Source organism: Microbacterium sp. SCPM-O-B-15248 (M128) (assembly GCF_058214835.1).
This window is the reverse complement of the sequence record NZ_JBYQLI010000003.1, coordinates 500,957-543,118: the sequence shown is the minus strand read 5'-3', so window position 1 is coordinate 543,118 and position 42,162 is coordinate 500,957. Positions and strand designations below refer to the sequence as shown.

Below are 42,162 nucleotides of genomic sequence, written 5' to 3'. Positions count from 1 at the left end.
GATAACCCGATCCTGACTGGGCCAGGGAATACAAAACCGCCTCTCACCAGTGAAGACCTGATGAGAGGCGGTTTATCGGTGCACCCCCTGGGACTTGAACCCAGAACCCACTGATTAAGAGTTCGATTTGCGTGGGCACGCTCTAAACAGCACTAGGCAGCAAGCCGCGCAATTCCGCGAGTATTGTGCGAAGAGCAACTGATTGAGTAGGCTCGAAACGGCCCTGAATCGCGCTCGCTTGGGCACGTAGAGGGCACGACACGAGAGGACTCTAGTGGTCGCACAGAAGGAGAAGCGCGCCCGCACGGATGCTTGGGGATCCATACGAGCACTCCCCAGCGGCCGCCTGCAGGCGCGGTACATCGGTCCTGACGGAGAGCGCTACACCGCCAAGACGGAGGCGGGCGTCTCCATCACGTTCGGCACGAAGACGGATGCCCGCGCGTGGCTCAACAAGGTACACAAGTCGATCCTCGACGGCACCTGGGAGTCGCCGAGCGAACGCGTCGCGCGCCTCGAGCGTGAGGCCGCGGCATCCAAGGCGCAGCGCTTCGCGACCTACGCCGAGACCTGGGTCAGCCAGCGACGCAATCGGCTCGGGAAGCCCCTCAGCCCGAAGACGCAGTACGACTACCGGCTGCAGGTCAGGGGCGGCCTCGCCCCGTTCGCAGACCTCTCCCTCGCAGAGATCACCCCGGCCCGTGTCCGCGAGTGGCACACCGAGCGCGCGGCGGTGGCCGCCACTGCAGCCGGCAACGAGTCCCGGCTGCTGCGGGCGATTCTCAACACCGCGATCATCGACGAGATCATCACGAAGAACCCCGTCGAGTCAGCGATGGCCATGTCCAAGACCGGCATCAAGCATCGCCCGCCGACGATGGGCGAGCTCCAGAAGATGCTCGAGGCGATCGAGCCGCGCTTCCGGTTCGCGATCATCCTCGCCGCATACGGAGGCAACCGGCTCAGCGAGTGGCGCGCGCTGCGTCGAAGCGACCTGCAGAAGGTCGGCTCGCGGTATCAGGTGCACACCTCCCGCCAGGCTTATCACGTCCCGAAGCAGGGCTGGGTGGTGGAGCCCCTCAAGGACAAGGACCAGGACGCCTCGCGTCTGGTTACCCTGCCCGCCGCGGCGACCGAAGAGGTCGAGGCCCACCTCCAGCGCTTCGTAGAGCGCTCCCCGGCCTCCCTCCTGTTTCCGCCCGGACCCAACTCGGAGTTCCTCCACAACGCTCAGTGGAACGACGCGTGGAACAAGGCCCGGGATGCCGCCGGGCTGCGCGTCGCGAAGGCGGAGGGCGGCTGGGACTACATCTCGCGCGAGCACGACCTCCGCGCGTTCGCCGGCACGATGTACGCACAGGGCGGCGCGACGATCGCGGAAACCATGGAGTTCCTCGGGCACAGCACGACCGCGGCCGCCATGGCCTACCAGAAGACGACCGGCCGCGAGGCGGAGCTGGCCGATCGCATGCCGTTCCCCGCAGCCAAGCGCGCATAGGTGGTGCGCCGAGCGGTCTCATGCGATACCTTGATTGCATGCAAACCGAGAGGACACGTATATGAGCACGACCGCAGAAGCCGAAGCCGCGCCGGCGACCCCGCGCTGGGGCGACATCCAGGACGTCATGGCTCACCTCAAGGTGTCGAAGGACACCGTGAGAAGGATGATCGCCCGCGGCGACATCAAGGCCCGTCGCTTCGGCCCCCGTCTGATCCGCATCGACCTCAACCAGCTCGACGCCTCCAGCGAGCCCGTCGTGCTGACGGAGGAGGCCGCATGAGACTCTCTCCCGGCGACAAGCTGTACGGCTTCTGCAGCGGCTACTTCGGCCGCGACAGCTACGACGACAAGGTCGTCCTCGCGGCCGGCGAGAACCGCGGCGCGCTCTGGATCGTGGCAGTCAACGCCGAGGGGCACATTCTTCTCGCCCAGGGCATGAGCGCCGACGACATCGAGCGCTGGAAGGTCGACGAGATCCCGGAGTGGGAGCTGTGAGACTCGTCTGGGCCATGGACGTCGACACCGCCATCGCCCTGTACGAACTCGTCGGCTCCCCCACGACCGTCGACGGCGATCGGCGGCCCACGGACCACCTGAATGGGGACCAGAATGCCTAAGCCGATCCGATTCGCCGACCGCAGCTTGCCGAACGTCGAGCGCGCTAAGTTCACCACGAGCGACCACCGAGCGCAGATGGGCAAGTCCTCGCTGGTCATCCACTGCCCGTTCTGCCAGGCAAGCATTCTCACCTACCTGTGGAGCCTCGCCGGGGGTGGCAAGCGCTGCGAGTGTGGCGCGCTCTTCGGCAGCGGTGGAGAGGCCTTCCGCTGGGCGCAGGACCACACGATCCGTACCGAGGAGGACCAATGAGCGAGCGCATGTGCCCCTGCGGCAACTGCCACGCGACGTGGGACCGGGCAGTGCTCGACCTGATGCACGGCCCGTCGAAGCTGAGCCGTGACCAGGCGGAAGCGTGGTTCGAAGCGATGATCAACAACCACGGGGACGGGAGCACGACATGAAGATTCAGACGCTAGACGAGGGTCAGATCGTGGTGCGGCTCGACTACCGCAACCTGCCGGATCTGGACATGCTCATGCTCGACGTCTGGCAGCACCTCGACGACGAGACGGGCTACCGATACGGCGATCCGTCCGAGGTCGATGACGCGCCGACGCACTTCGCGGCGCTAGGTGAACCGGAGTGGCAGTGGGCGAAGATCAGCCCGTGCTATTGCGGTGAACACGGCTGGCACTGGGACTCACGGTCCGCCGTGGAGTGGCCGAAGCGCCAGATCGAGGCGGGTCTCGTCGAGGGAGAGCCCGACATGATCGCCGACCGCCCGCGTGGTCGCTTCATCGCATTGGAGTGGTCGCGGTGACCGGACCGAGTGTGCAGGAGCAGGAGCCGGGTTGGGGTGAGGGTGAGAAGCACGCCGACTGCTACTACGGCGAACATGCCTGCGCCCCGACCGTGCAGGAGCACGACCACGCAGAAGGGAAGATCGAGACATGATCGCTCGCCTCGTCTGCTTGCTTCGCGGCCACCGCTGGCGTCCCGCCCGAGATGGCGTATCAGCGCGCGATCTGCCCGGCGGCGGCTGGGCGTTCTCGACGCACGCCATCGAGTGCGCCCGCTGCGGCTCGACGGTCACTATCAGGGAGCGGCGATGACCGCATCCGGGCTCACCCCTGACGTGCGCGCCCGTGCGCAGCAGCTTCTCGCCGACGGGCAGCCCGCCACCTGGGTGCGCGAGGAGCTGGGTCTCAACTCGGATCAGATCTACAACATCTCGAAGGACATCCCGAACCGCGCGGAGCACGTCCTCGCCTGGCAACAGGTCTGGGCGCAGATCCGCCGCAATCCCACGCTCGTCGCTCTGCACCGGGAGTTCAATCCGACAACGAAGAAGGGGAAGGCGATTAGCACGCAATCGCGGTCCTAGACTGCGCCGCATGGCGCCCGCACTCCTTCCCCTGAGCGACCCGACCGAGTGGCCGGAGTCCGCCGTCGCCGTTATCCGCAAGGAGCTGCGCGGCTCGATCGACATCGTCACCCCCGGGGAGCCCGGTTCCTGGAACCCGGATACCGACCGCATCGAAGGTGGCACCCCGGACGAGGTCCTGGTCTACGACCGTCGCGCCCGCATCCGGGAACTCTCCGCGCGCGAGATCGCCACCTCGAGCGACAGCCGCGGCGTCGGCACGCACCGCGTCACGATCGAGATGGAGGTGGGCGACCACCTCATCCCCGACGAAGGCGCGGTCGTCGTCGTCCGTAACGGCGGCCGATCGCAGAAGCTCACCGGTGCGCGCCTCCCGATCACGCACATCAGCGCCTCCACCGACAACGCGCCCTTCCTGTTCCTCACCGTCAAGGAGGGTTGATGCCCTCGTCCTTCTCCTTCGCTGGTTTCGACCCGTCGGCCCTGTTCGCCGGCGTCGAGCTGTACGGTGACGTTCTCCTGGATGAGGCCGCGGGCGAAATGGCCGTCCTCGGCGAGAGCCTGTCTGAGCGCATGCAGGAAGAGCTGCTCCGCGCCGTCACTCGCACTGGTCTCGCGCGCGTCGCCGCGGGCAAGGGCGTCCACGCTGGTCGCTACGAGACTGGCCGCATGCACGACGCGATCGACTTCGACATCGACGTCGACCAGGAAGAGCGCACGGTCACCCTCCGCTGGGGTTGGATCCAGGAGTGGGCGGACTACTTCGCCCTGCAGGAGTGGGGAACCGAGCACATCGAGGCCATCGGCAGCCTCGGCACCACCTACTCCTGGGGCATCTCGCAGCTCCGCGGCATCCTGAGCGGAATGAGCACCCGATGAGCACCGACGGCACCGAAGAGGCCGACTTCATCCTGGGCGGCCAGTGCCTCGGCTCACTCATGGGCGGCCGCGTCTGGGAGGACGCCGTGCCGCAGGGAACCGTCCTCCGAGTGGAGGGCGACGAGGTGCTCCCCTACGCGGTCGTCCACTTCGGCACGCCGATCACGGAGCGCCCGGGCCGCGGCTCCAGTCGAACCCTCACCGCCAGCGAGAACGAACAGCCCCACGTCATGCCGATCACCGTCATGATCTACGCCACCCGCAGCGCCTCCCTCCGTCGCGCGTTCAAGGGCGTCTGGGATCGCCTCATCGGCAAGAAGCCCAGCGCCGGGTCGGGCGAGGTCCGCTCCCTCGGTGGTACTCGCATCACCGAGAGAGACTCCTCCGGCGCAATCGTGCGTCTCGTGCGCGTGATCTACGCAGAAGTTCCCATCGGCCTGAACGGATGATCACCGAGGGCCGGTCTTAGACTCCGCGCCCATGACGAACGACGTGCGGGCCTACCGCAACACCCAGACCGATCTGGTTGGGGACTACGCGGAGGACTTCGCGCGGTTCTTCCCCGACCTCGTGCTCGTCGAAAGCGAGCCCGCCGAGGACACCTCGGACCCCACCTCGTCCGGCGAGGAGCCGGCGCCCACCCCGACCCGGAAGGCCGAGAAGTGAAGCTCCTCCCCGGAAATGAGACCGTCCTCGCCATCCCCGCGTTCCTGAACGCGGCGGGTGTCCCCCAGCTCGTCCACGCCACCAACGGCTCCGTCGCCCCGATCGACGCGCCGACGAAGGCCATCCTGGACAGCTACATCACCAAGACCGCGCCTTCCGCGGCCAACCCGACCCTCGGCGGCAACCTGTCCGGCGCGATCCGCGACGACCTCGCCCTCGGCCTGACCGGTTCGGAGCGCTCCACGTCGCGCACGATCACCTCGGTCGGCCGCAACGAAGCGCTCACGTTCTTCAACTTCCAGGCCAACCTCACGGTCTTCCTCGACGCCGACCGGGCGCTGTCGTCCGCATCGGTGTTCAACCTCGCGCGCATCTCGACGCGCGTGCAGGGCCTCCCCTACGTGCTCGCGCACCGCCTCGGCCGCCGCAACACTGACGCCGCAGTCGTTGGCGAGGACTGGTCCTACTTCTACGCCGAAACCGGCCAGCCGGTTCCCGGCTACGGGGACGGCGATGAGCAGACCATCGCCCTCAACTTCGTGCCCAAGAACATCGTCAACATCGCCGCCGCGCTGGGCGCGTAAGGAGCCGGACCCATGCCCAACGAGAAGATCCTCTCCAACAAGAACGTCGGCTGGTTCATCGGCCCCGAGACCTCCATCCCGTCCTGGGTCGCGCCCACGCTCGCCCAGCTCTCGGCCCTGCTCAACGTCTCGGCCGGCGTCCGCATCGCAGGCACCGACTTCGGCATCCAGGCATCCGAGCAGACCGACGACCGCTCCTTCGCCGACGAGGCGGGCGCGCAGTCGCTCGGGTACCCGAACTTCGGCGGCAACATCTCGACGTTCGTGCCCACCAACGATGACACCACCTCGGCGGAGCGCATCGCCCACAACGCGGTGAAGAAGCCTCGCACCCGCCTCGCGGTGGCGCAGCGCTTCGGCATCGCGCAGGGCCTCGCCCTCGCGGCTGGCCAGGAGATCAACCTCTTCCGTGTCATCACGGACGCCGAGAACCCCGAGCGCCGCCAGACCGGCTACTCGATCACGACCGAGCTCGTGGCGCAGGACGACGTGCTGGTGAACTACATCATCCCGCCCGCCGTCGCCGTTGCCGTCTCGCTCACGGGCACCTCCGGCGGTGTCGTCGGCGGGGCTGGCCTGCTCGGCGCGCTGTACCAGGGCCAGGCGGTCACCGCGGGCGTGAAGTACACGTCCTCGAACCCCGCCGTCGCGGAGGTTCTGCCCAACGGTGTCGTGCTCTTCAAGAGCGCCGGCACCGCGAACATCACGGCGTCCTACCCGGGCGCCACCGACTCGACCCCGAAGGCCATCACCGTCACCGCCTCCTGAGTTAGCACGCAAAGCGCGCTGGCAGGAACACCCTGAGAGAGGAACTCAGAATGACCGAACGTACCCCCGAAGAGATCGCGGCGGAGGCCCAGGAAGGCTTCGATCTCGTTGTCGAAGCCGAAGAGCGCCCCAAGCTCCAGGCCTCCGTCACGATCTTCCTCGACGAGCCCACCGGCAAGCAGCTCGGCGGCACCGAGCCGAGGTTCCGTGTCATCAGCGGCGTCCGGATGCCCGACGGAGAGCGCCGCTGGGGTGTGATCGGCGAGATCGCCGACCTGGCGGAGAAGCGTCAGCGACTCATCAAGGCCGGTGCCTCCGAGGAGGACGCCGAGGTGCTCGACATCGACGAGCGCGTGAACGAGCTTCTGGAGCGAGCTTCGGATCTCCAGCGCAAGCTCGCCAAGTCCGCGCGCACGATCCACCTCCAGGGCCTCCCCCGCGTCATCCTCGATGATGCCCGGGGAAAGGCTCGCGAGCACCTGGCCATCGCCGTCGGCGCAGAGGTCCCCGACGACAAGGCGGAGGCGCTCGAGAAGCGCTACGCCGCTGAAATCCTGTCGCGCGCCGTGACGGGGATCGAGGCTCCCAACGGCGCCAAGGGCCGCCTCCTCGACGTCGACCGCGCCGAGAAGCTGCAGGGTCAGCTCCCCGACTCCGAGTATGCGCGCATCGCGTCGAAGATCAGCGAGCTCCAGTACCAGACCTCGATCGCCGAAGGGGCTGTCGACAACGCGGATTTCTGAGTGAGTACCTGGCTTCCGGGCCGGGGGCCAGGTATCTCCACCTCATCCGCGCGGCCATCACGGCCGGCATCCGGCCCTCCTCGCTGATCTTCCGCACCCAGCCGACCGAGCCGTGGACGGATCGCGACTTCCTCCTCCTCGAGGCCTACCAGATCCTCGAGGATGAGCGCTGCTCCTGCGGCTACCCCGTCTACATCTGCCGCAGCGACGACCCCGACCTGCAGTTCCGCATCAACAAGGTCACCTGTCAGGCCCAGAGCGCCATCGAGCGTGAGCGCGAGCGAATGGGCGACAAGAAGACCCCTGGCCTGGAGATCCGCGCCGAGGCATTCAGCGTGTCCGGCGCGCCGCTGAGCTCCTTCCGACGCCCGTACTACGAAGCCGAAGCCAAACGCCGCCAAGCGATGAACGATGATCGACACCCCTAGACTCCGCGGCCATGAGCGCGCCGATCACTCCTGAGTCCCTGCGGGGAATCTCGTGATCGAGGGCCTCAACCAGGAAGCACAGCTCAAGCTCAAGGTCGTCCTCGACGGCATCCGTGAAGCGCGCCGAGACCTCGACGACCTCGGCGAACAGGTCGACAAGGACCTCCGGAAAGACTTCGAGCGCGCCACCAAGAAGATCGTCGAGATGGAGGAGGCCCTCGACGGCCTCGGCTCCAGCGGCAAGAAGGCCGGCGCGGACGCCGCGGCCGGTGCGAAGACCGCCGACGACGCCTGGAAGAAGGCGCTCAAGACCGCCCGCGACGCTCAGGACGCGTTCGCGAAGAACGCGCAGGGTAAGGTCACCGGCTCTTTCGAGAAGGGCTCCCGGCCGCTCAGCGACTTCGGCGACGCCGAGAAGCAGCGACTCCTCGACATCGACGACGCCTCGCGCGCGAACATCATCGGGGCGATCCGTAAGGAGCGCGCTGAGCGCGACAAGCTCGCGACCGAGACGGTCACCGCCGAGGCGCGCATGGAAGCGGCCATCAACCGCACCGCCGAAGCGGAACGCGCCCGCGCGCGCGCCCGTCGCCGCGCCGACGAGAAGACCGCGTCGCAGTCCTGGGACCAGAATTTCAAGACCCTCAGCGACGACACCGCCAAGACCGAGGCCGAGAACGCGCGCGCGATCAAGGACGCTGCGGCTGCAGAAGCGAAGGCCGAGGCGGCCACCGCCAAGCGGGCCGCCGCCGAGCGTCTGCTGAATCGTCAGCGCATCGCCGCCGAGAATAGGGCGGCCGCCAAAGCGTTCGACGACGAGTTCAAGGCGCTGTCGAACGCGACGGCCGCCGGCTCGAAGCACACCGAGAACCTCATCAGCCAGCGCTACGCGCTCTACGACGTCTCCACCACGGCCACCGTCGCCGGCGTCGGACTGCTCGGACTGGTCACCGCCTACGAGGCTGTCGCGATCGCGCGCCAGCGCGCCTTCGCGGACGTGCGCCGCACGACCGGCTTCGACGTGGACACCGGGCAGATCGGCCAGCTCACGGAGCTCCGCGATCAGCTCGTTGGACTGACCTCCAGCATCCCCGAGAACTTCGGCAAGATCGCCGAGACCGCTGCGGTCGGTGGACAGCTCGGCGTCGCCGCGGATGACGTCGCGAAGTACACCGAGTCCGTCACGAAGTTCTCCACCATCTCGGGTATCGCCGCCGAACAGTCGGGCCTCCGCCTGGGCCGCCTGGTCAACATCCTCGGCCTGAACGCCGACGGCTACGAGCTGCTCGCCCGCTCCATCTCGTTCGCGGGCACGGAGTCCGCGGCCACTGAGGACCAGATCCTCTCGGTCGCCGCTGAAATTGCACCCTACGCGCGCCAGGTCGGCTTCGCGGCGACGGAGACCGTTGGCCTCGCGACCGCGCTCGCCTCCCTCCAGGTCCCGCCGGAGCGCGCCCGCTCGGCGATCCAGGACATGTTCCGCTCCATCGACGGCGCGGTGACCTCGGGTGGCGAGAAGCTGCGCAACTACGCCGCGATCTCGGGCATGACCGTCGACCAGTTCGTCGCGGAATGGAAGTCCCGCCCCTCGGAGGCCCTCCGCGCTTTCACCGAGGGCTTTGCGGGCGTCGACAACGCGACCCTGTCGCTGCGCCAGCTCGGCCTCGACGGTCAGCGTGTCGCGCCCGTGCTTCTGTCGCTGGCCAACAACTCCGACCTCGTGTCGAAGTCGTTCCAGGATGCCGCGGACGGCGTCAACAACGGCTTCCTCGACGAGGCGTTCGCAGTCACCGTCGGCACGGTCGCTGCTCAGATCCAGATCCTCGTCAACGAGCTGGCCAACTTCGCTGATGCCGCGGGCGGACCCACCCTGCAGGCCCTCCTGGGACTCATCGTGGGCGGCCAAAAGGTCCTCCAGGTGCTCACCGCCCTGTCACAGACGCCGCTTGGGCAGTTTCTCGGGATCGTCGTCACCGGCCTCGCCACGCTCCTCGGCGCCCTACTCCTCATCGTCGGCGGGGCGGCCGCCACCGGAGCCTCGCTCCTGGCCCTGCGCACCGCGGTCGCCGGCCTCGACGGCCAGCTTCCCCCGGCGATCGCCAAGGTCGTCAACCTCGGTCTCTCCCTGTTCGGACTGCAGGTTCAGGCCCGACAGGCCGCGCCCGCCCTCGTCGCCACCGGCGTCGGCGGAACGGCCGCGGGCGCGGGACTCGAGCGCGCGGCCATCGGTGCGCGCGCGGCGCGCGTGGCCATCATTGGACTCCTCGGCGCCACCGGCATCGGCCTGCTGCTCACCCTGCTCGGTAGCGCCGCAGCGGAGAGCCTGAACGCGTCCACCTCGCAAGAGCAGCTCTCCGACGCGATGGCCACCACCAACGACGCCACCGGCGAACAGGCCGGGCTCATGCTCGCGGATGCCGACGCGATCCGCGCCGCCGTCGACGCCGCCAACGAGTTCGCACTCTCGCAGGCCGACCTGGAGGGTTCGCTCTTCGCGCTCGGCCAGTCGATGCAGAAGAACGGCCGCAACTTCACCGCCTACAGCACCGGCGGCCGCACGAACATGAAGGCGCTGCAGGACGCCATCCGGTCCGCGACGGCAACCGCGGGTGGCGACGCGCAGCTCCTTGCCAACCTCCTTCTCGGGATCCAGCAGCAGCTCGTGGCCACCGGGGCGAGCTCCGGCGCCATAGAGATGGTTCAGCGTGCAATCGAGGCGACCGGCAAGGCCGCCACCGACGCCACCATCACCTCCAACTCCCTCGCGGTGGGACTGGAGAGCGTCGACGCCTCCTCCCGCAAGGCGAGCAAGGGTGTCAACGAGCTCGGCGAGAAGGTCCGCACCGTCTCGGACTACGCCCGTGACCTCGGCTCCGTCCTCTCCGACTCCGTCACCTTCCGATTCGGCAGCAGCATCGCCTACGACAAGGTGCTCTCGCAGTACAGTCGCATGCGAAAAGAGGCGGCGGACGCCACCAAGTCCGTCGACGACCTGCGCCGCAAGATCCGAGACACCGAAGCGGAGCTGACCGGCCTCGGCGCCGACCGCACCGGCCTGGAATACTCCCTCTCGATCGCGTCCCAGTACGGCGACACGATCCGGGCATCTCAGCTCGCCAGCCAGATCGCGAAAATCGACTCCGACGCCGCGGCAAAGCGGTCCGAGCTGGGCACCCTGAACGGGCAGCTCATCACGGCGCAGGACGCTCTCAACTACTCCCTCGCAGGGAACTCGGAAGCCGCCGTCAACGCGCGGTCGAACGTCATGGCGTTGGTGACCGCCTATCAGGAGTACCTGACCGCGCTCGCAAACAGCGGCATGGGCCAAGAGGAACTGCAGGCCAAGGCGGCGCAGCTCCGCGCAGAGTTCGAGTCGCAGCTCGCACAGATGGGCTACTCCTCGGCCGAAGTGAGCAACGTCTTCTCCCCCGCGTTCCAGGGGTTCAGCGACATCATTGAGCGCTTCCCCCGCAACGTCACCCTCGACGCGAACGTCGACCCCGCCCAGCGCGCCCTCGATGAGTGGCTGGCGAAGAACGCTGAGCACAAAATCGACGTCGACATCGAAGCGGATGCCAACGAGGCGCAGGCGCAGGGAACCCAGGCGGGCGAGGCGCTCGGGCGCGGCGTCCAGGAGGGCATCAAGAAGAGTGGCCGCGATCGAGCCGGCGGCGGAACCTTCACTACCCCGAAGGATGACCCGTGGGGCTACATGGCACGCACGTTCTGGAGCAACCTCTGGAACTGGGACCAGGACCTCAAGAACCCCTTTGCCGGCTTCGCCGACGGCGGCTACACCGGCGACGGTGCGAAATACGACGTCGCCGGACCTGTCCACAAGGGCGAGTTCGTCTTCTCCCAGGAGGCGACCCGCTACTACGGCGTCGACAACCTCGCACGGTGGCACGCCGCCGGACGCTCCGGCGGCGGCTACGCGAACGGCGGCAGCACGGGCAGCAGCGCGGGCAACTTCTTCGGCGCCGGCCCCGGGGGCCTCGGAACCATGCCGGTCTCCCTCACCCAAGACACTGTCGAGCGCATCGCAGACGCCGTCGCGCAGCGCCCGGCGGTCCTCTGGGGTGACGGCCGCGAGCTGGCGAAGACGGCATCCGCTGGCAACGCCAGCATCTCGAGAGGAATCTGATGGGCAGCACCATCTACTTCGGCAACCGCCAAAAGCAGGTCTTCATCCCCGCGCCCGACGTAGGCATGTCCTGGTCCAACGTCAAGCGGTCCAACCTCATCGCCCTCGAGGGCGGCGGGGTCTACGTCGACGACTCCAAGGCGTCCCACCGCGAAGGCGTTGCCGAGTGGTCCACCCAGAACCCCGCGAGCTTCCGGGTCGTCAAGGAGTTCCTCGACGGAGTCTGGGGACCCGGGCCGTTCTACTGGGTCGACCCCTTCGCGGCGGACACCAACCTCCTCTCCCCCGCGTGGGCGACGCCCGGGATCATCGCCGACGGCGACTGGCCCGACATCTACACCACCCCCCGAATCAGCACGCCCACCGCCACCCCTGGCCTACTCGGACTCCCCACGCGTACGGTGACCTACGCCCCGACGAACCTGAGCACGGAGGCAACGCCGACGCGCCGATTCACCATCCTCATCCCGCCCGGCTACCAGCTCGCCTTCGGATGCCATGGCTGGCAGACGGGCTCGGGCGTCGTCGCCCTTCGGGCCACCATGGCCGACGGCACCCAAGCGACGACCACGTTCGCCCCCGTCGAGACTTTCGGCACGCTCTCCCTCCAGGCCACGAACCTCTTCGCCTACTCCGCCGGACACCGCCTGGTCGACATCTTCCTCGCCCGCACAGACGCCACCAACTCCACGATCTCCCTCGCCGCCATGCGAGCAATCATCGTCCCCGAGGGTGCGACGATCGTCGCGGAAAATCAGCCCTTCGTGTCGGGGGAAGGAGCGGGGGGTCTGCGCTTCGCAGGCGGAATCAACGAAACGCTCAACTACGCACCCCGTGATCCGTCCCTGCGATCCAAGGGCTTCTCGGTGAAGCTCGTTGAGATCGGGGACTGGGGATGAAGGCCACCAACGCGGGTAGCGGCAGCTTCGGCGTCATCGAGGACTGGTCGGTTACGGAGACGGTCACTCCGATCGTTGTCAGCGACACCACCACCTCCATCGGTGACGCAACCCTGAGCGTCACCCGTAACGCGGACACCGACCTCATGGACGGCAACCGCCTCGGCCTGGAGCATCCCGTCCCGGGGTTCGACATCGCGCTTCCGGTCACCGTGAACCGCGTCGGGATGACTAGCCCCGCCCAGGCCAGTCTCAACGCGGACTCCGCCTTCGGGGCCTTCATCTCGAGCCGGATGCAGATTCCCGGCATCGAAACCGGCCTGCCCCTCAGCGCTCTCGACGTCGCATGTCAGGCCGCGGGCATCACTCGGCAGACCGGCCCCAACGTGACCGACGATTACTGGTCCCTGCAGGGTCACACGGTCGGCGTCTCCAGCTCGGGTGACATCCTCCAGCCCGAAACTGTGGACCGCACCCTGATCTCCGCGAACGGGTCGCCCGACTACGCCAGCGAGGGCGGCGAGACGGTCCTTTACCAGGAGATCAGCCGCCACGTCGCGGCCGACAACTGGACGCCCGCAGGACTTCCGCGCCGCGTGATCGGCGGAACGATCCAACATCGGCGCGAGCGGACCTACATCAAGTTCACGATCGCCCCGTTCTCGGCGATCGCCTCGGCGAGCTTCTCAGTGGCCTTCGGGCCCAGCTTCCGCAAGATCGGGGACACCTACAACGTCGCCAACCCCACCACCGTCACGGTCACCGCCTCCCTCACCACCAACACCGGCGCCCTGACGGCCTCGATCATCCACCAGGATTCCGCGGCAGCCACCCAGACCGCCACGGCCACCACCGGCCAGATCGCACCCCTGGCGCGCACTCGACCGGTCACGGTCTGCATCGAGATCACCGCCGTCGACGGCGCGCTCCGCGTCCGGGTGGCGGGCATCTCGAGCGCCGGCTCCTCTGCCACCATCACCGCAACCTCGGCACCCCTGGCTGGCGAGCTCGCCACGCTCTACTCGAAGCAGTGGGTCATTCAGCAGGCCAACGCGGGGCAAGGTATCCGCGATCTCGTGGTTGCACGATCGACGTCCGACCGGTGGGCATCCTGGATCAGCGCCGACTACGCCCTCGGGCCCGCAGTGACCGTCGATGCTGGAGCCACCTTCCCCGCCGGGTCGCCGATCGCCCCATTCGACGGCGAACTGTGGGACTACGTCAAGCAGGTCTGCTCCGCACGCGGGGTCGAGCTCGCATCCACTCCTGCCGGGATCATCGCGCGCCGCCCCGGTACACGCACGATCGACCTCGCGCACCGCGCAAGCGCCAGCCGCGCCATCTCCGGCGCTTCGGCCGCGCGTGCAGTGGTCGTTACCAATCACCGCACGAAGGCCCTCGACATCGTCGGCGCCGAGGCCTGGCGGGCGACGTCGATCTACTCTGTCGATGTCGGCCAGACGACCATCGTCAACCTGCCGGTGCCGAAGGGCGTCCGCTTCCTCGCATCCCCGCGACCCTGGTACAACACCAAGGTCGCCCGCGGTGTCATCATCCAGCAGCCGCAATACCTCGACGGGTACGCCGAACTCGAGGCTGGCACCGCGGGGCGGTACTACATCACGGCGCAGGACGGCTACCCGGTCAGCCCCGTCCAGTGGACCAACTACGGCGGCCGCCTCACCGTCTCCGTCGTCGATGGCGTCGCCACGATGAAGCTCACGGGACCCAGCCGAGCAATTCCGGGCGTGGCGGGCCCATTCCGCATTGGCGAGTCGAGCAACAGCAGCGATTACGCGGTGCTCCGCCTGTTCGGAACGGGCGTGTCGACCAAGCCGACCGACGTCACGCTCCCCTCCGGCGCGAGTCCGCGCGAAACCCGGGTCGAGACCGGCAGCACCGTCACCAATATCGCGATCGGCAACATCGGCGAGGTCTACAACGCCGCCGCCTGGGTCGCCCAGCGCACCTCCGGCCCCTCCGTCACACTCACCGCTCGGATGCCCATGGGCGCCCTCGGCGGGTGGGCCGTGGCGCCCGGCTCCCTCATCACCTGGGAGGGCAACGTCTTCCGCGTCGACAGCGTCTCGTACGCGAGCGGTCTGGGCACGCTGACCTGCTCTAAACTCACCCGCCTCAGCGACATGCCTGGGACGAACCGCACGCTCGCGCAGTACGCCTCGGACTACTCGGGGCTGACCTGCCACGACTACGCGATCCGCCCGCTCGCCCTTACTGCCCCCGCTGTCTGACCCAGGAGGAACCGTGGCACTCAAAGGAGCCAACGCCAATCTCGGACCCGAATCGAAGGAGTGGGAGCGCAAGCTCGAGGAAGTCATCGTGGACTACGAGCGCCGCATCATCGCGCTCGAGCTCCAGCTCCAGGCGGTGACTCGATGATCACACTCCCCAACGGCGTCAAGGTCCCGGACGCGCAGGATCTCGTCGACCCGGCCAAGCTCATGCAGGACGTGGCCAAGTCCTTCTCTGACGCGATCGGCGGTCTCGGAGTCGGCAAGCGGCAGCCGAAGAGCTACACCGTCGCCAATCAGACGGAGAAGACGGATCTCGCCACCACCACCCCGCCCATCAACGGCGACGAGGTCTTCGTGGAGGACACCGCGTGGTGGGAGATGTATGACGGCGCGGCCTGGAAGGTCGTCCGCACGACGAGGCCGATCGCCTGGCCCCTCGCCCACACTGGAATCAACAACGGCAACGGCGCCTCGAACTTCTTCTACAGCGTATCGGGCGACATGATCACCCTCACCGGCAGCTTCACCCTCGGTAGCTCGACGACGATGCCCGCCGGCGGCTCGAGCGCCCGTCTAGTGCTCCCGTTCCCTACGTGGATCAACGGCTCGGTGTCCATCATCGGAACCTGCTCCGCCTACGACGCCTCGACCGGTAACCACTATTCCGGGGCGGTGGTCGGCACGGGAACCAGCCCATTCACGCAAGCGGCGACCATGTTCGACACCGCCACCACGGCCGCGCTGGCCTACCTCCAGTCCGACCAGCCGTTCGTCTGGGCCGCGCCCGACGTGCTCAGCCTCAATCTGCGGTGGCGGCGGGGCTAATGGGCAGCATCCTCCCCAACGCGGTCTGGCTTCCGGGGCCGGAAGACCCGATCGACTGGCACATCACCGCATCCATCATGGGTGCGGCCGCAGATGCCGCACTGTCCGGCCGAAGCGACGGCGCACGCACGCGCCGCAGGTTCGTGGCCACGGCCAGCGACGTCGACGCCGTGAAGGCCATCGAGGGCCTTGCCCCGGGCGATCAGATCTACCGAAGCGACACTCGCGTCATCGAGACTCTTGAATCGACGGGGTGGCGTGTCACGAGAACATTCGTCGCTCTGAGCTTCACTCCTGACTGGGCCACCGACAGCGGCCAGACCTTCCGACCGGGAAACGGGCAGCAGGCGTGGTGCTACTGGGTGGACGGCAAGGTCATCACCGTGTCGGGCGTTCTCGTGTTCGGCTCGACCACCGACTTCGGAAGCAACGGGTACGGCCCGTTTCTGCCCAATGTCCCGGGCTACCCCGCAGGCCGCCTCCTCACGACGAGCTTATGGGGAGCCGGCGAGGCGATCGCCCAGATCAGCGGCGGCCTCTACCGCGGCACTGTCACAAGTGCGCCCCTGCCCTCCCCGTTGAGCACCCCTCGCCACCAGCTCATCTTCCGCAACACTCAGCGCCAGACCCGATGGATGGGGCCCACCTTCCCTGCCACGTGGGGGCAGAACTCCGTGCTCTCCGTTACATACCAGTACGAGACCACGGCCTAGGGAAGCGCGGTTCGTTTCCAGCCACCCCTAGACTCCGCGCCGCACGGACAGGAGAGGAAACAAGATGGCTGACCCCGCGGAGTACGCAGACTCCACGCTGATCGCGACACTGCAGGCGACCGGCGCCCCGCGCATCCTCACGACGCGACTGGACGGCGAGGTCGTCTACGTGGCTCTGGATGAGGCCGGTCAGCTCGTCGAGGTGGCGCTCTAATGCCCGCGCTTCCCTGGTCGCAAGCCGTCGACATCGGCCTTGGCCGTGGCCGACTCGCGCCGGCAGCCGCGGCGTCGCTCGCGCGCGTCGACCGGGACATGCGCTCGGCGTTCGGCCGCGCCGCAGACATCAACGAGGCCTGGCGGTCCCCCGAGGATGCCGACAAGAACTACGCGGCCTACCTCCGCTACCTGCGTGGCGGCCCCTGGGCTCCCATCGCCCTCCCTGGCGACAAGTCCGTTCACTGCTTCGGCTTCGCTGTCGACACCGACGACACCTCCGATGCGCAGATGCGCATCTGGAACGACCACGGGTGGTTCTGGACCGTCTACCGCGACGGAAAGCTCGTCGAGCGGTGGCACCTCGAATACTTCCCCGAACGCGACAACCACCGCAACGAAAGCATCGGCCAGGCGGCCACCGACACGTCCGAGGAGGACGACATGCGCATCATCTACAGCCAGCACCTCGACCGAGAGTTCCTGATCGGGGACGGCGGGATCACCCACCTCACCGGCGGCGCCAGCAAGGCCCTCAACGCCATCGGAATCTCCGGAAACCGGTTCATCAATCAGCTCGGCAAGGACGACTTCCGCATGGCAGTCGAAGCCCACGGCCTCAGCTACGAGCAGACCCGACTCCTTCCTGTAGGCAAGCGTCTCCTCGACGACGGCCGCGTCCTCGACGCCGGCAACGTGCCGTGGGGCCCCCGCTGGGCTTGACGTGACTCACGCTCGCCGCTGACCAAGAAACGACACGCCCAATGACCGACGCGCCCGACAACGGCTCCGTCCGCATCCCGCCCCAGCAGGTCTACGCGGAGGTCCTCACGATGAAGGACTCCATCGCGGGCCTCATGGGACTGATCGAGCGCCACATCGCTCTGCAGGAACAGACGAACGGCAGCGTCCGCGAGGACGTGAAGGAGCTGGACGGCCGCGTCGACGGGCATGATTCCGACATCGTCGGGATCAAGACGCGGCTGACCAGCATCGACCTGGACATCCTCGTGCTCAAGGAGGCGTCCTCGAAGAAGGAGGCGCGCCGCGCACCCTGGTATTCCATCGTCGGCGCGGTCGGCGTGATCGTCACCGGCGCCATCCTCCTTCTCAACACGATCGCCCAGTACCAGCAGCAGATCGCTCTCCTGGAGCGCATCGCCCCTTGACCGAGAGGTGCCCATGACGGAGCACTACAAGGCTCGCCCCGACGTCCTGGAGCTCGAAGAGTTCCACGACGCCCTCATTAACCCGGACGAGAAGCGCGACGCCATCGCCGAGCGCTTCAACGTCTCGGCCGGGTTCGTCTCGAAGTACCGCGACCTCGCGCGCGCCGGGAAGTACCCGGGCCGCGAGAACGCCGCGGCCGCGCCCAGTGAGTCCAGCTCCAGCACGACGAACTCCGACGGCACGAAGCGCCTGGAGTTCATCCGCAACCGCCCCGTCGACATCAACGACGCTCGCGACCTCATCCGACAGTCCGGCGACAACCCGGACCTGTTCAACATCTCGATCCGCGCGATCGCGTACGGCGACGACAAGAGCTCGAACAAGATCGCCGCCTGGTCCAAGACCGGCACCGAGCTGCTCATCGACAAGCTCCCCCTGCCGGAGCTGTACCGCGAGGCCGAGAAGCGCATCCGCGACATCCGCCCCGTCGCGCCGGCTGCGCGCGGCACCGTCGTCGTGGTCGCCGACCCGCAGATCGGCAAGACCGGACGCCGCGGCGGCACCCCCGAGCTCCTCGAGCGCCTCGACGTCATCCGCGGCCGCCTGGACGCCGAGCTCGGCGCGCGCAGGCCCCAGCGCATCCTCGTGCTCGACCTGGGCGACGGCATCGAGAACTTCGAGTCCGGGGGCAACCCCATGTTCACCAACGACCTCTCCCTCCCCGACCAACTCGACTGCTACGCGACCGAGATGTGGAAGTTCGTCCGCCTGGCTCACGAACATGCCGAGACGGAGGTGGGCGTGGTCACCTCGAATCACTCCGCCTGGCGCAAGGGCAAGCAGCTCCTCGGCAAGCCCACGGACGACTTCGGCGTCTTCACCCACAAGCAGCTCCGCAAGCTCGCCGCCGAGGCCGGCATCTCCGTCAACTGGCACTTCCCCTCGGAGTGGGACGAGTCCATCTGCGTCGACTTCATGGGCACGCCCATCGGCGCAGTCCACGGCTCGCAGTTCAACCCCAGCGGCGCGATCGCCTGGTGGGAAAAGCAGGCGTTCGGTTCCCAGGCCGTTACCAAGGCCGACGTCCTCGTCACCGGCCACTACCACACGTACGGCGCCGGCGTGGCGGGCGAGAACCCCTTCACTGGCCGCGAGCGAATGTGGCTCGGCGCCCCCACGGTGGACAACGGCTCCGACCACTACCGCCTCACCGCCGGCCGCGACTCGCGCCCCGGCCTGATGATCTTCGACGTCACCGAGCATGGCTTCGACCTGGGAAGCCTCAAGCTCCTCTGACGAGCTCTAGACTCCGCGGCCGTCAGCCCAGCCCCAGCGAAAGAGAGAGCATGAGCATCCCCAAGATCAACCTCGAGCAGGTCATCCCCGACGGCAAGGTCCGCCAGCGCATCTACCAGGGCTTCGCGGGCCTGGGTCTCGCGCTCGGCGCCGCGGCCGTCGGCTACGGCGTCATCCCCGGCGTCGACCTCCCGACGCCCCTCACCGTCGCCAACGCGGTGTACGTCTTCCTCGCCGGATCGGGCTTCCTCGTGGCCCAGGCGAACACCCCGACCGAGACCTACGCGGGCGAGTAACCCGCACGAGAAGGCCCCCGGCTCGCTGAGCTCGGGGGCCTTCTCATTTGCGTGCTATCTCACGCCGCCGGCGCGAACGTCGAGACCGGCACGGCGGCAGGTCGAGTTCGGGGCGGCCAGAAGCGCCGCACCGTCGGCCGATGCTGCCGAGCCTTGAGGAACGCGATCGCGTGGCGTGCCGAGTCGGTCGCGTGCGGCTGGCCGACGAACCAGAGCTGGTGCGCCTTGAGGAGGTCGTCCGGCGCGTTCGCCTTCGCCGTGTTCCGCTGCCCGGCGATCGGGATGCCCTCCACGCCGAACCGCGCGTCGAGCGCTCCCTCCACGCGCAGGGGCGTGACGTTCGGCCGCTCGGTGCGCTTGTCGTCGATGAACAGCTCGGTCACGATCTCATCGGGCCACTCACGCTCGTCGAGCCACCGCTTCGCGAAGACCCCGACCCCACGGAGGCCCCCGCCGATCTGCCCGTGCTCGAGGAGCTGCAGCGGGGTCACAGGGTCGTAGTACCAGAGCGACCATCCGGTCGTCTCCCCCGGGTCGAAGGCGAGGAGGCGGGTCACTCTGGTGCCGCCCGCCGATAGCCGAGCGCGATCGACAGTTCGCCGTAGGCCTGGCGGTGATCGTCGTTGTTGCAGCCCCAATGGAGCTTGTCGAATGCGCCCTCGACGGCGGCATGCTCGACGCGCCCGAGGATCAACCCGAGCCGGTCGTGCAGCTTGCCAGCCTCCTCAAGCGTCAGGCGCGCCCAGTGATTCCGCACGCCGTCGAACATCAGCCAGACCCACGGTTCCGGCCAGATGTGCGAGTCGCTGTCGACGTCGACGGAAAGCGTGCCCTGCCCACCCATGGCGAGGGGGATCTCCTCGTTGGTGCGGTCCTCGAGGCTCACCGCAAGTCCTCCTTGACCGGCACGTGACGGCGGGACGGGTCCTTGATGCGGCGGCGCTCGAGCCACGCGCGGACGGTCATGTCTTCGACGGCGATGAGCTCGTCGAGCGCGTCGTCGTCCGGCCCTCCTTCGATGACTTCGGCGAGGCGGTGGGCGACCAGGCGCCAGTGCTGGCCCTCGGAGCGCTTGCTTCGCGAGCCACCGACGGGCCAGTTCGGGTGCCCTTCGAGCATGAGCAGAACGCGGATGACCATGGCGCGGTAGTTCACGGTTCGCCTGTACGCCTCGGCCGATACGGCGGGGTCTTCGGCGCGCACCTTGATCTCTCCGTCGACGCGGATGAGGGCGTGGTTGAGGGTCGTCCAGGTGCGCTCGATGACCCGCGGGTGCAGGAACGGGCTCCGGTACGAGGTCGTCTGGTAGAAGTCCTCACTCACCTCGTCGTGGAACGCGTCGTCCGAGAGGGCGAGGAGTCGCTCCCACTCTCGCGGTGCCGGATCTACCGGGACGGGGAGCAGGATGGCGGGGGCGAACTCGGGGGCGGGTGCGAGTGTCATGCAGATTCTCCTTCTGTTGGGTGTTCGGTAGCGGATGCCTTGGCCTTCTTCACGGGCTTCGGCGGTTTCGGTGCGATCATGTCGAGCCACTGCTCGAGGCCGAGCGGCGGACTGAGCCCCTCGACCTTCTCCCACGCGCGCGGCTTGCGCGGATCCTTCTGCGTGGTGCGCCACTCTCGGCCGAGGATCGGGTCGTAGGTGTGTGCGCCCTTGAAGTCAGAGGTGGGCTTCTTTCCCTCCCGATGCTTGCGCTCCCACGTTCCCTGCAGTGCGAGCATCTGGCCGCCGGCGCGCTTCGCTGCCTGGATGACGATGGTCTCCAGGTCGTGCTCCTCGAAGCGGATGTCCCCGGCGAGGTGCGGGTCGTCATCGCCTTCATCGCTGTCGGCGGCGTACAGCACCGCGGGGACGTGGACGATGGACCGCGAGATCTCCACTTCCCAGCCGTGACCGAGGAGTCGCCGGGCGAGCGTGCCTACGGCCCCTGACGCGGCAGCCGGGTCCTCCAGCTCGTGCGCGAACTCGACGACTTCGATCGTGGTGGTGGCATCGGAGGACTTGTCGCGCTCCTTCGCCTCCTTCTGCGCCCTCTTCTCGGCGCGGTAGGCGCGGACACGGTCGTAGACCCGCTGCAGCTCGTCCGGGTCCATTGGATACCGGGGCTTCGTTCTCCCGCCCGCGGCGTCCAGCTCGACGTCGGACTCCTCGACCTCGGCGAGACCGACCGGTACGGCCATGGCGTCCATCAGTAGAACCTCACGGAAGGAGCCGGCGTGGGCTCCTTGACGAGCGGCTCGATGGCCACCAGCCGCACCTCAGCGCCCATCACAGCGCTCAACCACCGCTCCTCGGTGACGACGCCCGGATGCGTCGACGGCGCGGTGAGGCAGGCTTCCAGGGCTCCTCGCACCGACTCCAGCCGATCGACGTTCTCGGGGCGGATGTAGACGAACTCGCACATGAAGTCCGGCACAGCGCCGAACGCCAGCACGCGCGCGGGCCCAGCGGCGGCCGCCGGCGACGGCAGGATCTTGAACGGCAGGTTGAGTGAGGCCTTCGCCTCGCGCAGCAGTGCGTCGCGCCCCTCGACCCACACCGGGGGGAAGATCGGGAGCGGTCGGACCTCAGACATCGCCGACCTCGATTCGCGCGCGGCCGCGGCGTACCTGGGAGCGGACGGATGCCACGGGCACGTCGAAGATGCGCGCAAGCATGAGCTCACTCGTGCCGGCGTTGACGATCCGGGTGGTCAGGACGTCGTTGGTCTCGTTGCGGTCACGGAGAGCGAGGTCTTCGAGGATCCAGGTGAGCGTCTCGGGGTTGAATCGGCCGCCGGTGGAGTCCTTCTTCGTCACGAGCCGCCGGACTTCGTGCATCCCCGCCCCACTGATCGCCGAGATCTGGGCGAGGGACCACAGTCCGTGCGACCCCAGGATCTCCACGGCGCGCGCACGGCGGTCCGGCTGCAGTCGATCGACGCGCCGGTAGATTTCGTCGGCCTCTTTCGCGGCCTTCCAGTGATTAGCCACCGGTCACCACTCCTTTCGCGATGAGCGTCGTCTTCGTTCCGTCCATCCAGGTCGCGCGTCCTTGCGCGATGAGTTCTTCGATGAGGTCGAGCACGTCGCGCCTTCGGTTGCGGAAGCGCGGGAGCCCGTGGATCTGCTGCAGGAGCATCACGCCGCCGTTGTCGAGCACGGCGCGCTCGATCATGTTGACCTCGCGGGTGCGGAAGCTCTCGTCGGTGGCCTCGACCATGGTGAGGATGTTGGTGGCCCACTCCTCCGCCTGCTCGAGCGCGATCAGAAGGTCCCCCAGCTCGATGCGGGATCGTCCGCGCGAGAGCGCGACGAGAGCGGCGCAGCGGAGGATGGTCTCGTTGAGGCGGCGGAAGGTGGGCCGGAGCCTATCGGCGTAGGGGCCGTGGTGCCCGATGCGGGCGAGGTCGGACACGAACGTCCTGTGCCTGTCGATGACCTCGCGCGGCATCTTCATCCGCACGGGCTTGTTGTCCTGCCGGGCGACCTTCATCACGGCGGATCCGAACTCGGCCGCCCACTGCTGGTACATCTGCTTGCCGCTGCTGACGGCTTCCTCGTCGTCGAGGTCCTCCTCGCCGACCCAGTCGCCGGCCATGGTGGCGATCGAGTCGTCGGGCGCGTCGCCGATGGCCCAGACGAATCGGTTGAGGAAGCCGGATTCCCAGTCCTCGGGGCCCATCACGTCGGCCATGCCCTGCGGGGTGCCCATGAGCGAGACGGTCAGGTAGGAGCGAGCGTCCTTCCCGGAGATGTCGGCGTTGGTGTTGCGGAAGACCTTGCCAACCTCGCCGTCGTAGACGGCGGTGATGATCCCGGGGAGCTCGCTGAAATTGCCGGGGCGTCGCCAGATCGGGATCTTGGTGTGTGCCTCGTCGAGGTTGAACCACGTCGACTTCCCATCCAGCTCGATGAGGGTCTTCGGGAGGGAGTCGTTGGTGTGGTTGCCGCCGATGTCGGGGCTGTCGGCCGCGAGGTAATAGGCGCGCATGATCTGTTTGATCGCGCGCAGCGCCTCGGACTTTCCCGAGGTGGTGCGTCCAACGGTGCAGGTGTAGAGGTTGAGGGGGCGGTCCATCGCGCCCTTCTTCGGGAGCACCCCCTTGGATCCGAAGACGATGGAGAGCACGACCCAGCGGTTCATCCGGTAGTAGGGCAGGTTGACGGTGGAGAACGTCTTCTGTGCCCACTCGATGAAGCGGGCGCCGAACCAGTCGTGAGCTTCGGCGACCTCGCGCTCCTCGGGCGTGAGGAAGGAGAGTCGTTTCGGTGCGGCGGGCTGGACGACGGGCATCTCCACGACAGCAGCGGGCTCGTCGACGGTCGGGGCGGGGCCCGCTTTGGCGGCATCCACCTCGGCCCAGAGTTCGTCGATCGTGAGGGCCTTGCCGTGGGGGTCGTCGATGACCATGCCGCCGAACATCGTCGGCGCGGCCTTCGCGGCCCCGGAGTGCCAGACGAGGGTGGCCACTTCCGTCTCGTTCACCCCGGCGGCCAGGAGCGCGTCCATCATCGCGCGCCGATGCGAGGGGGCGAGGTCGGGCTCCGGGGCGTGCGCCCAGACGGCGACGAACGGGTGCCCGTCGATCGCCGGGTAGGGCATGTGCATGGGGAAGCCGGTCCACTCCAGCAGCGGCCGCGAGACGGCGGGGGGCTCCTCGTACTGCCCCTCCGTCGCACGGATCATCGACTGCCACTGCACCTCGAGGTCGGACGCGCCGCCCTGCGAGTCGTCGAGCGGCGTGTGCTGGAAGAGCAGGTCGCGCGCGGCGTCGAAGGTGAGCGCGTACGCGTTGGAGCGAGCGATGCGGGCGAGCCACCCGGCGGCGCGGACGACGGTGTCGTGCCAGCCCGAGCCGGGGGTGTGGACGTCGGGGAGTTCCTGCAGCATCGAGACGATTGCACGCAATTTGCGCTCCTCGTCGGCGGATGCCACCGCGGGGATCTCCCCGTCCCACTGCCGAGAGCCGTGCGAGTGTTCGGCGTCGGGGAGGCGGAAGTAGTCCACCCACGCCTCGGGGAGGTACTCGAGGTCGTCGATGTGGGGCGGCCCGTCCATCGGCGCACCCTCGGCGTCGTACCAGGCGTACGGCGCTCCATCGGCGTCGGGGTTCGTGGAAGGCCAGACGAGGCTGTAGCGATGCCGGGCCTGGATGATGTCGATGTCGTCGGCGGCCTTGCCGACGAGTTCGATCGGCTCGTGCAGGAGGAAGAAGTATTGCCGGGCGGGCGAGTCGATCCCGCGCGACGTCGAGGAGGGAGTGCCGGGCAGCGGCCCGAGCTTCGCTTCCAGCTCCGCGAGCTGGGCGTCGCCCTTCTTGTCGCCGTACGCGTCGATGTCGAGGCGGACCTCGAGGGGACCTGCGCGTAGGGCGGTGTTCGCCGTCTCGGCGGGCTGGGTGTACCACTGCCCGTCTTCCTGGAAGCGGAAGCCGCTCTGGGCCCATTCCGCGACCTTCTCCGGTGTGACGGTGCCGTTGCGGCCAGTGGCGCCGACGGGGACGGGTCGCTTCGCGCGCACTGGCATCGGCAGGAAGCCGCGCTCGAGGTAGAGGTCGGCGACCGTGTTATAGCCCGTCACGTAGTTCGTCGCCTCCTGTTGTTGTGCGTGGATGAAGTGGTGGACCGGGGAGGATTCGAACCTCCAACCAGACGGCGCCTGCTCGCTGAACCCTGTGCACGGGTCTTCGCTCACAGCCCGGGTGCGCTCTCGCTCTGCCTATTGAGACGTACCGGCCCGTGGTGGGCGGGGAGTGGGGGCTCCCCGCCCGGGTGAATCAGTACCCGCCCTGGCCCACGGCGGCCTGCGCGGCACCGGCGACCGGCCCGGCCCACGCGGCGGGGACGGTGCTGGGCACCTGGACCTGCGCGGGCTGCGCGAGGGGCGCGCCGGGGGCCTGCGGGGCGTCCTGCGGGACGACGTGACCGGGGAAGGCACCTCCGGCGGCATAACCCGCGGGCGGGGCGGCCTGGTGTCCCGTGGGCGCGACACCGGCGTAGGCCGGTACGCCGCCGGGCTGGGGCGCGTAGCCCGTCTGCAGCGGGGCGACCTGGGGCGCGACACCGGGGAGCTGCGGCACGCCGCCGCCAACGGCGGGGACGCCCGCGCCGGGGATGCTGGGCACGCCACCGCCGAGACCGGGGACGGCCCCGCCACCGAGGCCCGGGACGGCTCCACCCTGCGCGGGCGGCGTCCAGTTCGGGTTCAGCCCGCCCTCGGGGGTGAGCCAGGCGGCGACGGTCGCGCCGGGCTGCAGGACGGGGGTCTTCGAGAAGTCGTCCTCGGGGGCGTCGACGCCGTCGATCTGGTTGGAGCCGAGCGGGTTGTACTGGTCCGGCGCGATGGGCGCACCCATGATGATCGTCAGGCGGCGACCCTCGACGTTGGAGGGCAGGGGCTTCTTCGCGAGGATGTCGTCGAGCGGGACGCCCATGACGTTCTGGAAGAAGTTGAAGAACATGCGCGCGGGGGCGCCGATCGTCTTCGCCTCGTCGTTCTTCGCGTTGGGGTTGGGCGCGAAGCGGGAGAACAGGGGGACGCGCACGAAGAAGTGACGACCGGCGGCGGTGGGGCTGTTCTGGAGGATCTGGACGTGGAGGTTGACGACCTTCTTGCCGAAGTTGGCCTTGGTCTGGTCCTTCGTCAGCTCCTCGACGCCGCGGTTCTCGAGGATGATCGCCTGGTAGGCGCCCTTCGGGACGGGCGGGAAGTCACCGCTGGGCAGCGCCTCGGCGGCCTTCTCGGCGGCCTGGGCGGCGTAGTCGTCGATCTCGGGGGTGAAGCTCATGGCGGGGTTCCTCTCTCTGGGGTTCAGGCCGTCGCCGCGAGTGCGGCGGGCTGGGGCTGGGCCGCGGCTGCGGCGATGTCGGTCGGGATGGTGGGGACTTCGGGAGCGGCCGCGTCGAGGGTGATCTCGCCGCGGATGAGGCCATACAGCAGGGGCATCGAGAAGTTCTCGAGGCGGTTCGGGAGGAAGGAGGAGTACCGCTGCTTGGCGATCGCCCCCTCTTCGCCGCTCATGTCGGCGACGATGTTCGTCGCCCCGTTCTCGGCGGTCTCCTTCGTCATGTAGATCACGATGGAGGGGATGCCGGCGGCGGTGTCCTTGACAGAGCCGGCGTACTTCGGTTTGAGCGTGGCGGTGCCGGTCTTCTTCTGCTCGGCCTCGTCGACCTTGGTGTGATTGACGGTGATGCCGAGCATGGTGGGGTGGTTCTGCAGTGCCCAGAGCATGTCGGCGGTCCACTTCGCGACCTCGCCCCACGCTTTGCGGGTGTCCAGCGCGGTGCCGGCGTCGTTGTAGGTGTTCGCGAGGAACCATTCGGCGGCGACGTCCTGCGCGACATCGGCGGTGTCGACGATGAACGCGTTGAAACCGTACGCGGCGCCGTTGGCGATGATGTCCTTGAAGTAGTTGTGGAACTTCAAGAACGCGTCGGGCTTGGTCTTGTCGATCTTGATGATCGTGATGAGCCCCTGGGCATACCGCTGGCGCAGCTCGGGGTCGTTGAGCAGCACCTCGGTTCCGTTGTCGATGTCGAGGACGGCGACGCGCTCGAAGCCGCGGACCTTGGCGATCGTGAGGGCGGCGCGGGACTTACCCTGGCCGGGCTCGGCGTGGATCAGAATGGAGCCGGGCTCACCGAAGTCTTCGGTGGCGGCGACGTCGGCGGCCCAGATGGGCTGCGGAAGCTGGGTGACGTTGTCGGTCATGGTGGGAGTTCCTCTCTCCGTGGGCGGGAAGTCTATGGGCGGTTTGCACACAAAATGCGTGCATCATGCGACGAGTTGGGCGACGACCTCCTCGGGGACCTCGATCGGCGCGCCGAAGACGTCGGTGAAATCGAGGTCGGGGACCCGGTTGAGATCCTGCGTGGCTTCCTTGCAGAACTTGCAGTGAGTGGCGGACTTGAACTCGTGGACGGGCTTGCCCGACTGCACGAGCTGGAAGATGTCGCCGGCGCGTTCGAGGAGGGCATCGGCGTAGTCCGCGTCGTACGCGAACGAGAACACATTGATGTCGTGGACGGCGGTGGGGTCGTCGTACCGGTCGTACTGGGGGTTGTCGAAGAACCCGGTGCCGTCTCGGCTGATGACGACGACGGAGCCGCGCCGCGCACCGATGCCGCGCTGGTAGAGCACGTTCTGGCCGTAGTAGTGCTGGTAGGTGTGCTCGACCTCGAGGAGCAGCTCGGCGTACTCGCGCTCGGAGAGGGAGGTGTTGGCCGTGCGGCGGGTGATCTTCACCCACTGGGGATCCTTCTTGGGATCCAGCTCGAGGAGCACCCACTCCCCCGCGCGTTCGATGTCCTTGTGCTTCGGGCCGTAGCGGGGCTCGCGGCCGGCCTGGATCTCGAGGAAGTCGACCATCGCCAGCGCCGTCTGGCGCTTGAGGAACTTCCAGTCGAGGACGTGGGCGCCCGTGGGGGCGAGGTCGAAGTGGCCGGGGATGGGGCCGTATCCGGGGGCGATGCCGCAGATCACGGCGTCCTCGGCGCGAGCGCCCGGGTAGAGCTTGCGCGCGATCTCCACGCGCTCCTCCATCCCCTTGTGCGAGAGGGTGCCAAGCGCGCGCCCGAAGTAGGGCCGCTCCCAGAACAGCATGCTGCGGTTGTGGCCGGCGAACTCGGCCGCCAGGCAGTTGTCGCACGGGTTGGAGATGTTCGAGGCTCCGAGCTGCACCTGGCGGTCGCGCTCGGTCTCGGCGTTGACCATCTGGACGGTGAGGTAGCGCACGTCCTGGTCCGTGAGGACCCTGTCGGAGGAGCGCGTGGGGGCGCTGGTCAGCGTGTCCATCGGCGCTCCTTGTACTTGGGGTGGTTGCGGGTGGTATCGCCGCGGAATGCGACGCCGGCCGGGCGCTTGCCCGCGCCCTTCCTCCTCCTGGAAAGTCCACCTGTCTTGCTCATTCGATCACTCCTTCACCTCGGGGGATTTGCACCGTATTTGGTGATGGTTTGACCATATACGTGTCTAAGCGGCCAGGTCAAGGCTCTCGGTGGGAGTTTTTCGGCGGAGGTGAAGCTGGCGCCCGTTGTCCCAGACGATGCCGCCATGAACGCCCCACTTCGGCTTTTCGTGGAGGGCGCTCCTTCGGCAGAGGGCGAACAGGTCGCACTTCTCCGACGGCTTATCGCCTTCGCACAAGCGGCGCGCCTCGGCGCGACTGGGCGGCACATCGCCGGTGTATGCCTCCGCATCGCGGGTCGCGCACCGCGGTTGCGGCGCGCTCGGGTCGTGGCGAGCGAGGTCGAGCGCTTCGGCGAACTCCGGGAGGCGCTGCTTCGCGGGCATGCTCACGCGAGCACCTCCCGCAGCTTGTCGGCCAGGCCGGGGCCGGCGGCCTCGAACTCGTCCGCGAGGATGCTCTCGACGGCATCGAGCTGCGCGATCCGCGCGACGGTTGTCAGGTGGTCGCGCCACGCGATGAGATCCTCCTCCAGGGCGTTCTCCCGCCCCTGCACGCGCCGCCAGGTGAGGAACGCCTGGACGGCATCCACCGAATTTTGCACGCTACTGAACATCAGAATCAGACCTCTCGTTTGGGCGCGAACTCATCGTGCAGCGCGCGCAGGGCGGGGTTCTTGAGGATCGTCGGCCAGACGCGCTGCCACTCCTTGAGCTCTACATCGCGTTGGGGCAGCTTCGCCGCCGCCCACTTCGAGGTGCTCTTCTGGCTGTGCGGGGTGCCTTCGGCGGCCCACGGGGCGGGCATGCCGTGGGCCAGCGAGTCGATCACGCCCGGCGAAAGGGAGTCTCGGAACCGCGCGCTCGGCGCCGGCGCCTCCATCCCCCACCCAACCACCCAGCGACGGACGGTGCGGTCGCTCACGCCGAAGTGTTCCGCGATCGCAGACGTGCGGCCGTCGTACCTTCGCAGGGCAGCCCGAACCGACCGGCGCGTGACGCCACGCGTTCTCGGCTGCTCAGTCGGTCTCATGCCGGCTCCCCCTCGGTACTCGTATAAGGGTGCCGTCTCGGGCCCGATGCGTCAAGAGTCGGGCGTGGCATAGGGCTCCTGCACACTCGAGCGGGATGGTTCACCGCACTCGCACTCGCGCCAGTTGAGACCGCACAGGCCGCACGGTGATTCGCTCGAACCGCGAATTGGTCGCGCTGCGGCCCGAAACGCGATGGCCTGAACGACGTGCTGCGGCAGCGCCTCCGGGTGTGGGCGAACCACGGCCTTGCGTACGACGGCAACGCGCCCCGTGTCGCCCACGGTCCACACCCCGCACCCGCCGACGTGCAGGTTGTGGGTGCCGTACATGCCCGCGACCTTCTCGTGGAGCGACTCGGGGATCACGTAGACGAACCGGTGCGTTACGTCGGCCCACGGCGCACGCTTGGCGTACGTGTCGCGTTTCCAGTCGGCGAGGGTGGTCTTGATCTCGATCGCGGTGCGCTGCAGCGTCTTGAACATCAGGGCGTCGATGCGGCGTGTGGGCCGCGACGTGCCTTCCCTCTCCTCCCACAGCCAGTCGTGAATCACCACCTCGGGCACGAACGCGGCGTCGGGGTGCGCGGCGCGGATCGAGTCGAGAATGAAGGCGGCATCCATCACAGGCTCCCATCCGCGTGTTCGGTGGGTCGCCGGTCGCGCCCCTCCTGCTCCTCACACAGGTCACGTCGGAGTCGGTCCCGCTCGTCCGCGATGCGGAGCAGTACGTCGATGTCGGGGATGCTCAAGGTGACGGTGGTGGGCGATTGCGGGTGCCGGTTTGCGCGCCATGAGCGGATCTCGGCGAGGGTGCGGGCGTCGCTCTCGGCGCTCACGACCGGGCCTCCCTCGCGGCAGCGGATCGCGACATGAGCCACTTGTAGACCTGCGAACTTGTGCGACTGACGGCGTGCACGTAGGCGTACGACTCAGCGAGGTCCGCGATTATCTGGGCCTTGGTCTCGGCGTCGTCGGCGTCGGTGACCGTCCCGCGCGCGGGCTCAAAGTTCGTCCCGTGACCCTCGCGTCCGCACGACGGGTGAGCCAGGCCATCGCCCTGCCACTCCGCGAAACCGGTGTGGTGCTCGGGACACCACTCGCACGGTTCGGTGACCGTCCCGCGTAGGCGAACCTCGAACGCTGCCGCATTCCGCTCGATGGATCGATCACGAGCCTCCACGGCTTCCGGATCAATCGGCAGCGTGCCGCGGCCGGGTCCAACCCATCCGTCGAGTCCGGTCGCGTTCCCGTCGTCCCAGATCGCTTCGAGTGCTTCGCGCACGTCGTCGGCGGGCGGGGAAGACAGGGCGGAGAGCAGGTGCTCCAACTCTGCGGCGACCCCGGGCGCATGGCGCAGGTAGTGGTCTCGGCGGTCCTGGCCGTGGGCGAGGAAGTCGTCCCGGCCCCACCGGGAACGCTCATCGTCGGTGGCCGATGGGGCGCCCCTGAATCGGGCCAACGCATCACGCGCCGGCTGCAGGTCGAGCGTCATGCGGTCACCTCCCAGGCATCCTTCGACTGGAAGGTGATCCGCGAGATGATTGTCGCGGTGTGCCCTTCGGCCTCGTTGGAGATCGCGAGTGCCTCCGCGCCCTGGAAGGAGCGGGCCGGCATCTCGATGGTGCGCTCCGAGTCACCGCCGATCGCGACGTCGACGGCCCAGACCTGCTCGGCAGTCAGCTCGATGGCAGTCTGCAGCTCGAGGTCGGAGACGAAGAGGTTGTGGCCGTTGGGCGGGTAGACGGGCTCCCCCGCGGCCCAGCCGCGCGTGCCGTCGTGGCGCGGGGCGCGCTCCCCGTTGAAGACGACGACGACGTTCCAGCCGCCACCCTGCCCATCGGCCATCTGGTACGGGACCATCACCTGATCGGTGCGCGGGAAGTAGAGCAGCTTCCCCTTGAGGTCGTGGGTGTACGTGCGCTGCTGGGGGAGGGCGAGCAGTCTGGCAGCCTGCGACCCCGGCTCAGCCTGGATGTCTCGCGGATCGCGGCTGAGGGCGGCGAAGTCGACCATCAGCCCTTCTCCCCCGCCGCGGCCGCCAGCTCCTTCGCCACGGCGCGCTTGCACGCGGCGCAGTCCTCCTTCGAGTCGCTCGCCTTGAGGCCGCCCGGCGAGATCTCCCCGAAGTAGAACATGAAGTTGCCGCAGAGCGAGTCGGTGCCGCGGATGTAGTGGTACTTGGCGCGGGGCGTGTTCCAGCTCTTCTCGCCCTGCCAGCCCTCAGTAGGGCGTTCGTTGTCGGTCATGGGTGATCCTTTCGTTTGCGTACTAAGCGGCGGTCGCCGCGGTCATGGAGGCGCGCATGTTCCACGCCTTGCCGATCAAGGCCTGGAAGCTCTCGACGTCGACGGAGTCGCGCATCAGGATGCGGGCGTGCTCGAACTCGTCGCGGCCGTTGCGCATCAGGCGGCCAGGACGGAGGTAGCGGCGGATCGCCTGGTCGTTGAGTGCCGGTGAGCCCTCGACGTCGGAGATCCAGGCGACCTTGTCGCACACCTTCTGCAGACCGTCGATGCCGACGCCGAAAGACTGGATGGTGGAGATCAGGACCCGGAACTCGCCGCGGATGAACGCCTGCTTGAGCTTCTCGCGGGCCCCGCGGGACAGGTCCCCGGACCACACCCGAGCGTCGACGCCAGCGCGCTGCAGGCGGGCGGCCATCCAGTGTGCCCCGATCTTCGAGTCGGTGTAGATGCCGACCTGCTGGCCCGCCCAGCGCTCCTCGAGGAGGTAGCGCAGCGGCGCACCCTTGGCGAAGGCTCCTTCCCGAGCGAAGTCGACGGACCCGTCCGCGCGGGTGAGCGCGAGCTCGCCGATCGTGACCTGCCGCATGCGCGTGTGCAGCTCGGCCGGCATATTGACCATGAGGGGCTCCTCGGTGCCCTCGTGGGACCACACCCACGTCATCAGGTCGCGCTTGAGGTCCGCGATCTGCTCAGCCTGCGCGGGACTGGGGTCGACGTACAGCTCCAGCGGCGCCGGAATCGGGTCGTCAGCCTCGCGGCGGATGTAACACGGCAGCGTGGCCACGAACGCGCCAGGCTCCTTCTCCCCCGTGGTGCTCATCACGGGTGCGAGCTTGCCGAGGTGGTCCCGGCGATAGAGGACGTCGCCGTTCTCCTTGAGCACGGGAACGGTCGTGAGATACATCGCCTTCCACAGCGCGTGATTGCTCTCGACGTACTTCTGTCCCGTGACGGGGTCGTCGCCCGGCCAGACCCACCGGGTGACGGAGTGCATATTCTCGGGGTTGTTGAGGAACCACGTGCCGCTCATGGCGAGCTTGAACGCGTTACCCATCGACAGGAGGGTGCGGCGGGCCTGGGAGTGCTTGTTGGCGATCACCTGGCATTCGTCGAGGCCGATGAAGTCGACGGGGTGCTTCTTGAGCTTGGCGCGGAAGGTCGCGAGGTGGTGGGACTTGGTGGCCTGGATGGGGACGAGAGCGGGGCCAATCTGGTCAGGAGTTCCGGGTTCGACAACGCGCCGAACCTGGGCAGGCCCGATCTCTCCCTCTGCCCGGTCGACGAGATGCACCTCGCGCTCGGGGCCCGTGACGCGCTCCTTGAGCTTGGGCCACCCGGTCTTGTTGTCCATCTTCCATCTCGGGCGACCGAGGTCGGGCTTGCCATCCTCGTCCTCGTGATACTCGAGCCGCGACTCGAAATCCTGGGCGACGAGGAAGTGGGAGCCGGCGATGAACACACCGGCCTCGCCCTTGAGGAATGCGGCGAGGTTGAAGCGTCCCGCGATCGTTCCGTTCATCAGGCGGGGAAGGATGGCGCCGTCCGACTGGGCGTAGATGCGGTCGCGGAGCTGGAGGTGGGTGTCGGGGAGGCCGACGACGAGCGCGCGCTGGAAGCCGCCGCGGATGAGCACCTCGGCGAGCTGGCCAGACTTGCCCACGCCCATGTCGTCGGCGAGGAGCGCGCCCTGGGAGCCTTCCGGGTTGGCGTCGGTGCGGCGCTCCTCGAGGATGCGCTGGATCGCCCACTCCTGGGCGGGAGTGATGCGACCGTGCTTCTTCGCCTCGCGCTCATCGAGGGAGGGGTCGCACGGCAGGAACTTGAGGATCTCGCGGACCTTCCGCCCCTCGTGCAGATGCACGAACCGCAGCATGATCTCGGGGAAGTCGTCGTGCGGCTTCCACAGGGATGCGCCACACGAGGGGCAGAGGTCGTTGTGCATGTCAGACTCCGGGCTTGAGGGTGTCGACGAGCGCGGCGACGCCGGCTTCGGTGAGGGCGAGGACGGCGACCGGTTCCGCCGTGAGGCCGCGCGGGCCTCCGGGCCAGAGGAGCAGGTCCGTCACATAGCCACCCATGACCTCGTGCCGCTCGACGGTCCAGTCCGACCCGAACGAGTAGTGGGTCTCGCGGTCCTCGCGGTCCTCAGTCACGGCATCGACGATGCCCTGCCAGATTGCGCGTTCCTCGGGGAGCGTGGGCTCCTTGCCGAGAACCGCGGTGGCGATCTCCTGGGGGGTCTTCACTTCGACTCCCCTCGGATGATAGCCAGGACCGCCTCGATGGCGCCGTTGTTGCCCTGGCGCTCCCAGTCCTCCTCGTCGAACACGCGAGGCGGCTTGGTCTCATCCAGCAGCTTCTCGATCGCTTCGACGAGCTGCGCCCGGTCGGCCTCGATGGCTTCCACGGCCACGTCGCGCGCGAAGAGCGGCTCGGAGGACGTGGTCTTGGGAAAGTCGCTGTACCCGCTCTCGCGAATGACGGCGGTGGCGATCTCCTGGGGCGTCTTCATCACGCGGCCACCTTACTTGCCCACTCGACGATCCGGTCCCGGTAGGTCGAGTCTTCGCCGATGACGAGCGCAACGACCGGGTTGCGCCCCTCCTCCGCCGTCCACGCCTCCGTGAGCGGGAGCACGCGCCCGTCGGCGATCTCGAAGTCGGCCCAGAACGCGCGGCCTGCTCCGTCGATGTCGAGCATGCTGAGCAGCGGTGCGAGGGTGGCCGCGGCCGGCTGGACGCGGATGACGCCGGGCTGGATCCACTCGAACTCGGACACCACCTCATCGGCGGCGCTGACGACCGTGGGGCTGTCGCCGGCGAGCTCCTCGCCGCGCGCGAGGTAGCGGTAGACGGTGGCTCGACCCTCGTGGCCGAACGCCTCCCGCGCGATGCGGGTGGGGCCGAGGCCGGCCTGGCGGGCGGCGTAGGTGGCACGAGCGACCTTGTCGGAGGCTTCCTGGACGCGCTCGGCGATCTCGGCGCGCACGGTGGCCTCGACGGCCTTCCGGAAGGCGCGGTACTCGTCGTCGGCCAGCTTCACGGCCTGGAGCGCGAGGGTCTGCTGCACGGTGATGGTCACAGCGCAGCCCCGATCTCTGCGGGCCGGTCGTGGGCGACGAATGCCTCGCCGAACACGTCGGGGTCGATGTCGAGGCGGTCGAGGACGCGCGGCTCGACGTAGCGGGCCCAGGTGTGCTCGTCGTCGGGGTCGGGCCAGCCGCCGCGCTCGCTCTCCTCGTGGAGGGAGGTCACGGCGCTGGCGATCGCGAGGTCGACGTCGAGCTCGTCGACGGTGATGCCGCGAGCGGCCAGGCGTTCGACGGTCTCGTGGGTGCGGTAGGTGTAGACGGGGACGACGGTGGTATTCACGGGGCGCTCCTTAGCAGTGAGGAAGGTAGGTGGTGAGGGATTCGTCCGCGCCCCAGGCGACGGCGGCGGCATCCGCCTCGCATTCGTCGAGGGGCACGCCGTGGCGGTGCTGGCGGACGTGGGCGAGTTCGTGGAGAACGATGTAGGTCAGGGCCGCGCCCTCCAGGTCCGGCGACAGCACGATGGTCTCGGGGTGTTCGGGGTGGAAGCATCCACCCGATGTGCCGACCGTTAGCCCGCAATTCACGGCGGGGTCGGTGGAGTAGAAGACCTGGACCATCGGCTCACCGCGCTCAGCGAGGATGTCGTAGGCGTCGAGGGTGGCGGGTGCAGGCGGCGTGGTGGGGGCGACGGTCGGTGTGGGCTGGGCCTGGGTGTGCGGGTCAGGCTCGATCTTGACGGCAGTCGGCTGCGCCGCAGCCGCGGCGACGTTGATGGCGGCGAAGGCGGCGACGATGACGACGGCTCCCACGATCGCTCCCGACGACTTCACGCGGCCACCGCTTCCCCGCCGAGCCAGCCGCGCTCCAGGCCGTACCGGAACAGCCGGTCGTAGGCCCGCGCGAGGCGCGCGACGGCAGGGTGGGGGCTGATGTACCGCTCCCCCGCCTCGTTCTCGAGCGTGTACGGCTCAAGCTTCTCCTCGAGCGCTTCCTTCTCGTCCTGCCATTCCGAGCGGGTCACGGCGCGCCTCCTTCCCACGCGTCCCACGCTCGCAGCGCTTCTCCGCGGGCGACACGGGCGGCGTGATCCCGGGTGCGGAACGTGCCGAGGTCTTCGTGGCCGACGATCTGGAAGCGACGCTCGGGGGTGGGGCGGAGGAGCGCGGTTTCCCCGTCGGGGAAGACGACGCCCAGCGCCCGCCAGTAGACGCCGGAGCGCTCGAACCGGGGGTACCAGTCGTCGCGGGCGAGGTTGGCGCGCATGGCGCCGAGACGGACGCCGGCGCGGCCGGGCGCGAAGGTGGCGAAGGTGGTGTCAGTCATCGAGCTTGCCTTCCCTGATGGTGAAGCCGACCTGGCGGCTGCCGTCGCGGTCGCGCTCCATGAGCACGGTGTAGCCGCGCTGCTCGGCGATCGCGCGGACCCGTTCGAGGGAGGTGTCGTCGAGCATGTCGCCGGTGCGGATGATGACGAGCTTGATCTCGGGGTTCTCGGCGGTGGCGACGGCGAGGGCGACCTGGAGGCGGGCGGCAGTGTTGACCTGCCCGAACGGCACGCCGTCGAACGTGATGCCGGTCTCGTCCACGCCGAGGCCGGGGACGGGGAAGTTCGCGGCGGCGAGCCCGTCGCGCTTCTGCTGCTCGATCCGGTCGATGATCGCCTGCTGTGCCTCGTGGCGGGAGCGCGTGGCGTTCAGCTCACCCTCCAGCTTGAGGCGCTCGCGGGCCGCGCGGACGTTCGCGTTCACCGCGTCGACGGACGCGAGCTGCGTCTCGATCCCGGTGGTGTCCACGAGGGTCTGGGCCGCGTGCTCGCGGGCCTGGGCGAGCTGCGCGGTGAGGGCTTCGCGCTGGGCTCGGGCCTGCTCCAGGGCGGCGAGGAGGCGCTGCTCCTCGGCTTCCCACTGCGTGATGGCGTTCTCCATCGCGCTCGCCTGGTTCTGTGACTGCGTGATCGAGGTGTTCCAGTCACGGGCCTGCTGGAGGTCGGCGAGGAGGCCGAGGCTCGTGACCTCCTCGGCGGGCGTGCCGACGGGGACCTCGGGGGCGCTGGCGAGTGCGCCTTCGAGGCGCTTCACGTCCCGGCCAGCTTCGCGGCGCGCGTCCTCGGCGTTGACCTTCTCGCGGTCGAGCGCGTCGAGGTCGAACGGGAGGGAGACCTTGGCGAGCAGGGCGTCGCGCTGCTTGCGCGCGTCGAGGTTGAGGAAGGTCACGGGGTCGAAGATGACGCCACCGGTGAGCTTGGCGACAACGTCGGACGGCTTCGGGAAGCGCGTGCCGTCGAGGCTGACGACCTCGAGCTTGCCGCCGTCGTCCTTCTTCCAGGTGCGGGTGATGCGGATGCCGAGGTTGGTGTCCACGAACTCGGCGCGCGCCTCGTCTTCGCCGTCGCGGATGGGCTTCGGGGTGAGCTTGGTGCCGCGGGCATCGAAGAGTTCGCAGATCCCGTCGATGAAGCTGGACTTGCCCGCCCCGTTGGCTCCTGCGATGACGACGAGGGATCCCTCGGGTTGGAGCGTGATCTCTCGCACGCCCTTGTAGTTCTTGACGGTGAAGCTCTGGGTCACGGGGTGGTCTCCTGTTCTGCGTCGTACCAGATCGAGTAGGTCTGGCCGGTGATTGTGGTGAGGTAGTTGCGGATCGCGGCGGCGGCGTCGAAGTCGGACTCGAACACCGCCAGCTCGTCGTCCCGCTCGATGCCGTAGTCGCTGTTCACGGGGGCGAACACGCCATGCGGCAGGGCGCCCTCGTAGGGGGTGAGGTTGACGGCTTCGCCGCTCTCGTCGACGAGCCAGATCATGCCCTCGAAGGCGATCCGCTCGTCACCGGTGGCGCGGTACTCCCGGGCCGTCACCGGACGACCTCTACTCGGATCACCCAGCGACCGTCAGGTCGCTTCTCCCAGCGTCCGACACTGGTGCTCGCGCCGTCGGGGAACTCGGTCTCGATGAATGTGGGGGCGATGGGGCCAGGTTCGCCGTCGAAGACGAAATCCACGACCTCGGTGTGGCGAGTGTCCACCATGCCGGGAGCGTTCTCGGGCTCCCAGTCCTCCCAGGACGCCTGGATGCCGGACTGGTGCACAGCTTCGAGTCCGGCGAGGTGCGACATGCGGGGAGTCCACGAGTTCGTGCGAGGAATCGCGCGACCCGCGGCGACATAGATCTCGTCGAGGTCGGCAGACGAGCGAGGCGCCGTGGTTGCCGGGTCGATGAGGGCGCGGAGGGCCGACGCGAGACGGTACTCACGGCGCCGCTGGTCGCTGATCGAGCGGGGTTCGGTGTGCTCGTCGTACTCGGCGAGGGCCGCCCGCGCAGCCTCGTACCGGTCGCTCGCGCTGGTGGCGGGGATGCGCTGGTCGCGGTCGGCGCGGATGCCGTCCTCGATGAACGAGGCAAGCTGCGCCAGGTCTTCGATGACAGGCTCGTGCGCGCCGGTCTCGGGGTTCTCCGTGTCGGACAGGGTGGCCGTCTCGGCGACGTCGCGCGCGATCTCTTCGGGGGTCTTCACTGGTCGTCCTCCTCGGTGACGTGGGGCCACTCTTCTTGGTCCATGTGGTCGGGGTCCGGCTCGTGCTCCCACTCGCCGCCGACGGCTTCCACGATGTGCTGGAAGTTGTCGCGGACGGCCTGGAGGAGTTCGATCTCCGAGTCGTTGCTGTCGCCCTCGGCGGCGTCGTAGGTGAGGTCGATGGCGTGGCGGGCTGCGGGGAGTTCGCCGACGAGCTGAGCGCGATCGGCTTCGATGGCGGCGGCGAGCATGTCGGCCAGTTCGGTTGCCGAGATGGTGCGCTGCTCGCTGTAGGGCCAGGTAAGCGTGTCGACGAACTCGTCGGCGATCTGGTCGGGGGTCTTCACGTCAGGCTCCATTCCTCGCCGGTCTCCGGGCCTCCGTCGTAGATTCGGCCGTCGTTGATGTAGACGCGGACGCGGCCAATGTTCGCTGGAGTGTCGATCTGCACGATGAGAATGGGGACCTCGGGGGTCTCGTCGTCGGAGCGCACCTCGTCCTCCGCGCGCGGGGTCCAGTCGTAGGCGTGAAGGTCGTCGAGGCGGCCGCCACGCTGAGCCCTGTCAGCCTCGATCCCCTGTGCGATCAGCTCCCTCACGGTCCGCTCATCGGAGGTGTCGAGCAGCCAGTGACCGAGGGTGACGGCGGCGATCTCGTCGGGAGTCTTCATGCCTGCGCTCCCTCCGGGTCGAGGGCGTTCACCAAGGCGCGCAGGGCGTCCTGCTGCTCCTGTGTCGCCGCGGTGTCGCTGTGATCGAGGGCCGCGCGACCGGCGGCGACGAGCGCGCGCAGGTTGGCGGGCACCAGCTCGCTCTCGCGCCTCTCGCTCTCGACCTCGGCGCCGTTCTCGTAGACGCTCACCGACTGCCCCACCTCTTCGTCGTCCCACTCCTCGTGATGGGTGATCCGGCCGGTCGTCTTCGACAGTTCGATCAGGGCTTCGATCGCGTCGTCAGCCCGCCATTTGCTGTGCCCGCTGATCTTGATGACGCCGTCGGGGTCGGCGTCGCGCCCCTTGATCTCGTATCCGAGCGGACTCATGCGGTCCGGGAAGCCGACGCGAGTGTCGTCCTCGTCGCGGCCCTCCCAGATTTCCCCGTCGCGGGTGAGGGCATCCGGCAGGGTGTCGAGCGTGAGCGCGCCGGGGCGCTCGATGGTGATGACGTTCCAGGTGCTCATGCGTTCTCCTTCGTTTCGGGGGCCGCGACGATGCCGGCGGCGTAGTTCAGGCCTGTGATGATCTGGCCTGCGGTGGGGTTGGATGCCCAGTGGCACGCTTCGTTCAGCGTGAACGCGCGCATGAAGGTGCTGCGGTCGAGGCGAATCTTCTTGGCATCCGCCCATGCGGCCGGATGCTGGCTCTCGGCGGCGTTGGCGATCCGGGCGCGCTCCTCGGTGGACAGGCTGGGGAACAGCGCGAGCGCGTCGAACAGACGTGCGGCGTCGTCGTGGTGCAGGCTCACCGCTCAGGCCTCCCGCTCGACGACGAACCGGTTCGGGTCGTCCGGGTCACCGAACAGGAAGCCGTCCGCTTCGTGCCAGTCGCTCACGTCGAGGTCAGCGGCGATCTGGTCGAGCGCGTCATAACGACCCTGGTCGTCCGCCCCGTCCGCCCAGTCCTCGGGGTAGTGGTCGGTGCCGTCGGGGTCGCGGTAGGCCACGACGGAGAGGCGCGGCGGGTCCGCGTCGTTCAGTTCGATGACGAGGGCGGCGATTCCCTCCGGCATGAGGCGGATCATCTCGGCCTGCGCGAGGTCGCGGAAGTCTTCTTGTGCGCGCCAGTAGCTCGCGCGCTCGGCCTCGTAGGTAGCGCTCGGTTCGATGGTCACGGGGTCACGCTCCATTCGGCCACGGGGCGGCCCTCGATCTTCTGGACGCCGCTCGACGGCGGCGGGGTGAGGCCGTCCACGTTGTTCGCGAAGTGGTCCGCGACAGCGTGCAAAACGGCGGCGATCTGGTCGCCCGACTCGGCGGCGGGCATCGTGAGGGTGAATGCGGGGGCGCTCATGCGGGGGTCTCCTGTTCGGTGAAGCGAGCGAGGCGGGTAATGACGCGGAGGGCGTGGCGCTCGTAGGCATCCCAGCGGGTGCCGGGTGTATCGTCCGGGCGGCCCGCTTCGTCCCAGGCGCTGCCGTTCGCCCAGTCGAAGACGGTTTCAACGCGGGCGTCGGACCGGAACTTACCCGGGCGCATGGTGCGCAGCTTGGCGAGGATCGGGTTCGGCTCGTTGTGCTGGGGGTGGTCGTACTCGGGGCGGGGTTCGTACTTGGCTCCGCAGCGCGTGCCCGTACCCACCGGATGCCGCAGTGACGAACCGCCGCCACCGCACCGCAGGGGCTTTGGATCCCGGTTCAGGTCGCGCGGCGTCTTGCTCGCGAACATCATGCGGGCACCCCCGCTCCGTCGCCACTGAGGACCGCGGCGGCCTCCTTCTCGTACCGGCGACGGAGCCACGAATCGGGCCGGTCGATGACGCGCTGCGCGTCGGCGCGCGTGTTGTGAGTGTCGGCGGGGAGTCCGCCCGGCTCGATGATGACGGCGAACCGGTCGCGGCCCAGGCGGGCGACGGTCCACGTTGCGGGCGGGTTGGCGGCGTACTTCTCGGGGCGGTCGTAGAGGCTCACTAGTCGCTCACCTCCTCGAAGTCGACCACGGCGGGCTCTCGGTGCTCCTCGAACGGCGACCATCCGCCCCAGCTCTCGTCTTCGGCGCTGCGGAAGTCGAGCCGGTGCGCATCGAACAGGGCGGATGCCAGCGCGAGTGCTTCCGGCGTGTCGGGGTTCGCGAGGATCGCCAGCTCCTCGGGCGTGGGGTCGGTGACCTCGTACGTGACCCAGTGGCGCACGTTCGCGCCTACGGTGAGAACGTGCGTCGTCACAGCCCGCTCACCTCCGCGCGGGGCGGGAGCCACGGCAGGCCGTCCGCGTACTCGCTGATCGGGTCGCCGTAGCGGTAGATCATGCGAGCGAGGTAGTGGGGGTCTTCCTCGTTCTCGTTGAAGTCCTCGACCATCTCGGGATCCCCGATTCCCCAGCCGCGAATCAGGGTGGCGGCGAGGTCTCCGCGCCCCGCGGCGGCGAGCACGTCGGCGAGGGCGACGGCCTCGGAGAGGTTCAGCCCCTCGTGGAATCCGTCGGCCATGTCCCACATGTCCGCGTAGGCCTCGGCCCAGGCGTGGCACGCGCTCCCGGCGCTCGGGGTGTGCGTGGTGCTCATCGTGCGTTCTCCTTCTCGGTGAGGGCTTGCAGGGCCGCGGCTACGGCGATGGTGCGCAACTCGATGCGCTGGCGTTCGGGCAGGTTCTCGCGGTAGGTGTGGCGAATGAGGCCGTCCGCGATGCGCTCGGCGCGCGCCTGGTTCTCGGCGGCCCGCACGGCGGCGGCCTGGCGTCGGCGCATCTCGCCGCATTCGTACCGGTCGAGGTGGCGGCGCCCGTGCTCAGTGCAGAATCCGGGCATCAGTCCTCCCCGAGTAGGTGCAGCAGCTCGCGGGCGGCCTTCCGTGTGCGATACCGGGCGGCGGCGTCGCCCTCGTCCGCCGCGTCGAGGAGCGCGCCGAGTTGGGCGGCGGCGCTTGCCACGCTGTCGCGCCAGTTGGTCGCGGCGAAGCTCGCGCGAACGATGCCGTCCGCCATCGCGACAGTCTCCGCGCCGCGCTCCGTCTGCGGGAGCCTCATCCCCGCGTCGTAGACCCATCGCGCGCCGCTGTGCGGGTTCTTCTCGACGGTGGCGAAGTCGTCGAGGACGGAGGGGAAGCCGGGGCCGGTCACGCGGCACGCTCCAGGAGGAACAGGGCGCGGTCGCGGTCCTCGGCGGTGGCGTAGAACTCGGTGGACAGGTCGCCTTCCGCGTAGGTGGTGATCGCGTAAGGGTGCGTCTTGGTGATTTCGGGCCGGGGCGCGTGCCCGTACTTGTTGCGCGTGTCGTAGCTGGCGAACAGCACGAACGGTGCCGACTGCATGGGGTTCGACGCGGTCGGCTCGGTGATCGTCACCACGTGGCCGGGGTCGGTGCGCCGCATCTGCCGCGCCCACTCCCCCGACGTGTTCGGGGTGTGCGTGCGCATGTAGAACGGTTCGTCGTTGCCGGGGCGGCGGTAGGCGGTCGCGGCGGCGTGCTCGCGGTAC

68 protein-coding genes and 1 pseudogene (1 of these 69 running past the window's edge) are annotated in these 42,162 nt (G+C 68.4%); 26 read left to right on the top strand and 43 right to left on the bottom strand.

Annotated elements, in window-relative coordinates; all coding sequences use genetic code 11:
• The first annotated feature begins 274 nt into the window (after nucleotides 1–274).
• From AC3E6M_RS08200 to AC3E6M_RS08075, 26 genes are all read left to right on the top strand, one after another.
• Nucleotides 275–1,498, top strand: coding sequence for a tyrosine-type recombinase/integrase (locus tag AC3E6M_RS08200; protein ID WP_490529627.1), 1,224 nt, complete (start codon nucleotides 275–277; stop codon nucleotides 1,496–1,498).
• 61 nt (nucleotides 1,499–1,559) lie between these two features.
• A complete protein-coding gene (locus AC3E6M_RS08195) occupies nucleotides 1,560–1,781 on the top strand; it encodes a helix-turn-helix domain-containing protein (RefSeq protein ID WP_490529626.1) in 222 nt (73 codons plus the stop codon).
• Nucleotides 1,778–1,996, top strand: coding sequence for a hypothetical protein (locus tag AC3E6M_RS08190; protein ID WP_490529625.1), 219 nt, complete (start codon nucleotides 1,778–1,780; stop codon nucleotides 1,994–1,996). The genes AC3E6M_RS08195 and AC3E6M_RS08190 overlap by 4 nt, the downstream gene beginning before the upstream one ends.
• A gap of 114 nt (nucleotides 1,997–2,110) precedes the next feature.
• A complete protein-coding gene (locus AC3E6M_RS08185) occupies nucleotides 2,111–2,371 on the top strand; it encodes a hypothetical protein (protein ID WP_490529624.1) in 261 nt (86 codons plus the stop codon).
• Nucleotides 2,368–2,523, top strand: coding sequence for a hypothetical protein (locus AC3E6M_RS08180; protein WP_490529623.1), 156 nt, complete (start codon nucleotides 2,368–2,370; stop codon nucleotides 2,521–2,523). The genes AC3E6M_RS08185 and AC3E6M_RS08180 overlap by 4 nt, the downstream gene beginning before the upstream one ends.
• Nucleotides 2,520–2,882 carry a hypothetical protein gene (locus tag AC3E6M_RS08175; protein ID WP_490529622.1) on the top strand — a complete coding sequence of 121 codons (363 nt, stop codon included), beginning with the start codon at nucleotides 2,520–2,522 and terminating at the stop codon, nucleotides 2,880–2,882. Before AC3E6M_RS08180 ends, AC3E6M_RS08175 begins: the two co-directional genes overlap by 4 nt.
• Before the next feature lie 288 nt (nucleotides 2,883–3,170).
• Nucleotides 3,171–3,446 (top strand): hypothetical protein, encoded by a 276-nt coding sequence (locus AC3E6M_RS08170; protein WP_490529620.1) that lies wholly within the window; start codon nucleotides 3,171–3,173, stop codon nucleotides 3,444–3,446.
• Nucleotides 3,447–3,456: 10 nt separating this feature from the next.
• The gene (locus AC3E6M_RS08165; RefSeq protein WP_490529619.1) at nucleotides 3,457–3,888 is read left to right on the top strand and encodes a hypothetical protein; all 432 of its coding nucleotides are present in this window, start codon (nucleotides 3,457–3,459) and stop codon (nucleotides 3,886–3,888) included.
• Entirely contained in the window at nucleotides 3,888–4,325 is a 438-nt protein-coding gene (locus tag AC3E6M_RS08160; protein WP_490529618.1) for a hypothetical protein, read from the top strand. Before AC3E6M_RS08165 ends, AC3E6M_RS08160 begins: the two co-directional genes overlap by 1 nt.
• Entirely contained in the window at nucleotides 4,322–4,774 is a 453-nt protein-coding gene (locus AC3E6M_RS08155; protein ID WP_490529617.1) for a hypothetical protein, read from the top strand. Before AC3E6M_RS08160 ends, AC3E6M_RS08155 begins: the two co-directional genes overlap by 4 nt.
• Nucleotides 4,775–4,805: 31 nt before the next feature.
• Complete coding sequence (locus tag AC3E6M_RS08150) at nucleotides 4,806–4,991, top strand: hypothetical protein (RefSeq protein WP_490529616.1); 186 nt, start codon at nucleotides 4,806–4,808, stop codon at nucleotides 4,989–4,991.
• Entirely contained in the window at nucleotides 4,988–5,575 is a 588-nt protein-coding gene (locus AC3E6M_RS08145) for a phage tail tube protein (RefSeq protein WP_490529615.1), read from the top strand. Before AC3E6M_RS08150 ends, AC3E6M_RS08145 begins: the two co-directional genes overlap by 4 nt.
• Before the next feature lie 12 nt (nucleotides 5,576–5,587).
• The gene (locus AC3E6M_RS08140) at nucleotides 5,588–6,343 is read left to right on the top strand and encodes a phage tail tube protein (RefSeq protein ID WP_490529614.1); all 756 of its coding nucleotides are present in this window, start codon (nucleotides 5,588–5,590) and stop codon (nucleotides 6,341–6,343) included.
• A 50-nt stretch (nucleotides 6,344–6,393) separates the two neighbouring features.
• Entirely contained in the window at nucleotides 6,394–7,086 is a 693-nt protein-coding gene (locus tag AC3E6M_RS08135) for a hypothetical protein (protein WP_490529613.1), read from the top strand.
• Between the two features lie 284 nt (nucleotides 7,087–7,370).
• Complete coding sequence (locus AC3E6M_RS08130; protein WP_490529611.1) at nucleotides 7,371–7,514, top strand: hypothetical protein; 144 nt, start codon at nucleotides 7,371–7,373, stop codon at nucleotides 7,512–7,514.
• Nucleotides 7,515–7,566: 52 nt separating this feature from the next.
• Nucleotides 7,567–11,658, top strand: coding sequence for a phage tail tape measure protein (locus AC3E6M_RS08125; protein ID WP_490529610.1), 4,092 nt, complete (start codon nucleotides 7,567–7,569; stop codon nucleotides 11,656–11,658).
• Nucleotides 11,658–12,557, top strand: a complete 900-nt coding sequence (locus AC3E6M_RS08120) for a hypothetical protein (protein WP_490529609.1) — start codon at nucleotides 11,658–11,660, stop codon at nucleotides 12,555–12,557. Before AC3E6M_RS08125 ends, AC3E6M_RS08120 begins: the two co-directional genes overlap by 1 nt.
• Nucleotides 12,554–14,809, top strand: coding sequence for a hypothetical protein (locus tag AC3E6M_RS08115; RefSeq protein ID WP_490529608.1), 2,256 nt, complete (start codon nucleotides 12,554–12,556; stop codon nucleotides 14,807–14,809). Before AC3E6M_RS08120 ends, AC3E6M_RS08115 begins: the two co-directional genes overlap by 4 nt.
• Before the next feature lie 13 nt (nucleotides 14,810–14,822).
• Nucleotides 14,823–14,957, top strand: a complete 135-nt coding sequence (locus tag AC3E6M_RS08110; RefSeq protein WP_490529607.1) for a hypothetical protein — start codon at nucleotides 14,823–14,825, stop codon at nucleotides 14,955–14,957.
• On the top strand, nucleotides 14,954–15,637 hold the full coding sequence (locus tag AC3E6M_RS08105) for a hypothetical protein (RefSeq protein WP_490529606.1): 684 nt from the start codon (nucleotides 14,954–14,956) through the stop codon (nucleotides 15,635–15,637). Before AC3E6M_RS08110 ends, AC3E6M_RS08105 begins: the two co-directional genes overlap by 4 nt.
• Nucleotides 15,637–16,350, top strand: coding sequence for a hypothetical protein (locus AC3E6M_RS08100; RefSeq protein ID WP_490529605.1), 714 nt, complete (start codon nucleotides 15,637–15,639; stop codon nucleotides 16,348–16,350). Before AC3E6M_RS08105 ends, AC3E6M_RS08100 begins: the two co-directional genes overlap by 1 nt.
• A 64-nt stretch (nucleotides 16,351–16,414) precedes the next feature.
• Entirely contained in the window at nucleotides 16,415–16,564 is a 150-nt protein-coding gene (locus AC3E6M_RS08095) for a hypothetical protein (protein WP_490529604.1), read from the top strand.
• Nucleotides 16,564–17,286, top strand: coding sequence for a hypothetical protein (locus tag AC3E6M_RS08090; RefSeq protein WP_490529603.1), 723 nt, complete (start codon nucleotides 16,564–16,566; stop codon nucleotides 17,284–17,286). The genes AC3E6M_RS08095 and AC3E6M_RS08090 overlap by 1 nt, the downstream gene beginning before the upstream one ends.
• Nucleotides 17,287–17,327: 41 nt before the next feature.
• Nucleotides 17,328–17,732: a hypothetical protein gene (locus AC3E6M_RS08085; protein WP_490529602.1), complete on the top strand. Its 405-nt coding sequence runs from the start codon at nucleotides 17,328–17,330 to the stop codon at nucleotides 17,730–17,732.
• A gap of 13 nt (nucleotides 17,733–17,745) precedes the next feature.
• Complete coding sequence (locus tag AC3E6M_RS08080) at nucleotides 17,746–19,029, top strand: hypothetical protein (RefSeq protein WP_490529601.1); 1,284 nt, start codon at nucleotides 17,746–17,748, stop codon at nucleotides 19,027–19,029.
• Between the two features lie 50 nt (nucleotides 19,030–19,079).
• Nucleotides 19,080–19,325, top strand: a complete 246-nt coding sequence (locus tag AC3E6M_RS08075; protein WP_490529600.1) for a hypothetical protein — start codon at nucleotides 19,080–19,082, stop codon at nucleotides 19,323–19,325.
• 59 nt (nucleotides 19,326–19,384) lie between these two features.
• On the opposite strand, the gene AC3E6M_RS08070 is transcribed toward AC3E6M_RS08075, so the two are convergent.
• The 43 genes and pseudogenes from AC3E6M_RS08070 to AC3E6M_RS07860 all read right to left on the bottom strand — a co-directional run.
• Nucleotides 19,385–19,882 carry a hypothetical protein gene (locus tag AC3E6M_RS08070; protein ID WP_490529599.1) on the bottom strand — a complete coding sequence of 166 codons (498 nt, stop codon included), beginning with the start codon at nucleotides 19,880–19,882 and terminating at the stop codon, nucleotides 19,385–19,387.
• The gene (locus AC3E6M_RS08065; protein WP_490529598.1) at nucleotides 19,879–20,211 is read right to left on the bottom strand and encodes a hypothetical protein; all 333 of its coding nucleotides are present in this window, start codon (nucleotides 20,209–20,211) and stop codon (nucleotides 19,879–19,881) included. The genes AC3E6M_RS08070 and AC3E6M_RS08065 overlap by 4 nt, the downstream gene beginning before the upstream one ends.
• The gene (locus AC3E6M_RS08060) at nucleotides 20,208–20,768 is read right to left on the bottom strand and encodes a hypothetical protein (RefSeq protein ID WP_490529597.1); all 561 of its coding nucleotides are present in this window, start codon (nucleotides 20,766–20,768) and stop codon (nucleotides 20,208–20,210) included. Before AC3E6M_RS08060 ends, AC3E6M_RS08065 begins: the two co-directional genes overlap by 4 nt.
• Nucleotides 20,765–21,514, bottom strand: coding sequence for a hypothetical protein (locus AC3E6M_RS08055; protein ID WP_490529595.1), 750 nt, complete (start codon nucleotides 21,512–21,514; stop codon nucleotides 20,765–20,767). The genes AC3E6M_RS08060 and AC3E6M_RS08055 overlap by 4 nt, the downstream gene beginning before the upstream one ends.
• Nucleotides 21,514–21,900, bottom strand: a complete 387-nt coding sequence (locus tag AC3E6M_RS08050) for a hypothetical protein (RefSeq protein ID WP_156496009.1) — start codon at nucleotides 21,898–21,900, stop codon at nucleotides 21,514–21,516. The genes AC3E6M_RS08055 and AC3E6M_RS08050 overlap by 1 nt, the downstream gene beginning before the upstream one ends.
• Nucleotides 21,893–22,297: a hypothetical protein gene (locus AC3E6M_RS08045; protein WP_490529593.1), complete on the bottom strand. Its 405-nt coding sequence runs from the start codon at nucleotides 22,295–22,297 to the stop codon at nucleotides 21,893–21,895. Before AC3E6M_RS08045 ends, AC3E6M_RS08050 begins: the two co-directional genes overlap by 8 nt.
• Entirely contained in the window at nucleotides 22,290–24,887 is a 2,598-nt protein-coding gene (locus AC3E6M_RS08040; protein WP_490529592.1) for a bifunctional DNA primase/polymerase, read from the bottom strand. Before AC3E6M_RS08040 ends, AC3E6M_RS08045 begins: the two co-directional genes overlap by 8 nt.
• 37 nt (nucleotides 24,888–24,924) lie before the next feature.
• Nucleotides 24,925–25,045, bottom strand: a pseudogene (locus AC3E6M_RS08035).
• Between the two features lie 38 nt (nucleotides 25,046–25,083).
• Nucleotides 25,084–26,094, bottom strand: a complete 1,011-nt coding sequence (locus tag AC3E6M_RS08030) for a hypothetical protein (protein ID WP_490529591.1) — start codon at nucleotides 26,092–26,094, stop codon at nucleotides 25,084–25,086.
• A gap of 23 nt (nucleotides 26,095–26,117) precedes the next feature.
• The gene (locus AC3E6M_RS08025; protein WP_490529590.1) at nucleotides 26,118–27,020 is read right to left on the bottom strand and encodes an AAA family ATPase; all 903 of its coding nucleotides are present in this window, start codon (nucleotides 27,018–27,020) and stop codon (nucleotides 26,118–26,120) included.
• A 63-nt stretch (nucleotides 27,021–27,083) separates the two neighbouring features.
• Nucleotides 27,084–28,103 carry a hypothetical protein gene (locus tag AC3E6M_RS08020; RefSeq protein ID WP_490529589.1) on the bottom strand — a complete coding sequence of 340 codons (1,020 nt, stop codon included), beginning with the start codon at nucleotides 28,101–28,103 and terminating at the stop codon, nucleotides 27,084–27,086.
• Between the two features lie 177 nt (nucleotides 28,104–28,280).
• Nucleotides 28,281–28,601, bottom strand: coding sequence for a WhiB family transcriptional regulator (locus AC3E6M_RS08015; RefSeq protein WP_490529644.1), 321 nt, complete (start codon nucleotides 28,599–28,601; stop codon nucleotides 28,281–28,283).
• A 2-nt stretch (nucleotides 28,602–28,603) separates the two neighbouring features.
• Nucleotides 28,604–28,831 carry a hypothetical protein gene (locus tag AC3E6M_RS08010; RefSeq protein WP_490529588.1) on the bottom strand — a complete coding sequence of 76 codons (228 nt, stop codon included), beginning with the start codon at nucleotides 28,829–28,831 and terminating at the stop codon, nucleotides 28,604–28,606.
• Nucleotides 28,832–28,836: 5 nt separating this feature from the next.
• Nucleotides 28,837–29,139 (bottom strand): hypothetical protein, encoded by a 303-nt coding sequence (locus tag AC3E6M_RS08005; protein WP_490529587.1) that lies wholly within the window; start codon nucleotides 29,137–29,139, stop codon nucleotides 28,837–28,839.
• A gap of 159 nt (nucleotides 29,140–29,298) precedes the next feature.
• A complete protein-coding gene (locus AC3E6M_RS08000) occupies nucleotides 29,299–29,868 on the bottom strand; it encodes a hypothetical protein (RefSeq protein WP_490529586.1) in 570 nt (189 codons plus the stop codon).
• Nucleotides 29,868–30,083: a hypothetical protein gene (locus tag AC3E6M_RS07995; protein WP_490529584.1), complete on the bottom strand. Its 216-nt coding sequence runs from the start codon at nucleotides 30,081–30,083 to the stop codon at nucleotides 29,868–29,870. Before AC3E6M_RS07995 ends, AC3E6M_RS08000 begins: the two co-directional genes overlap by 1 nt.
• Nucleotides 30,080–30,739, bottom strand: coding sequence for a hypothetical protein (locus AC3E6M_RS07990; protein ID WP_490529583.1), 660 nt, complete (start codon nucleotides 30,737–30,739; stop codon nucleotides 30,080–30,082). The genes AC3E6M_RS07995 and AC3E6M_RS07990 overlap by 4 nt, the downstream gene beginning before the upstream one ends.
• Nucleotides 30,736–31,260: a hypothetical protein gene (locus AC3E6M_RS07985; protein ID WP_490529582.1), complete on the bottom strand. Its 525-nt coding sequence runs from the start codon at nucleotides 31,258–31,260 to the stop codon at nucleotides 30,736–30,738. Before AC3E6M_RS07985 ends, AC3E6M_RS07990 begins: the two co-directional genes overlap by 4 nt.
• Nucleotides 31,260–31,493 (bottom strand): hypothetical protein, encoded by a 234-nt coding sequence (locus tag AC3E6M_RS07980; RefSeq protein WP_490529581.1) that lies wholly within the window; start codon nucleotides 31,491–31,493, stop codon nucleotides 31,260–31,262. Before AC3E6M_RS07980 ends, AC3E6M_RS07985 begins: the two co-directional genes overlap by 1 nt.
• A 22-nt stretch (nucleotides 31,494–31,515) precedes the next feature.
• Nucleotides 31,516–33,435, bottom strand: a complete 1,920-nt coding sequence (locus AC3E6M_RS07975; protein ID WP_490529580.1) for a DEAD/DEAH box helicase — start codon at nucleotides 33,433–33,435, stop codon at nucleotides 31,516–31,518.
• A 1-nt stretch (nucleotide 33,436) separates the two neighbouring features.
• Complete coding sequence (locus tag AC3E6M_RS07970) at nucleotides 33,437–33,739, bottom strand: hypothetical protein (RefSeq protein WP_490529579.1); 303 nt, start codon at nucleotides 33,737–33,739, stop codon at nucleotides 33,437–33,439.
• Nucleotides 33,736–34,008 carry a hypothetical protein gene (locus AC3E6M_RS07965; protein WP_490529578.1) on the bottom strand — a complete coding sequence of 91 codons (273 nt, stop codon included), beginning with the start codon at nucleotides 34,006–34,008 and terminating at the stop codon, nucleotides 33,736–33,738. The genes AC3E6M_RS07970 and AC3E6M_RS07965 overlap by 4 nt, the downstream gene beginning before the upstream one ends.
• On the bottom strand, nucleotides 34,005–34,574 hold the full coding sequence (locus AC3E6M_RS07960) for a hypothetical protein (RefSeq protein ID WP_490529577.1): 570 nt from the start codon (nucleotides 34,572–34,574) through the stop codon (nucleotides 34,005–34,007). The genes AC3E6M_RS07965 and AC3E6M_RS07960 overlap by 4 nt, the downstream gene beginning before the upstream one ends.
• Entirely contained in the window at nucleotides 34,571–34,864 is a 294-nt protein-coding gene (locus AC3E6M_RS07955; RefSeq protein WP_490529576.1) for a hypothetical protein, read from the bottom strand. Before AC3E6M_RS07955 ends, AC3E6M_RS07960 begins: the two co-directional genes overlap by 4 nt.
• A 10-nt stretch (nucleotides 34,865–34,874) precedes the next feature.
• Nucleotides 34,875–35,357 carry a hypothetical protein gene (locus AC3E6M_RS07950; protein WP_490529575.1) on the bottom strand — a complete coding sequence of 161 codons (483 nt, stop codon included), beginning with the start codon at nucleotides 35,355–35,357 and terminating at the stop codon, nucleotides 34,875–34,877.
• A complete protein-coding gene (locus AC3E6M_RS07945) occupies nucleotides 35,354–35,548 on the bottom strand; it encodes a hypothetical protein (protein ID WP_490529574.1) in 195 nt (64 codons plus the stop codon). The genes AC3E6M_RS07950 and AC3E6M_RS07945 overlap by 4 nt, the downstream gene beginning before the upstream one ends.
• Nucleotides 35,545–35,850 carry a hypothetical protein gene (locus tag AC3E6M_RS07940; protein ID WP_490529572.1) on the bottom strand — a complete coding sequence of 102 codons (306 nt, stop codon included), beginning with the start codon at nucleotides 35,848–35,850 and terminating at the stop codon, nucleotides 35,545–35,547. Before AC3E6M_RS07940 ends, AC3E6M_RS07945 begins: the two co-directional genes overlap by 4 nt.
• Nucleotides 35,843–37,093, bottom strand: coding sequence for an AAA family ATPase (locus tag AC3E6M_RS07935; RefSeq protein WP_490529571.1), 1,251 nt, complete (start codon nucleotides 37,091–37,093; stop codon nucleotides 35,843–35,845). The genes AC3E6M_RS07940 and AC3E6M_RS07935 overlap by 8 nt, the downstream gene beginning before the upstream one ends.
• Nucleotides 37,090–37,380, bottom strand: coding sequence for a hypothetical protein (locus tag AC3E6M_RS07930; RefSeq protein ID WP_490529570.1), 291 nt, complete (start codon nucleotides 37,378–37,380; stop codon nucleotides 37,090–37,092). The genes AC3E6M_RS07935 and AC3E6M_RS07930 overlap by 4 nt, the downstream gene beginning before the upstream one ends.
• Nucleotides 37,377–38,036: a hypothetical protein gene (locus tag AC3E6M_RS07925; RefSeq protein ID WP_490529568.1), complete on the bottom strand. Its 660-nt coding sequence runs from the start codon at nucleotides 38,034–38,036 to the stop codon at nucleotides 37,377–37,379. Before AC3E6M_RS07925 ends, AC3E6M_RS07930 begins: the two co-directional genes overlap by 4 nt.
• Complete coding sequence (locus tag AC3E6M_RS07920; protein ID WP_490529567.1) at nucleotides 38,033–38,383, bottom strand: hypothetical protein; 351 nt, start codon at nucleotides 38,381–38,383, stop codon at nucleotides 38,033–38,035. The genes AC3E6M_RS07925 and AC3E6M_RS07920 overlap by 4 nt, the downstream gene beginning before the upstream one ends.
• Nucleotides 38,380–38,706 (bottom strand): hypothetical protein, encoded by a 327-nt coding sequence (locus AC3E6M_RS07915; RefSeq protein WP_490529566.1) that lies wholly within the window; start codon nucleotides 38,704–38,706, stop codon nucleotides 38,380–38,382. The genes AC3E6M_RS07920 and AC3E6M_RS07915 overlap by 4 nt, the downstream gene beginning before the upstream one ends.
• Nucleotides 38,703–39,215 (bottom strand): hypothetical protein, encoded by a 513-nt coding sequence (locus AC3E6M_RS07910; RefSeq protein WP_490529565.1) that lies wholly within the window; start codon nucleotides 39,213–39,215, stop codon nucleotides 38,703–38,705. The genes AC3E6M_RS07915 and AC3E6M_RS07910 overlap by 4 nt, the downstream gene beginning before the upstream one ends.
• Nucleotides 39,212–39,499, bottom strand: coding sequence for a hypothetical protein (locus tag AC3E6M_RS07905; protein WP_490529564.1), 288 nt, complete (start codon nucleotides 39,497–39,499; stop codon nucleotides 39,212–39,214). The genes AC3E6M_RS07910 and AC3E6M_RS07905 overlap by 4 nt, the downstream gene beginning before the upstream one ends.
• A gap of 3 nt (nucleotides 39,500–39,502) precedes the next feature.
• Nucleotides 39,503–39,865: a hypothetical protein gene (locus tag AC3E6M_RS07900; RefSeq protein ID WP_490529562.1), complete on the bottom strand. Its 363-nt coding sequence runs from the start codon at nucleotides 39,863–39,865 to the stop codon at nucleotides 39,503–39,505.
• Nucleotides 39,862–40,044, bottom strand: coding sequence for a hypothetical protein (locus AC3E6M_RS07895; protein WP_490529561.1), 183 nt, complete (start codon nucleotides 40,042–40,044; stop codon nucleotides 39,862–39,864). The genes AC3E6M_RS07900 and AC3E6M_RS07895 overlap by 4 nt, the downstream gene beginning before the upstream one ends.
• Nucleotides 40,041–40,421, bottom strand: a complete 381-nt coding sequence (locus tag AC3E6M_RS07890; RefSeq protein WP_490529560.1) for a hypothetical protein — start codon at nucleotides 40,419–40,421, stop codon at nucleotides 40,041–40,043. Before AC3E6M_RS07890 ends, AC3E6M_RS07895 begins: the two co-directional genes overlap by 4 nt.
• On the bottom strand, nucleotides 40,418–40,660 hold the full coding sequence (locus AC3E6M_RS07885) for a hypothetical protein (RefSeq protein WP_490529559.1): 243 nt from the start codon (nucleotides 40,658–40,660) through the stop codon (nucleotides 40,418–40,420). Before AC3E6M_RS07885 ends, AC3E6M_RS07890 begins: the two co-directional genes overlap by 4 nt.
• Entirely contained in the window at nucleotides 40,660–40,914 is a 255-nt protein-coding gene (locus tag AC3E6M_RS07880; protein ID WP_490529558.1) for a hypothetical protein, read from the bottom strand. The genes AC3E6M_RS07885 and AC3E6M_RS07880 overlap by 1 nt, the downstream gene beginning before the upstream one ends.
• Nucleotides 40,911–41,252: a hypothetical protein gene (locus AC3E6M_RS07875; RefSeq protein ID WP_490529556.1), complete on the bottom strand. Its 342-nt coding sequence runs from the start codon at nucleotides 41,250–41,252 to the stop codon at nucleotides 40,911–40,913. Before AC3E6M_RS07875 ends, AC3E6M_RS07880 begins: the two co-directional genes overlap by 4 nt.
• Nucleotides 41,249–41,494: a hypothetical protein gene (locus AC3E6M_RS07870; protein WP_490529555.1), complete on the bottom strand. Its 246-nt coding sequence runs from the start codon at nucleotides 41,492–41,494 to the stop codon at nucleotides 41,249–41,251. Before AC3E6M_RS07870 ends, AC3E6M_RS07875 begins: the two co-directional genes overlap by 4 nt.
• Nucleotides 41,494–41,805, bottom strand: coding sequence for a hypothetical protein (locus AC3E6M_RS07865; protein WP_490529554.1), 312 nt, complete (start codon nucleotides 41,803–41,805; stop codon nucleotides 41,494–41,496). The genes AC3E6M_RS07870 and AC3E6M_RS07865 overlap by 1 nt, the downstream gene beginning before the upstream one ends.
• Nucleotides 41,802–42,162: the 3' portion of a hypothetical protein gene (locus AC3E6M_RS07860; RefSeq protein ID WP_490529553.1), read on the bottom strand. It continues 26 nt past the right edge of the window; 361 of the gene's 387 nt are visible here — the last part of the coding sequence; its start codon lies off the right edge, out of view; the stop codon is at nucleotides 41,802–41,804. Before AC3E6M_RS07860 ends, AC3E6M_RS07865 begins: the two co-directional genes overlap by 4 nt.

What these genes read in the sequence shown, in the direction of transcription:
- AC3E6M_RS08155 (WP_490529617.1), top strand. Translation starts at nt 4,322, where the DNA reads ATGAGCACCGACGGCACCGAAGAGGCCGACTTCATCCTGGGCGGCCAG.
- AC3E6M_RS08055 (WP_490529595.1), bottom strand. Translation starts at nt 21,514, where the DNA reads ATGGACGCCATGGCCGTACCGGTCGGTCTCGCCGAGGTCGAGGAGTCC.
- AC3E6M_RS08175 (WP_490529622.1), top strand. Translation starts at nt 2,520, where the DNA reads ATGAAGATTCAGACGCTAGACGAGGGTCAGATCGTGGTGCGGCTCGAC.
- AC3E6M_RS08075 (WP_490529600.1), top strand. Translation starts at nt 19,080, where the DNA reads ATGAGCATCCCCAAGATCAACCTCGAGCAGGTCATCCCCGACGGCAAG.
- AC3E6M_RS08165 (WP_490529619.1), top strand. Translation starts at nt 3,457, where the DNA reads ATGGCGCCCGCACTCCTTCCCCTGAGCGACCCGACCGAGTGGCCGGAG.
- AC3E6M_RS08130 (WP_490529611.1), top strand. Translation starts at nt 7,371, where the DNA reads ATGGGCGACAAGAAGACCCCTGGCCTGGAGATCCGCGCCGAGGCATTC.
- AC3E6M_RS07940 (WP_490529572.1), bottom strand. Translation starts at nt 35,850, where the DNA reads ATGACTGACACCACCTTCGCCACCTTCGCGCCCGGCCGCGCCGGCGTC.
- AC3E6M_RS07875 (WP_490529556.1), bottom strand. Translation starts at nt 41,252, where the DNA reads ATGAGCACCACGCACACCCCGAGCGCCGGGAGCGCGTGCCACGCCTGG.
- AC3E6M_RS07895 (WP_490529561.1), bottom strand. Translation starts at nt 40,044, where the DNA reads ATGAGCGCCCCCGCATTCACCCTCACGATGCCCGCCGCCGAGTCGGGC.
- AC3E6M_RS08000 (WP_490529586.1), bottom strand. Translation starts at nt 29,868, where the DNA reads ATGGATGCCGCCTTCATTCTCGACTCGATCCGCGCCGCGCACCCCGAC.
- AC3E6M_RS07990 (WP_490529583.1), bottom strand. Translation starts at nt 30,739, where the DNA reads ATGACGCTCGACCTGCAGCCGGCGCGTGATGCGTTGGCCCGATTCAGG.
- AC3E6M_RS08015 (WP_490529644.1), bottom strand. Translation starts at nt 28,601, where the DNA reads ATGCCCGCGAAGCAGCGCCTCCCGGAGTTCGCCGAAGCGCTCGACCTC.
- AC3E6M_RS08140 (WP_490529614.1), top strand. Translation starts at nt 5,588, where the DNA reads ATGCCCAACGAGAAGATCCTCTCCAACAAGAACGTCGGCTGGTTCATC.
- AC3E6M_RS07890 (WP_490529560.1), bottom strand. Translation starts at nt 40,421, where the DNA reads ATGATGTTCGCGAGCAAGACGCCGCGCGACCTGAACCGGGATCCAAAG.
- AC3E6M_RS08100 (WP_490529605.1), top strand. Translation starts at nt 15,637, where the DNA reads ATGGGCAGCATCCTCCCCAACGCGGTCTGGCTTCCGGGGCCGGAAGAC.
- AC3E6M_RS08080 (WP_490529601.1), top strand. Translation starts at nt 17,746, where the DNA reads ATGACGGAGCACTACAAGGCTCGCCCCGACGTCCTGGAGCTCGAAGAG.
- AC3E6M_RS08050 (WP_156496009.1), bottom strand. Translation starts at nt 21,900, where the DNA reads ATGTCTGAGGTCCGACCGCTCCCGATCTTCCCCCCGGTGTGGGTCGAG.
- AC3E6M_RS08105 (WP_490529606.1), top strand. Translation starts at nt 14,954, where the DNA reads ATGATCACACTCCCCAACGGCGTCAAGGTCCCGGACGCGCAGGATCTC.
- AC3E6M_RS07915 (WP_490529566.1), bottom strand. Translation starts at nt 38,706, where the DNA reads ATGAAGACTCCCGACGAGATCGCCGCCGTCACCCTCGGTCACTGGCTG.
- AC3E6M_RS08085 (WP_490529602.1), top strand. Translation starts at nt 17,328, where the DNA reads ATGACCGACGCGCCCGACAACGGCTCCGTCCGCATCCCGCCCCAGCAG.
- AC3E6M_RS07870 (WP_490529555.1), bottom strand. Translation starts at nt 41,494, where the DNA reads ATGCCCGGATTCTGCACTGAGCACGGGCGCCGCCACCTCGACCGGTAC.
- AC3E6M_RS08170 (WP_490529620.1), top strand. Translation starts at nt 3,171, where the DNA reads ATGACCGCATCCGGGCTCACCCCTGACGTGCGCGCCCGTGCGCAGCAG.
- AC3E6M_RS08150 (WP_490529616.1), top strand. Translation starts at nt 4,806, where the DNA reads ATGACGAACGACGTGCGGGCCTACCGCAACACCCAGACCGATCTGGTT.
- AC3E6M_RS07980 (WP_490529581.1), bottom strand. Translation starts at nt 31,493, where the DNA reads ATGACCGACAACGAACGCCCTACTGAGGGCTGGCAGGGCGAGAAGAGC.
- AC3E6M_RS08115 (WP_490529608.1), top strand. Translation starts at nt 12,554, where the DNA reads ATGAAGGCCACCAACGCGGGTAGCGGCAGCTTCGGCGTCATCGAGGAC.
- AC3E6M_RS08185 (WP_490529624.1), top strand. Translation starts at nt 2,111, where the DNA reads ATGCCTAAGCCGATCCGATTCGCCGACCGCAGCTTGCCGAACGTCGAG.
- AC3E6M_RS08095 (WP_490529604.1), top strand. Translation starts at nt 16,415, where the DNA reads ATGGCTGACCCCGCGGAGTACGCAGACTCCACGCTGATCGCGACACTG.
- AC3E6M_RS08020 (WP_490529589.1), bottom strand. Translation starts at nt 28,103, where the DNA reads ATGGACACGCTGACCAGCGCCCCCACGCGCTCCTCCGACAGGGTCCTC.
- AC3E6M_RS08190 (WP_490529625.1), top strand. Translation starts at nt 1,778, where the DNA reads ATGAGACTCTCTCCCGGCGACAAGCTGTACGGCTTCTGCAGCGGCTAC.
- AC3E6M_RS07975 (WP_490529580.1), bottom strand. Translation starts at nt 33,435, where the DNA reads ATGCACAACGACCTCTGCCCCTCGTGTGGCGCATCCCTGTGGAAGCCG.
- AC3E6M_RS08010 (WP_490529588.1), bottom strand. Translation starts at nt 28,831, where the DNA reads ATGTTCAGTAGCGTGCAAAATTCGGTGGATGCCGTCCAGGCGTTCCTC.
- AC3E6M_RS08090 (WP_490529603.1), top strand. Translation starts at nt 16,564, where the DNA reads ATGCCCGCGCTTCCCTGGTCGCAAGCCGTCGACATCGGCCTTGGCCGT.
- AC3E6M_RS08120 (WP_490529609.1), top strand. Translation starts at nt 11,658, where the DNA reads ATGGGCAGCACCATCTACTTCGGCAACCGCCAAAAGCAGGTCTTCATC.
- AC3E6M_RS08030 (WP_490529591.1), bottom strand. Translation starts at nt 26,094, where the DNA reads ATGAGCTTCACCCCCGAGATCGACGACTACGCCGCCCAGGCCGCCGAG.
- AC3E6M_RS08180 (WP_490529623.1), top strand. Translation starts at nt 2,368, where the DNA reads ATGAGCGAGCGCATGTGCCCCTGCGGCAACTGCCACGCGACGTGGGAC.
- AC3E6M_RS08060 (WP_490529597.1), bottom strand. Translation starts at nt 20,768, where the DNA reads ATGACACTCGCACCCGCCCCCGAGTTCGCCCCCGCCATCCTGCTCCCC.
- AC3E6M_RS08160 (WP_490529618.1), top strand. Translation starts at nt 3,888, where the DNA reads ATGCCCTCGTCCTTCTCCTTCGCTGGTTTCGACCCGTCGGCCCTGTTC.
- AC3E6M_RS08195 (WP_490529626.1), top strand. Translation starts at nt 1,560, where the DNA reads ATGAGCACGACCGCAGAAGCCGAAGCCGCGCCGGCGACCCCGCGCTGG.
- AC3E6M_RS08135 (WP_490529613.1), top strand. Translation starts at nt 6,394, where the DNA reads ATGACCGAACGTACCCCCGAAGAGATCGCGGCGGAGGCCCAGGAAGGC.
- AC3E6M_RS07910 (WP_490529565.1), bottom strand. Translation starts at nt 39,215, where the DNA reads ATGAGCACCTGGAACGTCATCACCATCGAGCGCCCCGGCGCGCTCACG.
- AC3E6M_RS07985 (WP_490529582.1), bottom strand. Translation starts at nt 31,260, where the DNA reads ATGGTCGACTTCGCCGCCCTCAGCCGCGATCCGCGAGACATCCAGGCT.
- AC3E6M_RS08025 (WP_490529590.1), bottom strand. Translation starts at nt 27,020, where the DNA reads ATGACCGACAACGTCACCCAGCTTCCGCAGCCCATCTGGGCCGCCGAC.